The organism is Mucilaginibacter sp. UR6-11 (genome assembly GCF_020880695.1).
Lineage (GTDB): Bacteria > Bacteroidota > Bacteroidia > Sphingobacteriales > Sphingobacteriaceae > Mucilaginibacter.
Map to the genome: position 1 here is coordinate 230686 of NZ_JAJIWO010000005.1, position 57671 is coordinate 288356.

Below are 57671 nucleotides of genomic sequence, written 5' to 3' on the forward strand. Positions count from 1 at the left end.
CAATCGACCAGGCTAATGCTGCTGCAATTGAGTTAAATGGTAACAAATTCAGCGGAATGATAACCAAAAAGACGTTTAAAAATAAATAGACTGTAGTGTAAATGCACTACAAATTAATCTGCTAATTCCCTGATATCTACCGGGACAACGCGGGAGATTCCCTGCTCAACCATTGTTACACCGTAAATTACATCGGTGCTGGCAATGGTTCTTTTATTATGGGACACAATGATGAACTGAGACTCTTGCGAGAACTTGCGGATGATGTTATTAAATTTATCAATGTTCGTATCGTCCAGCGGCGCATCAACCTCATCAAAAATACAGAAGGGAGCGGGCTTTAACAGATAAAGCGAAAAGAGGATGGCTGTGGCGGTCAACGTTTTTTCACCGCCCGAAAGCTGATTGATCGACAAGGGGCGCTTACCCTTTGGCTTGGCGATAATATCAATATCTGATTCAAGCGGATGCTGCGGATCGGTCAGGATCAGATCACACGAATCTTCTTCATTAAATAGCGATCTGAATACTTTAATAAAGTTTTCGCGCACCAGGGTAAAGGCAAGCATGAATTTCTCTTTTGCAGTATCGTCAATCTCCTGAATGGTGGCCATCAGCGATGCTTTTGCCTCACCCAGATCTTTTTTCTGATTCTGAATAAACTCAAAGCGCTCGCTCATCTCATTGTACGCTTCAACAGCCATGGGGTTAATGGCACCAAAATCGTCCAGTTGCGTTTTTAATTTATCGGTACGCTCGCGTAGCTGTTGCTCGTTCTCATCGCCGGCTGTTTCATTTTCAGGCAGCTCGTTAATATCTACGTTAAACTCAACTGATAAGCGTTCTTTTAATGCGTTTAATTCTATCCGCAGGTTATTACGCTCATCTTTAAGTTCATTTTCTATTACTTCGGCCTGGTCTTTTTTGCGGCGCAGCGCCGTTATGGCATCTTCAGTTTCTGTGATTTTGCCGCGTAGCTTATAATATTCCTGTTCAGCCTCCTGGGTCGCTTTTTCAAGCTCTTCCTTTTGGCTGTACATTTCAAGCAGGCTGTCGTCAGAGGTGTCAGACTGGTGCAGATTTTCCTGTATGGCTGCTTTTACTTTTTCAAGTTCCTCATTGTTTTGTTTTATCCGGCTCTCCAGGCTTTCCTGCTGCGTAAACCGGTAGTCGAGGTCCTTATTCAGACCTGAAACTTTATTTTGCTGTTGATGAAACTTGATGTTCTCCTGGTTATAGGTATTTGACTGTACCGTTACCATTTCATTCAACTCATTAAAAGCACTTTGTTTGTCGGCAAGTAATTCATTTTGAGCCTGCTTGGCGGCTTTTAGTTCAACAAGCAGTGGTTGCAGTGTGGCAATCTCCTCTTTTATTCCGCTTATTTTTTTAGCGATATCGTCTTTTCGGTTAAGGCTGTTCTCAATAAAGGTTTCATACTGTTCCTGCCGGGTTTTAACCGTAATCAGTTCTGTATTTAAGTGGTTCAGTTCGGCCTGCTTTTGATTGAGTTCGGCAGCTTTACCGGCAGCTTTTAATGAAACCGATTTTGTTTGTAATTCGTTTGACCTGGTTTTAAGCTCAAAAAGATCCACTTCCAGCTTTTTGATCTCTTTAGCCAGGTTCTCTAAATTTTTGGCGCGGCCAATTCTTTTACCCTCAAACAAACCTACCGAGCCACCGGCCATGGTATATTTTGATTTGTTGAATTTTCCGCTTTGTGCTAACAGTACCAGCCCGTCGGTTAATCCTGAATTATTTAATTCGGCTTCATCATTAACCAGGTAGACATTTTTTAGTAAATGGCTCACCAGCGGCTGATATTTTTTCTCAACTTCAATAACGCTAAGCGCGGGGATACGACCGCCAACAGCATCCTCTTTAAATGGCAACGATACTTCATCAGTATAATTGCTCAGGATAAAAAACTGGGCCCTGCCCCGCGATGAGTTGCTTAACAGGTTGATGGCCTTTACCGCTTCATCATAACTCTCAACCACATAATGATTCATTAGCGGCTCCAAATAGTTCTCGATAGCTACCCGGTACTGCTCGCGGCAAAATAACACGTCGCTAAAGAGGGGAGCGTTCCTGGCCCATTCGTTATTGTTTTTGAGGAAACGGATGGACTCGGGGAAGCCTTCAAGGTTATCAACCAAACTTTTGGTAAGGTTATACTCGTTTTGCCTGGCGTCAAGCTTACGGCTTTCGGCTATTATCGTTTCTTTGACCTTATCTGCGTCGGCATCAATATTGGTAATTTGTTCCTGCAGCTCAGTTTCCCGTTGAAGCTCCTGCCGGTAATCTTTCTCCAGGGTTTCGGTACGCCCCTCTAACTCGGCGACAACTTCTTTAAAATGCGATAATTCTACCTTTTTATTGGTAGCATCTTCCATATTGCGCTGGCTTTCCTGCTCCAGCGCCTGTTCCTGGATCTGCAGGATATCAATATCTTTTTCGGCTTTATAAGCCTGATTTTGCAGATTAGTGTTAGCGGCGGTCAGCTCATTTAATTCATTACGCGCGCTTGATTGTTGCAGACGCAATTCATCAACCATTAATTTAAGGTCGGCAACTTTTTCTGTTATAGCCTGCAGGTTCTCGTCTTCCCGCGCTTTTTCTTCATTAAGGCGCTTAATGTTATAAAGTACGTGGTTAAGTTGGTTGCGGTCGCGCTCCAACTCTTCGCTTAATCTTGTTTCTTTATCCTGTTGAAACTTTAATTGTTCGTTCTTTATTTTCTTTTCGCTTTCATACGCGCGGATCTTGCCGACAAAATCATTGGTGGCTTTTTGCTGTACAGAAAGATTTTTTTCTTTCGTGATGCTTTCCAGCCTGGCTTGCTGCAGGCCGGCTTCAAGCGTATCCATCTGGGTTATTACGCCTGATTTTTCCTCACGTTGCTTAAGCTCCTGTTGCTCAATAGCGTTTAGCGACGTACCAAAGGCGGCAATTTTAAATGATGCCAGTTTAATACTCAGGGCCTTGTATTCATCTTTTATACGGTAATAGCGCTCGGTTTTTTTTGCCTGATTTTCAAGCATCTTCAGGTTTTTCTGTATCTCAAACAGTAAATCCTCTACACGTTCCAGGTCGGCTTCGGTTTCCTTAAGCTTATTAAAGGTTTGTTTTTTGCGGAGTTTATATTTGGATATGCCCGATGCTTCTTCAAACAAATTACGGCGCGAGCCTTCTTTGTTTGATATGATCTCTTCGATCATCCTAAGCTCGATTATGGCGTACGAGTCTGAACCGATGCCGGTATCCAGGAAAAGGTCTGTAATGTCTTTTAAACGGCACTGTACGTCATTTAAACGGTATTCGCTGTCGCCGCTGCGGTAAAGCTTACGCGTTAAGGTAACCTGCGAATAATCAGTAGGCAGGATATTTTTTGTGTTATCAAAGGTTAATGAAACTTCGGCCAGGTTAGCAGGCTTACGACTTTTGGAACCGTTGAAAATAACGTTGTCCATTTTTTCCGAACGAAGCATTCGTGTGCTTTGTTCTCCTAATACCCAGCGTATGGCATCAACAACGTTTGACTTCCCGCAGCCGTTAGGACCCACAATAGCGGTAACACCCTCATTAAAATTAATGGTGATCTTATCGCCAAAGCTTTTAAACCCTTTGATTTCTAACTGTGTAAGCTGCATTTAATAGTAATAGCCCCTGTCCAATTTCCAGGGTTCAAAATAATCATAAAAAAATGATTTTACCATATTTTTTTGAGTTAAAAGACTGTGCATTCAGGTTAAAGAAAAAGACGAAAGGTTAAGGTTTTGGAATGGCTGTTAAATTATCTTTTCCATCAAACAAAATATAACCTTTTGCCTTTTACCTTTAAAACTTTTACCTTTTATGAAAATAGCCGTATTTGGAGCAAGTGGCCGCATTGGCAGCCGCATAGTTCAGGAAGCATTAAATCGCGGGCATGATGTAACGGCGGTTGTCCGCCATCCCGAAGATTACACGTTGATACACGATCATTTAAAGGTAGCCAAAGGCGACCTGTTTAAAGCACAGGATGTGGAAACCGGTGCATTTGACCAGGACGCTGTTGTTTGCGCTTACAGCAACACCAAAGGCGCGCCGGCATCAACCATAGCCGAGTTACCAATACCGCTTATTAAAGGCTTAAAACAAGCGCATACTAAAAGATTGCTTATAGTAGGAGGGGCCGGAAGCCTGGAGGTGGCACACGGTTTGCAATTGGTTGATACACCAAATTTCCCGGTGGAGTATAAAACTACTGCGTTAGCACACCGGGATGCTTTAAAGCTTTATCAGAACGAAAAAGAATTAGACTGGACCTATGTAAGCCCTGCCGCCGAAATTGCGCCCGGCCAGCGCACCGGCAAATTCCGCGTAGGCGGCGGTCAGCTTCTGACAGATGTGCAAGGCAAAAGCTTTATTTCAATGGAAGATTTTGCTATCGCGATTGTAGACGAAATTGAAAATCCCATGCATATCAGGGCGCAGATGACGGTTGCTTATTAACAGGCTAATACCCGGTTAAACAAAAATTTCTCCTTTTAAATAAGTAACCGCTTTACCGGTCATTAACACCCTGTCACCCCGCAATTCGCACCATAACTCGCCTTTACGTGCCGAGATCTGGTAGGCGTGGAGTGTGTTTTTTTCAAATATCCTGGCCCAGTAAGGGATCAGGTTACAATGCGCTGAACCGGTTACCGGGTCTTCGGGAATGCCGGCCCCGGGAGCGAAAAACCGCGATACAAAATCAACGTCATTCCCGGGCGCAGTTACAATAACGCCCACGGTGTCCAGTTTTGATAAGGCAAAAAAGTCAGGAGTGATGTCGCGTATCTCTTTTTCAGAATCATAAACCACAAAGAAATCCCTTGATCGTAAGATGGCGGTTGGCGCTATGCCACCCAGTGCTTCTACTAATCCGTTGGGTTCTTCAATAGGTATTGGCGGTCGCGACGGGAAATCCATCGTGTATTTATCACCGTCTCTTTGTACTGTAAGAGTACCGGCTTTTTTTGTTTCGAAATGTATCGTATCGCCGGTATATCCCAGCTCGGTGAATAATATATGTGCAGACGCCAGCGTGGCGTGGCCGCACAGGTCAATTTCATATTCGGGCGTAAACCAGCGCAACGCGTAACCATTGTCGGTTTTAACAAAAAATGCAGTTTCGGCCAGGTTATTTTCAACGGCTATTTTTTGCATCAATTCATCGGGCAACCACTCAGTAAGCGGACAAATGGCTGCCGGGTTGCCACCAAAAAGCTGGTCGGTAAATGCATCGGCCTGATAAATAGGGATGGTCATATCGTATCTATTTTATACCACTAAGGTAGTTGTAAGTAACTAAATCGTCAACGTTTTTTAGGTGTTTTGTACAACCGTTGGTTAAAAGTATGATTCTGTCGCTTATATCCAGTACATCATAATATTGATGGTCGGTAATTATAATGCCCTTGGTTTTTGCAATGGTTTGTATAATGCTTTTAAAATAGTCAGCCTGTACGGGTGTTATATGTGTAAACGGCTCGTCCAGTAAAATAAAATCAGCTTTGCTAAAAAGTATCATTAACATCTCAAGCTGTCTTAATTCACCTCCGGACAACTGTTCGGCATATTTATGCTGATGATCCTGATAAATTCTGAGATTTGAAAACTGCTGCCAATATTGCCCGTCTATAAGCATTGATGCTAACCTGTTTATTCTTATTCCGCCCGGCAGATAATTTTGTTGTGGTAAGTAAGCTATCCGGTTATTAAGATATCCGTATTGAATAACGGTACCGTTAATATTTACGTGTTTATAAAATGGGGTAAGGGTACCAAAAACTATTTTTAATAACGACGATTTACCACTGCCATTGCGGCCTAGCAGGCCAATCACTTCGCCTTGTTTGCATTCCAGGTAAACGTCCTGCAATATCTTGCGTTCATCAAATGCCAGTTGTACGCTGTCAATTTTTAAAGTAAGCGGCTGCATGTGAAAATGGTAAGGCTATAATCAGTGAACAGATCAAGATATCAAAAGCAAAAGCACTGCTAAATAATGTTATAACATGGTAGCCGGCATTGCGAAAATAAAAATAGGTTTGTTTGGACGAATAGTAGTGTAAGCCAATAGCAGCTAAAAAGCCGCATACTTTAGCCGAAAAGAAAATTTCTGCATTAAGGGTACCTGCCTCCCAAATAAAAATAAACGTAGCTAAAAGCGTGAATGCTACATTGTATAGCAATAGCAATTGGTAAATTGCAGTGTGAGAATGCCTAAACGTTTCAAGTGGTAATTGCGATAGTTAATCAAACAGATTAAACGCCATATTATTGTTGAAACAATGCTAATTATTGTTTAAGCAGGAGAGAGGCAAAAAAAAAGCCTCCAGTGGTTTACCGGAGGCTTCTAAAAGGATTAACCTAAATATGATTTCAGAATCTTACTTCTGCTGGTATGGCGTAACCGTTGTAACGCTTTATCTTTGATTTGTCTTACACGTTCGCGGGTCAGATTAAATTTCTCGCCAATTTCCTCTAATGAAAGCGGGTGATTGGTGCCTAATCCAAAGAACAATACGATGATCTCGCGTTCGCGCTCGGTCAGCGTCGAAAGTGAACGTTTGATCTCTTCTGAAAGTGATTCATTGATCAGGATTGAATCTGTGTTTGGCTCAGAGTTTTCCAATACATCTAATAATGTATTTTCTTCGCCCTGTACAAATGGCGCATCCATTGATACGTGACGGCCCGAGTTGCTTAAGGTATCAGAGATCTTGTCAACTGTAGTTTCAAGCATGTCAGCTAACTCTTCCGGTGAAGGTTCGCGCTCATACTCTTGCTCCAATTTAGAAAACGCCTTGCTGATCTTGCTTAATGAACCTACCTGGTTTAAAGGCAAACGCACGATACGTGATTGCTCTGCAATGGCTTGTAATATTGATTGACGGATCCACCATACAGCGTATGATATGAACTTAAATCCTTTGGTTTCGTCAAAACGTTTAGCAGCCTTAATTAAACCTAAGTTTCCTTCATTTATCAGGTCGCCAAGTGTTAAACCCTGGTTTTGATATTGTTTGGCTACGGATACAACAAAACGAAGGTTAGTTTTGGTTAGACGCTCTAAAGCTGCCTGGTCACCTTCTCTGATTTTTTGGGCTAAAATTACTTCTTCTTCGGCTGTAATTAGGTCAACTTTACCAATTTCGTGAAGATATTTATCAAGTGATTGTGACTCACGATTGGTAATGGATTGTGTTATTTTGAGTTGTCTCATTTATTTTATAAACCTCGATTCTTAGTTTTAGAATTGAACGGGCAAAGGTACAAAATGTTTTGCCTATATTTTAGTATAAAAAAAAGATTATATATTATTCATTTTCAGTAATTAATTGCATGGTTTTTGTGGTGTGTACTTATAACGCACTAAGCTTAAAAGTTTCCTTTAAACGTACACCTTTTTCTGTTTGTTGCAAAGTGCAACATTCATTTACGGGATCATGCTCCAGGAATAATACGTAGTTTTTAGCAACAGCTTCATTTAAAAAAATCTTTTTTTCTGTTAAGGTTTGTAATGGAAACATATCATACGCCATTACATACGGTAGGGGTAAATGCCCAACCGACGGTAACAGATCGGCCATGTATAATATCTGTCGTCCTTTGTACCTGATTAACGGTAACATCATAGATTCAGTATGTCCGTATACAAACCTTATGCTTATCTGGTCGGTAAATTTTACATTATCATGAGCCTCAACAAACTTTAGCTGACCACTTTCCTGTATTGGCAATATATTTTCTTTTAAAAATGATGCTTTTTCGCGTTCATTTGGATTAACGGCCCAGTCCCAGTGCCTTTCATTGCTCCAATAAGTCGCATTTTTAAATGCCGGTATCAGTTTGTCTCCCCGGCGCACAATTGCACCGCCAACGTGATCAAAATGCAGATGGGTTAGAAATACGTCGGTAATATCGTCTCTATGAAATCCCAATGTGGCTAACGAACTATCCATCGTGGCCGCGCCATGTAAATAATAATGACTGAAGAATTTTTCATCCTGTTTATCGCCGATGCCGGTGTCGATTAATATCAGGCGGTCGCCATCCTCAATTAATAAACAACGCATGGCCCAGGTACACAGGTTGTTTTCATCGGCGGGGTTGGTTTTGTTCCAGATGAGTTTTGGCACTACGCCAAACATGGCACCGCCATCTAGCTTGAAAAAACCGGTATCTATCGTGTGAAGTTTCATTGGTTAGGTCAAAAGTAAAAATTCAAAATTAAAAATAGTGTGGGATGTCAATAAAAAAGGGCCGGTAGTTTGTAGCTACCGACCCTTTTTTATTGACTTTTAAATCTCGATTTACAAATGTATACACTCTCCGTACGCATCAGCAGCAGCTTCCATTAAAGCCTCGCTCATGGTTGGGTGCGGGTGTACAGATTTGATGATTTCATGGCCGGTAGCTTCCAGTTTACGCGCGGTAACTACCTCGGCAATCATCTCGGTAACGTTAAAGCCCAGCATATGCGCGCCTAAAAACTCGCCATATTTAGCATCAAATATTACTTTAACAAAACCATCTTTAGCGCCGGCAGCACTTGCTTTGCCCGATGCCGAGAACGGAAATTTACCGACTTTAATTTCATAACCTGCCTCTTTAGCCGCTTTTTCAGTATATCCAACTGACGCAATTTCCGGGCTGCAATAAGTACATCCGGGTATGTTGTTGTAATCCAAAGGTTCTGGTTTTAAACCCGCTATTTTTTCAACGCAGATAATACCTTCGGCCGAGGCAACATGCGCAAGCGCCTGGCCCTTAACGATATCGCCAATAGCGTAAACTCCTTCAACGTTTGTACGGTAAAAATCATCAACCAATACTTTACCTTTATCGGTTTTTACCCCATTTTCTTCCAGTCCGATACCTTCGATATTGGTTGATATACCTACGGCGGATAATACGATCTCGGCCTCCAGCACCTCGGTGCCCGCAGCGGTTTTTACAGTAACTTTACAACCTTCACCGCTGGTGTCAACTGATTCAACGTTTGAGCCGGTCATGATATTAATGCCTTGTTTTTTTAAGATGCGGCCCAGCTGCTTCGAGATCTCTTCGTCTTCTAATGGCACAATGTTGTCCAGATACTCAACTACGGTAACTTTGGTACCTATCGAATTATAAAAATAGGCAAATTCAATACCAATGGCTCCTGATCCGACCACGATCATTGAAGCCGGTTTTTTTGGTAATATCATTGCCTGGCGGTAACCAATAACCTTCTTGAAATCCTGTTTAAGGCTGGGTAACTCGCGTGAGCGACCGCCTGTAGCCAAAATAATATGTTTCGCAGTAAATTCTTTTGCACCCTCGTTGTTTTTCACTTCAACAACGCCTTTGCTTTTTAACTTACCAATTCCCATTAATACGTCAATTTTATTTTTTTTCATTAAAAATTGTACGCCCTTGCTCATTCCGTCGGCAACGCCGCGGCTTCTTTTAATAACACCTTCAAAATCAACCTCACCTGTACCATTTACTTTGATGCCATAATCAGCAGCATGATTGATATATTCAAATACCTGTGCGCTCTTTAATAAAGCTTTAGTAGGTATACAGCCCCAGTTGAGGCAAATACCGCCTAATGATTCTTTTTCAACTATAGCAGTTTTTAAACCAAGTTGGGAGGCACGAATTGCGGCTACATAGCCGCCCGGGCCAGACCCTATAACAATTACATCGTAATTCATATGCTTAGATCTGTTCTTTTAATTTTTAGAAAGCCAAAGCTAAGTAAAAGGGCTGAAAGCAGAAAACAGCAATACGGCATTTGCATCATTAAATATCATATAAAACCTATATACCCCAGTAAAACCATAGTTTAACTCAAAGGTAAAAAATTTAAAAATGATGTGAGTTTTATATTAAATGGGTAATATTATTTTGCATTTATTTACATATGCGATAAAATGTTGATAAAAACACAATAAATAGTCAAAATTGTTAACACTAACTTAACAATAAAGAGGATGTTATGATTTATATTTGCCCCTGCAATTTTTTAGTTAACATATATTCAAACACAAATCACGTATGAGGAAGCTTTTACTTATTTTATTTATCGGCCTTTTTACTACCGGTTTTGCGCTTGCGCAGGATGGTATGGTAGTGAGAGGCAAGTTGCTTGACGCACAGACCAAAGAGCCGCTTATTGGCGCTACTGTAGGGGTAAAAGGCACAACAAATGCTACATCGGCATCACTTAGTGGTACATTTAAACTTAACGCATCAAGTGGTACCACTTTAGTTATTAGTTATATTGGTTACGTAACTAAAGAGATTACTGTAACTACCAGCGATCTTGGCGATATTTTAATTGACCCGGTTTCGGGCGCATTGAACGAGGTGGTAGTTTCCGCAAATCAATCACTTGTAATTGACAGGCAAACACCTATCGCTTCGTCAACTGTAGGTGCAAAATACATTGAAGAAAAGGGCGCTTTAGCCGAGTTTCCTGAGTTGTTAAAAGCTACTCCTGGTGTTACTGTTAGCCGCGCAGGTGGTGGTTACGGTGATTCACGTATAGCTATACGTGGTTTTAACAGCAACAACTTAGCATTGTTAATTAACGGTTTACCTGTTCAGGATCCTGAAGCTGGTAAAATTTACTGGAATGACTGGGCGGGCTTAGCTGACGTTACTACTTCAATGCAGGTACAGCGCGGTTTAAGTGCTTCACGTGTAGCTGTACCTTCACTAGGTGGTACAATTAACATAACTACAAAAAGCCTGGAAAGCCAGCAAGGTGGTACTATATCACAATCTATCGGCAGCTACGGCGCTACAAAAACCAGCTTCTCTTATGCTACAGGTTTAACGCCAAGCGGTTGGGCTGCATCTTTTTTACTATCTAAAAGCCAGGGTGATGGTAACGCCGAAGGTTTATATTACACCGGATATAGCTACTTTGCTAACATTTCAAAAATCTTAAGCAAAAATCAAACGTTGTCTATTAACTTCATGGGTGCTTCTCAAAGCCACGGTCAGCGTTACACTTATCAAACAATTAACACTTATCGTGCTGCTCCGCAGGGCGAGCAAAGGTTCAACTCTGATTGGGGTAATTTGTATGGGAAAACTTATAGCGCTGAAATCAATCGCTATAATAAACCACTATTGTCTATTAACCATGACTGGAAAATCAGCGAGACTGCTTCATTATCAACTGTGTTATATGGTTCATACGGCACCGGTGCCGCTGTTTACTTAGCAGGTAGCCAGGCTGGTCTTACTCCGGGTGGTTCAGCTCCGCGTTTAGGTGATTTTTATTCGCCAATTGATTTTGATGCTATTGTCGCTACTAATAAAGCTAACGTTAATGGTGCTGCAACAACTTATATTAACCAAGCGCAAAATAACCATTACCAATACGGTTTGATCAGTACTTTCAAAAAAACTGTAAAAGACATCAACTTCCTTGCGGGTGTTGATTTAAGAGGTTATCACAGAGATAATTTTTATGTATTGAACAACTTGTTGGGCGGATCATACTGGGTTGATAACAACGATGTAAATAACCCTAACAGAAATACAGTAACTGGCGATAAGATCAATCAAAATTATAGTTATGACATCTTCTCAGAAGGTGTGTTTGCACAGGCTGAATATGTTAAAAATGATTGGTCTGGTTTCATAACTGTTGGCGGTAACAATACCAGTAACAGAAAGACTGATTATTTTGACTATTTAAACACAAACCCATTACGCAAATCAGCCTGGGTTAATTTCATAGGTTTCCAGGTGAAAGGCGGTGCTAATTACAACATCGACGCTCATAACAATGTTTTCGCTAACGTTGGCGTTGTTGAAAAATCACCACTTATTGCTACTATTTTCCCTAACGCAAAAACAACAGGTGTTAACGATACTAAAACACTTGAAAAATTATTCAGCTATGAATTAGGTTACGGTTACAAAAGCGCTATGTTCACCGCTAACGTTAACCTGTATCGCTCACAATACAATGACAGAGCAAAATCTATTGCAGGTGTTGCTAATCAAGATGGGTCAATTCCATACGGTAATGTAAACGGGATTAATGAAGTTCACCAAGGTGTTGAGGTAGATGCTAAACTTCGTCCGGTAAAAGAAGTGACTATAAGCGGTATGCTTTCAGTAGGTGATTATCATTATACATCTAACTCAGGTTCCGGCATAATCAGCAGCGATGCTCCGGGAGCAAAAGTAACCACTATTAATTCATTAATTTTAAAAGGAAAAACAATAGGTGATTTTGGTAGCTCGGCTGCGTCAAATGCGCAAACTACTGCTGCTCTTGGTTTAGATATCGATGTGTTACCTCAGGTTAAATTAGGTGCTAACGCTAACTACTACGGCCGTTTCTTTGCTTCTTATGATCCGTCAAAGATGGTTCCGGTTGCTGCAACCGCAGTTACTCCGGCTTTTGACCCGAATGCTTTTTCGGCTGTTACACTACCTAATTATTCAACTATTGATTTGAACGTGGTTTACAGATTTAAATTTGCAGGCCTTGACGCTTCATTTATAGGTAACGTATACAATTTATTGAATGCGACTTATCTAACAGAAGCTTATGAGCCAAATCCTACAAACGGCACTAGTGTATCAAGATTAAATGCACTTGGCGTAAACTATGGCAATGGTAGATTATATATGACCACGCTAAAAATTAAATTCTAATGTATATTAAAAAAAATATCATGAAAAAAATATATCTTTTTGTTGCATTAATTGCTGTTGTAGCATTTAGTGCATGTAATCCGTTGGATAAAACATATAAGCAGTTAGGAGATATACCTGCCCCTACAGTTGCGCCTCAGGCGTTAACCCTGTCAGCATCTGATTATGCTTTATTGCCAAAAGGACACGCCGCTAAAACAGCACTTTACTTCAAAACTACTGATACCGCTAAAGCTGATATCCCAGTAATTTTGAATTCTAAGTTCCCTGCTTATCCAAACAAAACATCGGTAACGGTAACTTATGCAAGCGCACCACTTACTATTAAACCAATAGACACTGTATTTGCTAATATTGCTTACACTTTACAACCTGCTGATTATACATTAAATGGTGGCACTACAACTTCTACTAACTTTAGCGCCACCCAAATAATTACATGGTTAGGTATTAAGTACCCTGCAGCTACAGAAGGTAAATTAGCGGTTATCACTTTTAACTTTTTTGATCAGGGAGCTACCACTACTGCGGTTCAGCAATCGTTCTTATTTACAGGTGGTGTATGGACAAAATTATACCACATTACTCCGGCTCAATACGCTTCAATAGGCAAGGGCGGTAATAACAATGATTTTGTGGCTGCTGACGCAGCAATACTTCCAACATACTTTAACGCTTTCTTAAAGGCTGATCCTGCTGTTTATATTACTGCTAAAACAGGTGACATAAAATATGTAAGTTATAAGTATTATGCTGGCGGAACCGCGCCTAATACATTTCAACGTGTTGCCGTACTTATTTATAATGGTACCAATTGGACAACTTCATCTTTACCGGCTACAATTGTTTTCGCTAAGGCAAATGGTGTTTGGGTTCCTGATAATACCGTAACCTATAAGCTTACTGCAACAGATTATGCTTCTATCAAAACTATGACGGTAGGCATTCAAACTGCAAGAGATAACGTTGCTCAATTTGGTGATTTTAATATCAGCGTTCCGCTTTCAGCTACAACTGGCTGGACAGAAGCTGATATCAATTCTGTATTGATAAATATCTTAACTAAAGATTTTCCAACTGCTGTTGCTGATCAAAAGTTTATTATTACTTATTTAGCTTATAACGGTGCTACAATTAATGTAACTAAAACTTTCCAATTTAAAGGTGGAACATTTGTATTGGTTCAATAATTAAACGCTAACAATAATAAAGAAAGCCACTCAATTTGAGTGGCTTTCTTTATTTAAGAAGATTAGTAATTATTATCCCTGGTAAAAATCTGCAAGCGCGCCAAAATAACTGTCATTCCATCCGTCAACCAAATCGTCATAATCAGCATCGGGGATATTGGTATGTCTTAATTCAACTGACGTACCTGCTTTATCAGGATGAAGTTTAATAGTAACAATCGACTCTTCCGGCTGCCCGTCAAAATACCATTGCTGAACTATCTTTTTGCCGGGTTCAAATTCAATATTTCTGCCTATAATACTACCGTCCCACATAGAAAATTCAGAATCGGGGATAGTTGACATTTCTGCCGATTCGCCGGTCCATAATTCAATCGTAAGCGGATTGGTTAGCGCTATAAAAACTTCATCGGGCGTAGCCGGTATTATATAATATTTCTTAAAATCTTTCACCTGCGCAATTTAGGCATTTACGGGGCCAATTGGTAATACAGTTTTACCATAAACTTCGTTAAGTACCTGGGCAATGCCGGTATAGATGGCAGACGCGCCGCATATTATACCCTCATAGCCGGCCAGATGCGTAATACTTTTATTTTCGGTAGCATCGCCAACCGCCAGTAGTGCAAACAATATAACAAGCGAGCCAAAAACAAATTGCAGCGCACGGTTCAATCTCAATGTGCCAAAAAACAGTAAGAGGGTAAATATTCCCCACATAACCAAATAAGCAACCATGGCATTACCTGCCGGGGCGGCTCCCCAACCTAATTTAGGCAATACAATCAGCCCGACCAGTGACAGCCAGAAAAAACCATATGATGTAAAAGCAGTTAAGCCAAAAGTGTTGTTCTTTTTAGCTTCGATTATACCGGCAACTACCTGAGCCAGACCACCATAAAAAATGCCCATGGCCAATATCATCGAATTCATTTCAAAGAAACCAGCATTATGGATGTTTAACAAAACGGTGGTCATACCAAAGGCGCATAGCCCAAGTGGCGCAGGATTGGCGATGCCATCCTTAACGGGTGCAATTGTTGTCATAAAGTATTAGTTTTTAATTGGTTTATAATGCAATTTAAATGATTTATAATCATTTACAAATATTAAAACTGATTTATAACTTTAAACGTTAACTCTTTAACATGCAGAAGCTAGTATTAATGCGCCACGGCGAAAGTGTCTGGAATAAAGAAAATAGATTTACAGGCTGGACAGATGTTGACCTTTCTCCGGCAGGTTATGAGCAGGCCAAAAAGGCGGGCGAACTATTAAAAAAGAATGGATATAATTTTGATGTCGGATTTACGTCTGTGCTAAAAAGATCTATTAAAACCCTGCATATTGTATTGGAAGAACTCGATCATTTATGGATCCCTGTACAAAAATCATGGCGGTTAAATGAACGTTTTTATGGCGCTTTGCAGGGGTTAAACAAGCAGGAAACTATTGCTAAATATGGCATAATGCAGGTGCAAAAATGGCGCCGGGACCCCAACGAAGATCCGCCGCCTATTACTAAGGATGATGAACGCTATCCCGGCTTTGATCCCAGATATAAGAATCTGACAGAACGCGAGCTCCCGTTGACAGAAAATTTAAGTGAAACCATGAACAGGGCGTTACCTTTTTGGAATGAATTTATCGTTCCGGCTATAAGGAAAAATGAGAAAGTAATTATCTGTGCACATGGTAATAGCCTTCGCGCACTCATTAAGTATATAGATAATCTTAATGATGAAGATGTAACAAAGCTTGAAATACCAACCGCAGCACCACTGGTATACGAACTGGATGACGATTTAAATCGGATAAGGCACTATTATCTCTAGCGATAGTAACCTATTTGTTACGGTGTAAAACACCTGCCGGGTTTGTAATATGGTTTGGGCAAACTACTTTAGCTTATTATTTTTGCGACTAAGCCAATGAAAAAGTTAACCTTCTTATTGATCTTCTCTTTATTGACTTTTGCTGCATTTGCTCAAAGTTCCGATGAAAAAGCGGTGGCCAGCCAGGTAGAAGCCCTGCGCAAAGCGATGATAGCGGGCGATAGGGCCAGCCTTAATGACGTGATGTCTGATCAGTTGAGCTATGGGCATTCATTTGATTTTGTACAAAACAAGGCACAATTTATCGATGCCCTGGTAACCGGCAGAGCTGCATTTACCAAAATTGACCTTAAAGATCAGCGAATTACGGTTGACGGGAATACGGCAATTGTGAGGCACCGCTTTATTGCTGATACTAATGATAAGGGTAAAATAAACAGTATAACCCTGGGGGTTTTACAGGTTTGGAAAAAAACAAACGGCAAATGGCAATTATATGCCAGGCAAGGTTATAAATTGCCTAACCAGCCCAGATAAATTTAGTTTTCTCCTTTGTATAAGTCGCCGGCCTTTTCGGCTGATAGTTTGATGCCTTTGATCATAGCCGAGCTAAAGCCATTATGTTCCATTTCATTTAACCCGGCAATAGTGCAGCCTTTGGGCGATGTCACTTTATCAATTTCCTGTTCGGGGTGTGATGACAATTGCAGGAGTAGGTTTGCTGCGCCTTTAGCGGTTTGTGCCGCCATTTTAAGCGCGTCCTGCGCATGGAACCCAATTTCTGTACCACCTTGAGACGCTGCCCTGATCGATCGGAGGAAAAACGCAATACCACAGGCGCAAAGGGCGGTGGCTGCCGTCATTAGTTCTTCATTAATCTGTATGGTAACACCGACAGTATCAAACAATGATTTTACCAGGTTAACATTTTTTGCGGTGCCGTTATCGGTGGCAATACAGGTCATAGAGTCGCCTATGGCAATGGCTGTATTAGGCATAGCGCGTATTACCTGTACATTAAGCTCTAATTGCTGGCGGATGTCATCGCAGCTTACGCCTGATATCACCGAAACTAAAAACTGTTTCTCTGATTTAATGGCAGGTTTTATTTCGTTAAGCAGTTTGTTAAGTTGTTGGGGCAATACAGCCAATATAACAATATCCGCTTTCTTGGCTGCTTTGGTGTTATTGTTGGTGGTTTGATACCCTTGTGCAGCATACCACTCTAAGGCTTCCAGGTTACGGCGCGTTAGTGTTATTTGTTGTGGTTTGCATATGCCTGATTTTACCAGGCCTTTTGCCAATGATAAACCAATGTTACCGCTGCCTAGAATGGCAATATGTTGTTGCGAATTCATGTCGTTTTACTAAGTGTTGTTCCAAATGGCCGGCCTTTTTTAAGCTCACCTAAATCATCAGAGCGGCCTATTACCACTGCTTTAACACCACAGCTTATTGCTGTAAAGGCATTTTCAAGCTTGGGCAGCATCCCGCTGTGAATTATCTGTTTCATTTTTAATTCTTCGTATCTAACCGGGTCGATATCTCTTATTATTGAGTCATCATCATTTACATCCATCAAGACCCCCCTCTTTTCAAAACAGTATATTAAGGTAGTTTCAAACAGATCAGATAATGAAACTGCCAATGCAGAAGCTATAGTATCTGCATTGGTATTTAATAACTGGCCGTCACCATCATGCGTCAACGCGCAGAAAACAGGGGTGAAGCCGGCTTCCATTAATCTGCTAATACCTTTACTGTCTATTGACTTTTCATCAATATCGCCCACAAAACCATAATCAATAGTTTTTACCGGACGTTTTTTTGTGCGGATAAAATTGCCGTCTGCGCCGGTTAAGCCTATGGCGTTAGTGCCAAACCGCTGCAACTGGGCAACAATGTTTTTATTGATCAGGCCGCCATAAACCATCGTGACTACACGCAAGGTTTCAATATCAGTAATCCGGCGCCCGTCAACCAGCTTAGCCTCAATACCTAACGTTTCTGAAAGCTGGGTTGCTACCTTACCGCCGCCATGTACCAGTATCTTATATCCGTCAAGCGCGGTGAAATCGTTTAAGAAATGATATAGATTTTCAGAATTATCAATAACATTTCCACCGATTTTAATAATATGTAAGGATTTCATGCCCACTATGTGATAATTAGCTACAAAATTAACATTTATTGGGCAAGTACCTGTGCTTTTGACAATTTTTCAATCTAAAAACGGTATAACTGTTAAAAAAGTTATATAACGTATAAAATAGTTGTATAACTGAAAAATAAGTTATATGTTTGAGTTATGGAAGAACTAACCAAAACAGAAGAAAGGGTGATGCAGATTTTATGGAAGCTTAAACAATGTTTTGTAAAAGACATCATTGATGCTTTGCCTGACGATCCTAAGCCACCTTATAACACCATATCATCAATTGTACGCTTACTGGAGAAAAAGGGATATGTAGGCTACAAGGCCTACGGTAAAACTTATGAATACTTTCCGGTAATATCAAAGCCAGAGTACCGCAAAACGTTTTTCAGGAAAATGATAGCCGGATATTTTGATAACTCGGTTGAGAGTTTGCTGTCTTTTATGGTAAAAGAAGAGCAACTAAGCGAGGAGGATATTAACAAGATCAAAGACATCATCAATAAAAATAAATAGTTATGGATTTTTTTGTTTATCTGCTTCAGGTGAGCGCCTGCACCGGCATTTTTTTTGGCTTTTATTATTTGATATTAAACAGGTTTACATTTTTCTCTATCAACAGATGGTATCTGCTGGCTACATTAATTTTAAGTTTTGCTATACCGTTATTAACGATAACCGTCAGGGAGGAGTATGTACCAATTATCCAGCAATCTGCCTATCTGACCAGCACCGATGTGGTATCGCAAGCTGTGGTAGCTAAACCGGTCGAAAATATGAATTGGCTTATTGTTTTGAAATGTGTATACGCATTAACGGTGGTATTATTATTGGCAAGAATGTTAATTATATTGGCGGCATTTTTTGCGGGTATTAAAGGCAAAACCACCAACCGGATAGGCAATATACATATTTTGTGTGGCGACAGGTTAAACAATGGCTCATTCCTTAATTATATCTTCCTGAATGATAAAGAACTGAACGATGAGCAGATAAAACAGATTGTCGAGCATGAAATGCTGCATATTAAACGGTTACATTCCGTTGATAGGATCATCGTTAAAATAGCTCAAATTGTATTATGGTTTAATCCATTCATATACTTATACGCCCGCTCTGTTGAAGACAACCATGAATTTGAGGTTGATAGCGAGATAGGCCGTTTTACCGACAAAAATAAATATGCCAGCCTCTTATTGCATTTGTCAATTGCAAAGCAAAATATGCTTTACAACGGCTTTAGCGTAATACCATTAAAAAAACGCATTACCATGTTATTTAACCAACCTACAAAAAATATGAAAAAAATCACTTATGTACTTATACTACCGTTAGTAGTAATAAGCTGCCTGGCATTTGCCAATTTAAAAACGATCAGAAAACCAGTCGGCAACCTTGAACCGAAAGATGTTTTTCAGGCTGTAAGCCGTCACCAGCAGCAGGTACGCCAGGCCCCGGGTATTGCGATTGTCAGTCAAAAGGCTTTAATTTCTGATATTCCGACAAAACAAACAAAGGCTGTTGCCGATACCGAACGAAAAAAACTACAGCTAAGTATTGATAACGTATCCAACGGGCATAACAATAGATCAACCGGCGAGCCTGAAATTACGCTGATAGATGATACTAATAAAAAAGTATTAAAAATTGTTAGTGCACAACAAACCCCTGATATAAGGATAGATGATGGAGCACAAGCCGGTATAAGGATTGTCAGTATTAAAGGGGATCGATTTTTTACCAGAACACATATTGTGGATGCTGACGGTAAAAAATTCGACCAAATCCATTTTCAACTACCGGGTGAATCCGGTTCTGCAAACCTTGGGGTCGACGATAAAGCAGCGGCTTTTATCGACGGTGAATTTTATGATGAAGAAGCGCTTAAAAATATATCTCCCGAAAAAGCTGCAACATTAAAATTTGCAGGATCGGGCGATGTAAAGCGGGGCAAGATGCCGGTTGGCAACTACGCTATGCCTTTTAGCTTTAAAACCAAATAATATTACTTAAAACTTAATACAATCATTATCGGCACCTGGTCGCCCCAAAGCGATCAGGTGTTGATTTATCTGGCTAAAAAATCATTAATAATCTTAAACTCCTTTTCAGGTTCTTCAACCTGTGGATTATGACCTGATTTTTCAAACATTACAAACTGTGCCTGCGGGCAATAGTCTTTAAATTTTACGGCCATCCACGGTACGGCGACGCGATCATATCTGCCGGTTACAATTAATACGGGCATCTTTAAATCTTTAAGCTGTTTACGATAATCAAAGGTGCCAATGTCGCTGCCTACAATAAAATCGCCATCCTTTCCAACCATTTGGTAATATAATTTGGTATTGTTAGGGTTGGGATAGGGTTTGCGGTTACTCCGCGCGGCAAACTTATCGGGGTTATAGGCATATAAAAATCCATAAGGTACCCGCCCATAAATTTCCTGGTGCCTGGCATCACTTGATATGGCTCCCTGGTCGCGTATTTTCGTTAACTCGTCCCAAATTTCGGGATAGTTGGTTTTAATTTCATGGTTTGAATTATCGTCGTTTTCCTGCCACATCACAAAGCTATGGAAGGTATCCGCCAGGATTAAATGGCTTAAATGTGCTGGATATTTTATAGCATAGCCCTGCGCCACAACACCGCCGTACGAATGGCCAAGCAATGATATTTTGTCCAGTTTTAACGCTTTGCGTAAACCTTCAATATCTTCAATGTCGCGTTCGAGCGTGTATTCAGCAACATTCCTGGCCGTATCAGACTTCCCTCGGCCGAAGGCATCGAAATATATTAACCGGTGGTGGTTATCAGCCAGCGGATCAAAACTGCGGAGGCCTAGATGAGTTCCGCCCGGCCCGCCGGGAATGAATATTATCGGATCGCCCTCGCCAACGGTTACCACCCATAGTTTGGCACCATTAATGTTGAGGTACTTGCCATCTGTCCAGCTGTCAACAGGTTTAACCTGGGCACCGGCAATGGCGGCGCAAAAGAATATAGTTGCAAAAAGAAAAAGCTTTTTCATTTAAGTTTTGTTGTAGCTAAAATTAATAAACAGACTTTACATATTTTAGCATTTAAAATTTAACGCTAAACACTAAAATTTATCACAGCAAACATACATGGATCAGCAAAATAATAAAAGGCCGCGAGTGGTAATTGTAGGTGGCGGGTTTGCCGGGTTACAGTTGGCTAAAAAATTAAAAAAAGCGCCGGTTGATGTGTTGATGTTGGATAAGCACAATTATCACACTTTCCAGCCATTACTTTACCAGGTTGCGATGGGGGCGATCCCCGCTGATTCAATCGCGTTTCCCATCCGCAGGATATTTACTTACCAGGATAACTTTAGATTTAATCTGGCGCATGTTGAAACTATCTGCCCTGAAATCAATACGGTTAAAACTGATATAGGAGATATCAGTTACGACTACCTGGCTATTGCAACCGGTTCAAATACAAATTTCTTTGGCAATAAAGACCTCGAAAGCTGTGTCATGCCCATGAAAAACGTGCCCGAAGCTTTGAATTTGCGCGGCCTTACATTGCAGCATTTAGAGAAAGCTATCGTAACAAAAGATAGAGGTGAGAAAGATGCCTTAATGACCTTTGTAGTGGTTGGCGGCGGACCTACCGGTGTTGAACTGGCAGGCGCACTGGCCGAAATGCGGCATTTGATATTGGAAAAAGATTACCACGGACTCAGCAAGCATGACATGAAGGTTTACCTGGTAGAAGGGAAGGACCGGCTACTGGCAGCGATGTCAGATGGTGCATCAAAAAAGGCAAAACAGTTTCTTGCTGCCAACGACGTAAATATTTATAATAGCGTACACGTCGAAAGCTACGACGGCTTAACACTGAAGATAGATGATGGCATGATGATAAAAACCCGTAACGTGTTTTGGGCGGCGGGGGTAATGGGTGAGGTGCCCGATGGCATGGCTAAAGCTTCGGTAACCCGTGGGTCACGTTTGCAAACTGATGAGATCAACAGGGTTAAGGGTTACGATAATATTTTTGCAATTGGCGATGTCTCTGTAATCATCAGCGAGGAATTCCCAAATGGCCATCCTGGCGTAGCGCCGACAGCTATACAGCAGGGCGCGTGGCTGGCAAAAAACCTGGTGCATATTATTAAATCAGAACCAACTGAACCATTTAAGTATAAAGATAAAGGTACCCTGGCTACAATCGGCCGCAACAAAGCAGTCGCAGATCTGGGAAAAGTTCATTTCCAGGGATTTTTCGCCTGGTTACTGTGGGGATTCGTACACTTAATCTCGCTGGCCGGTTTTTCAAATAAAACTTCGGTTATCTTAACCTGGATGATAAACTATTTCACCAAAAACAGCGATAACCGCCTTATCATACGCAGCTTTAACCGTAGCACCCGAACGGTAGAACCCGAAAAGTAAAATAATAAAGTTATATTAACCCCAATGGATCTGTTTGTTATCATTGCTTTGCTGGTTGTTTTAAGCGCATTTTACTCGTATATAAACGCGCGTTTTATAAAATTGCCGGGTACTATCGGCATTGTAACCATTGCTATTGCAATATCAATCATAACGATTGTGGTTGATTCTTTAAACCCAAGCATAGCCCGTTATCTAACTGTTTTAGCAAAGAATATCAACTTTTCGCGCACGGTATTAAATATCATGCTGGGTTTCCTGTTATTTTCAGGCTCCTTCTCTTTAAATACCAAGCGGTTAAAAAAAGAGATGCGCCCGGTATTTGTATTAAGTACGATAGGTGTGATCCTGTCTACTGCTATATTTGGCGGCTTGTTTTACGGGATAACTATTTTGTTTCATATACATATCCCGCTGGTGTACTGTTTCCTGTTTGGCGCACTAATATCTCCTACAGACCCGGTTGCGGTTGGCGCCATCATTAAAAATTCAAGATTGCCGGTGAACCTGGAGACTATAATTTCGGGCGAATCTTTATTAAATGATGGTATAGGGCTGGTATTGTTTGTAACGATACTGGAGTTTACCGAGTCGGGAGGTGATAAACTGGACTTTGCAAAGACCGCACTTTTATTTGTACGCGAAGTTTTTGGCGGGATTGTTTTAGGAATAGTTTTTGGCTTTATCGCTTTCCGCTTAATGAAAACCATAACCGACTTCCAGACCATTGTACTGGTGTCTGTGGCCCTGGTGATGAGCATATCGGTAGCGGCAACCTTTATGCACTTCTCTATTCCGCTGGCAGTTGTAACAGCCGGATTATTTGCCGGCAACCGAAGTATAAATATAGACAGCACCGAGCATTCGCACCAAGCGCTCGAAAAATTCTGGCAACTAATAGATGAGATGCTCAACACTATTTTATTTGTGATGATAGGCCTGCAAATGATCAACCTGCCATACCTGAATAATTATTGGCTGATAGGGGGGCTGGGTATAATTGTGATTTTGCTGTCGCGATGGTTTAGTATTATGATACCGCTGGTGTTTTTCAAAAAGATAGTAACCAGCAATTTAAAGAACATCAACATTTTAACCTGGGCGGGTTTACGCGGAGGGATTTCAATAGCCCTGGCGCTGTCATTGCCCTACAGCCCTTACCGGCATATTATATTGGCCGGCAGTTATTTTATCGTAATTTTTTCTGTGGTTGTGCAGGGGCTAACCTTAAACAAGGTCATTAATGCTTTCATCCCGACTGAAGGGAAATAAACTACTTTAACTTCGCCATATAGACGGCAATCGCTCTTTCGGCCGAATCTGGTTTATTGTTCAGTGCGGCGATGATATTTTCTCTTTCTTTTTCGGTTTTAAACCGGGATCACCTACAAAGCTTCCAGCATCTGTTTTAATACCACCTGCGCCGCCCATACACGATTACCCGCTTCATGTACCACGATAGCGTTTGGTCCGTCCAATACCTCAGCAGAGAGCTCTAAATTGCGGCGTACCGGCAGGCAGTGCATTATTTTAGCATTGTTGGTGATCTTTAGTTTCTGGTTGGTTAACATCCACTCTTCATTGCCCGGGAAAACCTGTCCGTAAGGTTCATAAGCCGACCAGTTTTTAACGTAGATAAAATCGGCACCAGCCAAAGCGTCAGCCTGATTGGTGGTAATAGTTGCGCCCCTGGTAAAATCTGTACTTAGTTCATACCCGGCCGGGTGGGTAATAGTAAAATCAACATCAGCTTTGCACATCCATTCGGCAAACGAGTTTGGAACCGCCTGTGGCAACGGCTTGATATGCGGCGCCCAGGTTAAAACCACCTTAGGGCGCACCTTTGTTTTTAATTCTTCTATAGAGATTAAATCCGCCAGGCTTTGTAAAGGGTGGCGGGTGGCCGATTCTAAGCTTACCAATGGTACGCCGCAAAATTCAACAAACTTGTTAAACACCACCTCCGTATAATCTTCTTCACGGTTTTTTAATCCCGGGAAAGAACGAACGCCTATAATATCGACATACTGCCCCATAACAGCCGCAGCTTCGCGGATATGTTCGACAGTGGTGCCGTTCATTACAACGTTATCGCGAAGCTCTAATGCCCAGCCCTCCTTATCCACATTAAGCACCATTACGTTCATGCCCAGGTTAAACGCAGCCTTTTGGGTACTCATGCGGGTACGTAAGCTCGGGTTTAGGAAAACAAGACCTAAGGTTTTGTTTTTTCCCAGTTGCTGATGTGCATATGGGTCTTTTTTCAAAGCCAAAGCTTCAGCAACAAGTGCTTTTATATCGGTTACGTCGTTAACGGAAGAGAATAGTTTCATTTTATCAAATTTGCTTGTCATTTCGAAACGTAGTGAGAAATCTTATAGGTTATGTATTAACGGCAGGTCGCTTGTATAAGATTTCTCCTCGTTCGAAATGACATTTATTTATTAAGTACAGTTGTAAATGCCTCCAAAAATCTATCAGCATGTGCTTTAGTTAAGTTAAGCGCCGGCAACAACCTGATCACGTTTGGTTTGGCTTCGCCGGTAAAGATATGATGTTTAAATAATAAGTCTTTTTTAGCATTGGCATATTCGGCAGGCAGATCAATACCGATCATCAAGCCCCGGCCACGCACTTCGCTAACCTGTTTGAATTTTTTAAGCTCATCGATTAAATAACCGCCAATGTCGGCTGCGTTTTGCATCAGGTTGTCCTGCTCCATGACTTCTAAAACCGCCAATGCAGCAGCGCAAGCCAAATGGTTACCGCCAAATGTTGTACCCAACATTCCATACGCAGGCTGTATTTTTGGCGCTATACTGATAGCGCCAACAGGGAAGCCATTACCCATACCTTTAGCCATGGTATAAATATCGGCATCAACGCCGGCAAAGTCATGCGAGTAAAATTTGCCAGTGCGTCCGTAGCCGCATTGTACCGAGTCGGCAATAAATACAGCGTTATACTGGTCGCAAAGTGACCTTATTTTTTGCAGGAAGCTCTCCGGCGCAACCTGTATACCACCGACGCCCTGAATACCTTCAATAATTACCGATGATATTTCGTTACCCTGTTCTGCAAAGACTTTTTCTAAAGCGGCTTCGTCTGCCCAGGGTAATCTGATGACACCCTCCGTTTCGTTAACAGGAGCGACGATCTTGGGATTATCGGTTACGGCAACTGCCAATGATGTACGGCCATGAAAAGCGCCGGTAAAAGCGACAACCTTTTTTCGCCCGTTATAAAAAGACGCCAGTTTAAGCGCGTTTTCGTCAGCTTCAGCGCCTGAATTGATTAAAAATAACTGGTAATTTTCTTTACCTGATACATGGCCCAATTTTTCAGCTAATTGCTGTTGGATAGGAATTTCGATAGAGTTAGAATAAAAGCCGATTTTATGCAGCTGGTCTTCCAACCTTTTTACATAATGGGGGTGGGTATGCCCGATAGATATAACGGCATGGCCGCCATACAGATCAAGGTATTCCTGGCCTTTGTCGTCATAAACATAGCTACCAACGCCTTTTACGATATTGATATGATTGATAGGGTATACGTCAAATAATTTCATTGTGTTAGTTTTAAATTGATACTTAATTGTTACAGGATGTGCGAGGTGGCTGTCGGTTAAAAACCGGTCGCCTTAAGTCGTAAGCCTGCGCGCTCATCAAAGCCAAACAACAGGTTCATGTTTTGAACCGCCTGACCTGAGGCACCTTTAAGCAAATTATCTAACATGCTGATAATAAATATCTTATTGCCATATTTTTTAACTTGCAAAAATACTTTATTGGTGTTTATTACCTGTTTAAGATCTATGTTCCGGCTTGTTACGTGGGTAAAAGGATGGCCGGCATAGTAATCTTCATAAATTTTTAAAGCCTCTTCTTCGGATAGTTCACTACCCAAATAAATCGAAGCAAATATCCCTCTGGTAAAATCACCTCTGTGTGGAATGAAATTTACAGCCTGATTAAAAGCAGGTTGTAACTGTTTTAATGATTCGCCAATCTCATTTAAATGCTGATGATCAAATACTTTATAAACAGAAAGATTGTCATTACGCCAGGTAAAGTGTGTTGTTGCAGATGGTTTTTGTCCAGCACCGGTTGAACCGGTTGTGGCAGAAATATGAACCTCGCTGTTTAGCAAACCTTTGGCCGCCAATGGCAGCAGACCTAATTGTAAGCAAGTGGCAAAACAACCGGGATTAGCAATATTTTGTGCCGATTTAATAGCATCCCTATTTAATTCAGGCAGGCCATATATAAATTTTTTATTTTCAAGTTGTGAATTTTGACCTAACCTGAAATCCTGGCTTAGATCAATGATCTTTATGTGATCAGGAATAGGGTTGGATTCCAGGAACTTCCTGGCATCACCATGTCCAACACATAAAAACAGCACATCAATATCTGTTGAGAGCTCGCCTGTGAACTTCAGATCAGTGTCGCCAAATAAATCGGTATGCACTTCATAAATAAAATTACCGGCATTGCTGTTGCTATGTACAAACGCAATGTCAACATCGGGGTGATTTACCAATATCCGCAGCATTTCGCCGCCAGTATAGCCCGCACCGCCTATTATTCCGGCTTTTATCTTATTTGATTTCAACTCTGTCATTTTTTGTAGATGGATAAGAATATAAAATAAACTCCAGGTCGGTGTTTTGCAGGTTGGCTATAAAATGCTTTTGATTGGGATTGATCTGGATAGCCTGCTGTTCCCTTAGCTCTGTAACTTCGTTATCAATGGTAAACTTCGCCCGTCCTTTTAAGATAAAAAAGAACTGGGTAGCAAATTCATGATAATGAAGTTTTTCGGCTGTATCAGGCGGCATTAATTCTTGTTTAACAGATAAGGCGTCGGTATCAACAAAAGTCCACCCGTGGCAATCATCACCCCAGGTATAATGTTCTAAACATTCGCCTTTTGAAAATACCGTGTTCATTATCCTTCGCTGTTAACTTTATGATAGATCATTACCTGGTTACCAAAAATTTTGGAGAACCCTTTAACATCCTCGCCGCTCCATGAATTATTCATTTCGCCATAGCTGCCAAATTTGTTCGACATCAGGTCATGGTCAGACTCAATACCAACCACCTGGAAACGATAGGGATTTAACTGTACAAATACTTTACCGCTTACATTTTTCTGCGTATCAGTTAAAAAAGCTTCCATGTTGCGCATAATCGGATCATGGAACTGACCTTCGTGCAGCCAGTTACCGTAAAACATAGAAAGCTGATCTTTCCAGGTTAACTGCCATTTGGTTAAGGTATGTTTCTCTAAAGTATGGTGCGCCTTGATAATGATCATCGGCGCCGCCGCTTCAAAGCCTACACGGCCTTTAATACCTATAATGGTATCACCAACGTGGATATCACGGCCAATACCATAAGGCTGTGCAATGGCTTGCAATGCTTGTATCGCTTCGGTTGGATGATCATATTTCTTTCCGTCAATACCAACCAGTTCACCTTTTTCAAAGGTCAGTTCAATGTCCCTTACACCAGTTTCCGTTACCTGCGTAGGCCATGCCTCTTCAGGTAAACCTAAATTAGAAGTCAAAGTTTCTTTACCACCAACTGATGTTCCCCAGATACCTTTGTTGATAGAATACTTTGCTTTTTCAAAGTTCATATCAACACCATGTTTCTTTAGATATTCAATTTCCGCCTCGCGGCTCAACTTCAAATCGCGGATAGGGGTAATGATACCAACCTCCGGAATCAGGATATTAAAGATCATATCAAACCTAACCTGGTCATTACCGGCACCTGTGCTACCATGGGCAACATATTCGGCACCAATTTCTTTGGCGTAGTTGGCAATAGCAGTAGCCTGGCTAACCCGTTCGGCACTTACAGATAATGGATAGGTGTTATTTTTCAATACGTTACCGTATATTAAATAGCGTACGCAGGTATTGTAAAAGTTTTCGGTTTCGTCAACAACATGGTGTGAGGTCACGCCCATTTCGTAAGCGCGTTTCTCAACGTTATTTAGTTCCTCTGCACTAAAGCCACCGGTATTTACAATAACCGAATGTACTTCATAACCCAAATCGCGGGTTAAATAAATGCAGCAAAATGAGGTGTCTAAACCTCCGCTATATGCTAAAACTACTTTTTTCTTTTCCATTGTTGTTTTGATGTAAAGACCCGGAATACCGGGCCTGAATTATATTGCTAAAAGACGCAATATACTGCGTCTCTATACGGTGTTAAATAATCTTAAGGTCCTGTCCAAAGCTTTTTATGGCGCTTTCAATACGCTCAAATAAGGTGGCCTTTTTGGTCATCTTTTCCAGTTTGGTATCGTCAGCTTTTAACTTCTCTGCGTCTTTGGCTTTCTCGGCCGGGTCAAAAAGCATCGCGGTACACATGCAGTTTTTACGCTCCTTCATGGTAAGGATGTCATAATTAACACAGCTGCGGCAGCCTTTCCAGAATTCTTCGTCCTGAGTAAGCTCAGAATAGGTAACCGGCTCATAGCCCAGTTCTGAGTTGATCTTCATTACTGCCAGCCCGGTGGTCAGGCCAAATAATTTTGCCTCAGGATACTTTGTTCTTGAAAGCTCAAATATCTTGTGCTTAATAGCCTTGGCCAAACCGGCTTTACGGTATTGTGGTGCTACTATCAGGCCCGAATTAGCCACAAAATCACCGTGGCTCCAGGTCTCAATATAGCAAAAGCCGGCCCAGGTACCATCTTTGTGTAACGCAATTACTGCCTTGCCTTCAAGCATTTTAGCAGCGACATACTCAGGCGAGCGCTGGGCTATACCTGTGCCCCGTGCCTTTGCCGACTCGGCCATCTCATCGCAAATGATGGGCGCATAGTCTGCATGCTGGGCGGTGGCAACCTGAATATCAAAATCTTGTATGGTCATTGTAAATAGAAAAAATTACTGTTAAATTTTGGCCTTAGCCTTAAGTAATTAGATGGTTTTTTGTTGAGAAGTTTAAAAACTTCGGTTGACGGGCAATGAGGTATGGTGGTGATTAAACCCGTGGCATATACAGCCTTCGTCGTGATGGAGTAAATAAAACAGTTGAAACCAAAGCAGCAGCAACCGGAGCAAAAATTGCTCTAACAGTGGGCTTATTTAAGGTTTGCAGTATCATTTTTTATTATAATGTGTTTTATTTAAAATTTGATGCAAAAGTTTGCATTAATTTTTACTTATGCAAGAGAAAAATGATTTAATGACAAGCAGGTGTTAGTCAGCGGTATAAAAGTTTTAAGTCGGCAGCCTATTTCAAACCATAAATAAAGACTTAAGCTTTCTGCTTAAGACCGCCTGTCGACAATATCATCCACAATCATATCTGCATGTATGCGGCTGTTTTCAATAAACCACAGGTGCGTATCCAGCCCTCCGCATACCACGCCGGCAAGATATAAGCCGGGCAAGTTGGTTTCCATCGTATCCGGGTTGTATTGCGGGATAAATTTGACGTCAGACAGGATCAGTCCCCATTTTTTAAGCTGGTCGAAATTTGGTTTATAGCCCGTCATCGCCATAACAAAATCGTTGGGGATAGTTATGGTTCCTTTGGGCGTATCAATATCAACTTCGGTTTGGCGTATGGCTTTCAGGTTTGAGTTAAAGTAAGCTTTAATACTGCCTTCTTTTATCCGGTTAATAATATCCGGCCTCACCCAATATTTAACGCGCTCACTGATTTCGCTTCCGCGGATCACCAAAGTAACCTCGGCGCCTTTGCGATAAGTTTCTAAAGCCACGTCAATGGCCGAGTTGCTTGATCCTACCACCACCACTTTTTGCATGGCGAAGAAATGCGGGTCTTTATAATAGTGCTGTACCTTGGGCAGATCCTCGCCGGGGATATCCAAATTAACTGCAACATCATAAAACCCGGTAGATATAATAATATGCTTTGCGTAGTAGATAGCCTTGCCGGTGGTTACCGTATAGCTATTATCCGGTTGATGAGAGATAGCTGTAACCTCTTCGAAAAGATTAATAGGCAGGTTATTTGAAGTTGCTACGCGGCGGTAATACTCTAAAGCTTCTGCACGGGTAGGTTTGTTGTTGATGGTTACGAAGGGAATGCCGCCAATCTCCAGCTTCTCGGAGGTGGAGAAGAAAGTCATGGTAGCAGGGTAGTTGTAAAGCGAATTTACCAGGCACCCTTTTTCAATAATAACAAAGCTTAAACCTGCTTTTTGCGCTTTAAGGCCGCAGGCTATTCCGATTGGGCCACCGCCGATAATAAGGATGTCGAGCATATTTTGAACTTTATGCAATAATAATCAGTTTGATTGATTAATGCCGGCTTATTGTATATTAAGCTATTCTTAATACACAATAATGAATTTGGAATGACCAAAATCAAGGTTCATGCTCATTCTATTGTCAGGTTTGATTGGCGCTAACTCAAAACAAATACAGCTGCACTTTTCAGTACATTAATTTTTAACACCCAAACCCGGTAAGTTTGCATTTACACCATGCATACAGTTAACGGTTTAGTAAGTTTTAAAAACACGCTGGCCCATGGCTGCTGCCAAACGGAAACTTGTTAGCTCTGCCGTGTAAATGATAATCGCCGGATTTATGATCGCGATACATTTTTGCGGTAGGGATTCGGTCAGTATGCAATTCTGGATTATCGGCACTGGTCTTATCAGACTTAGAAACCGGTATAGATCTTTTCTTCATGATTACTCCTCCTGAGAATTAAGGATTATAGAAATTGCTAAATAAAATTAAGCATTTGGAGGCTTATCTGCAAGTGTTTTGCGAAAAAAAAGGCACAAAAAAGGGTAAGCTACTCTTATCGCGCCGCTCAACTCTCTACCCTTGCTGTGTTCCCACCCTGGGGGAGTTCAAGAGGAGCTGGCCGTAAAAGACTTACCCCGCTGCAAATATAGCAAATGGTTTGTTTTTGGGTTAATAAATTGTTAAAAAAGGATGCAAATGTGCAGGCCGACAGGTATGCATACAGGCAAATGTTTGGGAGTGTGGGTGTTGTGAAGATATTATTAATTCGTTTTTGCCAACAAAGCCGGTAATTTTTATCTAATTGTTTTTTTTTTCAACGCATAGGGTAGACCCGGCATTTGTTATTTAGTGCTTTTATTTCCTAAAAATTTTATCCATTGCCCTTCCTTTTGCTAATTCATCAACAAGTTTATCTAAATAACGCACCTTTTGCATTAGTTTGTCCTCAATTTCTTCCACACGATAGCCGCAAATTACTCCTGTAATTTTTGAAACATTTGGATTTATTTGTGGGGCCTGTGCAAAAAACGTTTCAAAATCAGTTTTATCGGCGATGTGTTTTTGCAATGTTTGCTCATTATAGCCTGTCAGCCAAAATATGATCTCATCTAATTCGGCTTTTGTGCGGCCTTTCTTCTCTACCTTATGTATGTAATGAGGATAAACACTTGCAAACGACATCCTGTATATTCTTGAATTGTCCATCTTATTGGTGTTAATTGATACTATTGTTTTTTATAGCCTCGGCGCTATTTTTTCAAACATAATAATAATCATATAAAACAAAAAAAGCCTTCAGCTTTCGCTTAGGCTTTCATTGTTAAAAGTGACCTGGGAGAGGATCGAACTCTCGACCCACTGATTAAGAGTCAGTTGCTCTACCGGCTGAGCTACCAAGTCATTTATTTGTTGGGGTGCAAATATACTGCAATATATTATATCTGGCAATTCTTATATCTTATTTAAACCATTTAAATAATTCGTTTGCTATTAACGCATTGCCGCTTTGGTTAGGATGGTTGACTTGTGCCATGTAATGTTGTAACGAGTCGCCTTTGGCAAACAAGTCGTTAAATACGCCAAAGCTATTGACCACGCCGATATGATGATACCGCGCCAGTTCCATGACCTGATCTGTATGGTGTTTTAGCGGATTGTTTGGGTCGGCCAGATTTACGCGCAGGTCGGGCGAGGGGGTAAGCAGGATAACCTTAATATGGTGTTTTAAAGCGCTATTTATCATAGCATTCCAGGCTTTATGAACCTTTGCGGAGTCGGTATTTAATTCGTTAAGCGCGTAGTCAATAAACAAAACATCAGGTTTATGGATCAATACGTCACGCTTAAACCGTTCGGCGCCTTGTATAGAGTTTTCGCCACCTTTAGATGTAAGTATGATATTGATTATAGCATAGGGGTAACGTTGTTTCAATAAAGCCAACAGTTGATAGGGATAAGAGTCTAAGGTGCGCACCTCCGGCGTTTTAGCGTAGCCGGATGGTACCGAATGACCGTGGAATACAAGATTGATGATCCGGTTATTGGGCCATGGTATTTCCAGTTGGGTTTTGATATCAGCCAGGTAACTGTTTTGACTGGCAATAACGTGCCCGGGTTTTACCGCAGTGCATTGCATCATTATTAAAACTAATGCACAGAGGCAAACTAATTTAATTTTCATGGCGGGAGGGTTTGACTGTGTTAAATATATAACTTGATATTTGATTTGTAATTTCTGATTTAGATATATTTACAGAGTCCTAACTCATCAATCTGCTATGAAGATCAAACATCAAATAAAAATATGGCTAACGCTGGCCTGCCTGCTGCCGTTACTGCTGAACGCGCAAACTATCCACAACTTTAACAGGAAGGGCGAGCAGGTGACCAAATTTAGCAAGCTGGGCGATGCGGTTGACGCGCATGACGGCGAGATAGCTTATTTTGATGGTACTTATTACCTGTACGGCACCAGTTATGGCTGTGGTTTTGAGTGGGGCCATAAGGATGCCCCGTTTTGCGGCTTTACCGTCTATTCATCAAAAGACATGGTAACCTGGACAGATAAGGGAATGTTGTTTGATGCCTCAACCACCGTTTGGCAAACCCGTTGTAACGGTAATACGTATGGCTGCTTTCGCCCGCACGTTATTTATAATAAAAACACCGGGCTATACGTGCTTTGGATCAATGTTTATGATAACCAGGTAGGTTACCGGGTATTCACCAGTAAAACTCCTGTTGGGCCGTTTGTAGAGCAGGAGCAGCCAAAACTGGCCGTGAACAGCGACGCAGCAGTAGCCGGCTTAAACAACGGCGACCATGACACCTTCGTTGATGACGATGGCACCGCCTACCTGGCTTACACCGACTGGCGTGCAAAAGGAGCCATAGCGATAGAGCAGTTAAGCGCCGATTATTTAACCGGCACCGGCAAAGTTGTAAAAGCGATAACCGCCGCTCAAACTGAGGCGCCGGCATTGTTTAAACGGAAAGGAATTTACTACCTCGTATATTCTGATCCTAACTGCGGCTATTGCGCCGGCACGGGTGCGTCATACCGCACCGCTAAATCGCCTTTAGGTCCATGGTCTGACGGGATAAAGATCAGCGACAATTCATGCGGTGGACAGCCGTCGTTTGTGTCATCAATTAAACTAAAATCAGGGGATGTATTTCTCTTCGGCAGCGATCTCTGGAATAAGGGCGCCAAGAACGAATCGTTGGCAAATTATTACTGGGCGCCGCTAACTTTTGCGGCTGATGGTTCTATTAACCCGATAGTTTGCCAAAATACAATTGCTATTCCGTCGGCGGCAAAAACAAATACCAGGGATTTGAATTATGCACCCGGCTGCGATATCAATAACAGCCTAAAGCGTACACAGAATTTTAAACCGGCTAAGACAGGGCTATTGAGTAGCCTGAGCATATCCACCTTTAAAACAGCCTATCCCGATGCGCCATTAGTAGTTGAAATTGTTGATGCCGGCACCGGTAAAGTGTTAAGCTCGGTAACTATTGCAGCCGGTGCACTAAGCTGGTCGCCAAAAAATATAGTGATTCATCCTAAATTACAGGTAACAGCGGGTAAAAGCTACGTGATCACGGTGAGCTCGACTGCCACTACGGGTTGCTATGGACTGGAATATGATCGCGCGACGAATGACGACGCACAACCAAAGTTTTTATATCAGGCGGTAATAGCTAAAAAATGAGCTTACGCCATGGCGTAAAGCTCGTCTCTTTGTTTTTGTACGGCATCGCTGTTGATGTATTCGTCGTAGGTCATCAGCTTGTCGATGATACCGCCCGGTGTTAACTCGATGATCCGGTTAGCAACAGTCTCAACCAGCTCATGATCCCGCGAGGTGAACAGCATAGTACCCCTAAAGTCCTTCATGCCGTTATTTAACGCGGTGATAGATTCCAGGTCGAGGTGATTGGTAGGCTCGTCAAACATCAGCAAATTGGCCGATTGCAGCATCATGCGGCTAAACATACAACGCATTTTCTCACCACCGGATAACACACTGCATTTCTTTAAAACTTCCTCGCCCGAAAATAACATACGGCCCAGGAAACCACGGATAAATTGATCATCCTTTTCGCCGGGTGAATACTCGCGCAACCAGTCGATCAAATTTTCATTTTTACCCTGGAAGTATTCCGTATTATCTATCGGGATATCAGCATAGTTAATGGTAACGCCCCATTTAAACTCGCCTTTGTAATCTTTATCACGTCCGGTTAATATATTGTAGAAAGCCGTGGTGGCCAAACTGTTGTTTGATAATACTGCTATCTTATCGCCTTTATTAACCATCAGGCGGATGTCCTTAAACAGGATCTCGCCGTTTAGTTTTTTTGTTAAGCCTTCAATCTGTAAGATCTGATCACCGGCTTCACGGCCCAAGTTATTAAAGATGATTCCGGGGTATTTACGGTTTGACGGCTGGATCTCATCCAGGTTGATCTTATCCAGCGCTTTTTTACGGCTGGTTGCCTGTTTTGATTTTGATGCATTGGCACTAAAACGGCGGATAAACTCCTGTAGCTCTTTAACCCGGTCCTCTGTCTTTTTATTCTGATCAGAGCGTTGTTTCAAAGCCAGCTGGCTTGATTCATACCAGAACGAGTAGTTACCGGTATAGATGGTCATTTTAGCAAAGTCAATATCTACCACGTGCGTACACACGGTATCCAGGAAGTGCCTGTCGTGGGATACTACTAATACAATGGCTTCATAACTTGCCAGGAAATCCTCTAACCAGCTAACGGTATGGATATCCAGGTCATTCGTAGGCTCATCCAGTAATAATATATCGGGTTTACCAAAAAGGGCCTGCGCCAATAACACGCGTACTTTTTGCGTATTGTCCAGGTCTTTTACCAATTGGTAATGAAACTCTTCTTTAATACCCAGGTTGCTTAGCATTGTGGCCGCATTACTTTCGGCGTTCCAGCCGTCCATTTCAGCAAAAAGGTTTTCCAGTTCACCGGCGCGTTCGCCGTCAGCATCTGTAAAATCGTCTTTAAGGTAAATGGCGTCTTTTTCTTTCATGATGGCATACATCTCTTTGTGGCCCATCATCACTGTTTCAATAACGGTAAACTCGTCAAAAGCATAGTGATTTTGACTTAATACCGCCATACGCTCACCGGGGGTAAAGCTTACCTGCCCGCTGGTAGGGTCAATTTCGCCGGAAAGGATTTTTAGGAATGTTGATTTGCCCGCACCATTGGCACCAATAATGCCATAGCAGTTACCCTGGGTAAATTTTAAGTTAACGTCTTCAAATAATGTACGCTTACCGTAGCGTAGAGATAGATTGGATACCGAGATCATGCTGCACCTGTAATTTGGCGCAAAAGTACGGATTTTTAGCGAGTAGAAGGTTAAAGATTGGAGATTAGTTACTAAAGATTGGGATTAGCTTATTGTTCAAGCGCATTCTTTAGCGCTTCAACTTCATGATCTGCCAGTTTTTGCAGCGGGCCTGATGTCATCATTTTCATCATCATGTTTAACTCAGCATTGATGGTAAATGTTACTGCGGTACCATCGCCCTCTGTTGCCAGATCCCAGTTAAGGTTGATGCCAAATGGCGGCGTGCCAACAGCGACGATATTTACAGATTTATTCTCAACGCGGCTTTCAATCTGCAAAGAAAGCTGCACCATATTTTGAATACCAAAACTGGCCTCGTCATTGGTCGAGGTCCAGTTTTGTATATTATCGGGCATTAATTGCTGGTGATTATTAAAATCGGCCAGGAACCGGTAAACCCTGCTTAACGGGCTTTTTATAAAAGTTTTACTTTCGAAGGTTGACATAGTTATTCGGCGGCTTCTGTTCCCCAGGTTGACGGGCTTTCGCGCCATTCTCTTAATACCTCAACATCTTTACGGGTGATGTATTGATGCTCTTCGGCATAAGCCAATAAGGCGGTGTAGTTTGATAGTGTTATAAACGGACAGTTGGCCGCTTTAAAATTCTCTGTCGCTATATCAAACCCATAGCTGAATATAGCGGCCAGGCCGGCTACATCATAACCAGCATCGCGCAAAGCGGCTACAGCCTGCAGGCTGCTTTTTCCGGTAGATATCAGATCTTCAATCACCACGACACGTTTGCCGGTAAGGATATCGCCCTCAATCATATTGCCGGTACCATGCTCTTTTGGTTTTGCACGTACATAAATAAATGGAAGGCCGAGCTCCTGTGCAACCAGCGCACCTTGTGGTATGCCGGCGGTAGCAACGCCTGCAATACAACCAACAGATCCAAATTTTTCCTGGATAATCTTGGTTAACTGTTGTCTGATATAGGTACGTATAGTTGGATGTGAAAGTGTAATGCGGTTATCACAATAAATAGGTGACTTCCATCCTGATGCCCATGTAAAAGGATTATTAGGTTGTAATTTAATTGCTTTAATTTGCAACAGAAATTCCGCTACCTGTTGTTCGGTTTCACTAGTATTAAACATGGCTCAAAAATACAGAATTTATATTAACCAAAAGGTTATCTTATTAACAGAATCTGAACCAAAGAAATCTGCCCATTATCAAAAGATTGATAGCCAGACATTTGATTTAAAAATAATTTATACCTGGATCCTGGCGCATAAAAGCGACCTGTTTTATATCCGCTGTAATGACGCCAGGTTATTTTTAAAACAGGTAAAAGAGAGTGTTAAAGTTATTGAGGCGGCGGGTGGCCTGGTCAAAAATGAAAACAAGGACCTCCTGTTTATTTACCGGAATGATAAATGGGATTTACCCAAAGGTAAAATTGAAAAGGGCGAGACCGTAAAAGATGCTGCGGTGCGCGAGGTTGAAGAGGAGTGCAGTATTGTAGTAAGCAAACGCGGTGAGAAGATCTGCAAAACCTATCATGTTTATATTTATAAAGACGAAGTTGTTTTGAAGAAAACGCACTGGTATAAAATGAAGGCCAGAGGGCAAAATAAGCTGAAGCCCCAACGGGAGGAAGGTATAACAGATGTACGCTGGTTTAAACCCAATGACATTGACGCCATATTAGTCAACACTTTTCCATCTATTTTGGATGTTCTGGTGGCAATGAAGCTGGTTACAGATAAGCCAGCGCTTCTTTCGGAATAAACTGGGTAACGTCGCCATTGTAGCGCAGTATTTCGCGCACAATGGTTGAGCTTATGGATGAGTAACCCGGTTTGCTTACAATAAAAATACTTTCAATATCCGGCGCCAGCGAGTGGTTCATCTGGGCGATCGCTTTTTCGTACTCAAAATCAGATACGGTACGTATGCCGCGTATCATATAAGCAGCGCCGATACTTTTACAGAAATCAACAGTCAACCCTTCGTAAGCTACAATATGTATTTTAGGCTCGGTATCGAAAACGGCCCGCAACATCTGCTCGCGTTTTTCAATGCTTAAAAAGCCGGGCTTGGTACTGTTGGCGCCAATACCAATATAAACCTTATCAAATAAGCCTACTGACCTTTTCACAATATCAACATGAGCTTTGGTAACCGGGTCAAATGATCCCGGGAAAAGGGCTGTTTTCATGATCTGCTGCATTTTACGTAAAGATAAGCGGTAGTGTTGTTTAAAGGTAACTTCTATTTTAAATTCTGGATAAAACCGTAATGCTTATCTGCAATTTTTCCATCGGGCATTTGATTAAAAGCCTGGTACAGGATATATTTTTTATCCCGGTCGACCCCTTTAAATAAATCACCGATATGTTGTTGAATTGCATTATTCTCGGCCCTTAAAGCTACAGTATCGGTAAGTTTAATTGACGATTTATATTTTATGATCGGGAAGATACCCCGGTGTGCCGCTTCTTCAACAAACTGCGGGCTGACCGAAAAAATCTGCGGTTTTGTTTTAACCCAGCTAACAATCACCGGGAACTGAAAGCGATTATTGGCCTCATTAATAACGGTCGAGAAAAATATCCTCATTGTATCTTCGTTGCGGTATTTAAAAAAGTCGCCGGCCGGGTTAGCCAGCTGCGAGGTAATGATCATCGTATTGGATGCATCAACCAAACTGCCTTTTTTATATTGATCCGTTGCCAATTTATAATAATCCGGGGCCGTTTTGTCTTCAATGCTGTATTCGCCTATCTGCAGTACGTTTATCTTCCAGTCGTTGCCGTATTTGCCATATACAGCCAAAATCAGGCAGTTTACCGGCAGGCCTTTGGTAACCAGCAGGGATGTGTACATCTCTTCATTCATCGCCTTATAGCTCACCAGGTAATCGTTGGCGTTCTTATTTGGCGACAGCGTGTCCGGGGTACCTTTAACATGGTGTTTAGTATAATATTCGTCAAGCACCTCAAAATCTTTGGCGGCGAAGCTTTGTGCCGATGTGTTTACGAGGGTGTCCAGCTTATTACCCGACTTCTGAATGAGCTTATCGGACAATAGCGCTTTAACCGCATCAATATCCTTTGCCATAATACTATTAAAAAGCTTCCTGTTCAGTTGGGCTAGCTGTGCTTTAATATCGCTGTTGATCTCATCATTTTTCCATATTCCGTTATTGCCCCGGTGGCAGCTTGCCAACGGAATAATTAAACAAAAGGCTAACAACAGGTGTAATACGTTTTTTTTCATCGGTTATAAATTCTGATTTTTAAAAAAAGAGAAAGCGGAATGCCCATACTTACGCTGCTCAACAAACGCGGGATGGTTTGTTAAATTTTGCATAGACTGGTGTTCTACTATCAGCAGGCCATCCGGTGTTAACAGGTTCTTTTCAAATATAATTTTAGGGATCTCCGGGATTTGGTTCATATCATACGGAGGATCGGCAAATATCAGGTCATATCGGGCAGTTTCCAGTTGCAGATATTTAAAGATATCCGCCTTGAATGTTTTAATTTGATTTAAACCATGCTGGCGCGCCGTATCCTTAATATAATTGATGCATTGAAGGCTCCGGTCAACGGCCGTTACCTGTTTGGCGCCGCGCGACGCAAATTCATAGCTGATATTGCCGGTGCCGCAAAAAAGGTCAAGCACGGCAATGTCATCAAATTCAATTTGGTTTTGCAGGATATTAAACAGCGCCTCTTTAGCCAGGTCAGTAGTAGGACGTACCGGTAGGTTTTTTGGCGGATTTAACCTTAGTCCTTTTAAAGTACCTCCGATGATTCGCATAATGATAATGCAGCTAAAGTCAGCACCTGTTGTGAGTTTATTTGCTCCGGCAACTCTAATAACTGCGGATTAAAGAAAGTAACATTCGGGAAAAACTCTGTTAAACGAATACTGAATTTATCTTCGGGTTTAACGCTGCCGCTTAATTTAAGGTGAACGTTATAAGGATATAACCCCAGTTCCTGAACCACCAAAGCTGCGTAATAGGCAAGGTCATCTTCGTTTTGAAACTCAAAACTATTATAGAAACGGATAGTTCCGTTTTTTAAACAGAGGAACTCTGCCCTGCCATTTTCTGTGTGCAGGTAAATATCTTCGCCGGTAGGATTATTTTCCGCAGCGGCCGTTATCCAGCCTTTGCCGATGTAAACTGCGTTGTCCAGGTCAAATTTTTCCACTGCCGACACTATTTTTTCATCAACCTTATAAATAATAAAGTTTTGCGTATCCAGTGGTTGTGCAAAAACTTTTTCGTCGGGCTTTACGTCCAGCAAACGGGCATAATTGGCTGCCTGGTTTTTACTGAAAAGCGGGGCGGGTACCAAAGTAAAACCGTTAGCCGGTAAACCAATAATTACCTTTTTATAGGTTGCGGTAAGTTCATTTGCCAGTTCCTGCGGATCAGAAAGCTCGGCCAGGTTACAATTGGCATCCCAGGCCAGCAGTTGTTTTTTATACGTTATGGCGTACGAGAATGACATCGCGTCGACCTGTATCAATAACGTATAGTAGTACGCCTCGTTCAGATTAAATGATGGATCGCGGAAGGTGTAAATTTGTTCGCTCATGCTATTAACAAAAGTAATATTTTTTGAATTACTTAGGTTAGTTATCCGCATTTTTGCAAAGTGTCCGCAACAGATCAAATCCGCAAAGCTTTTCCGCACGAACCTACTGCCCAGCAGCAACAGCTGTTTGGCCTGTTAAATGATTTTTTGTTTAAGGACGAAGGCGACGAATGTTTTATACTTAAAGGCTATGCCGGCACCGGTAAAACAACTATTGTTGGCGCGCTGGTAAAAGCGCTGCGCACCTACAATTATAAATCAGTGTTGCTTGCGCCTACAGGGCGCGCAGCTAAGGTTATTACTGCTTATTCAGGCCGTAAGGCATTCACCATTCATAAACGCATCTACCGCAAAAAAACAGCCCTGAATGTTGATGAAACATTTATGATAGCCGATAACCTGGCCAGCAACACGCTGTTTATTATTGACGAGGCCTCGATGATCTCTGATCAGCTAACCGGCAATAATCGCAACACGTTGTTGTATGATCTGGTTAAATATGTCTACAATAAAAAAAACTGCAAACTGATGCTGGTGGGCGATACCGCGCAGTTACCACCCGTAGGGTCGGACGACAGCCCGGCGCTTAATGAGCAGCTAATAAAAATTGATTATGGTTTAAATGTTTTCAGCTATGAGCTGACTGACGTATTGCGCCAGCAAAAGGATTCGGGCATTTTATTTAATGCCACCAATATCCGGGATATAATTCGCCGCCGACTGGAGATCATTCCGCAGATCACCACAAAAGGCTATACGGATGTATTTAGAATGACCGGCGAGCGGCTGGAAGAGGGCCTGGAATATGCCTATAATAAATATGGTGTTGAAAGCAGCCTGGTGATTTGCCGGTCGAACAAAAACGCCAATCTGTACAATAAACAGATACGTGCCCGCCTGCTTTGGCGCGAGGAAGAGCTGACCGGCGGCGACCAGTTAATGATTGTGAAGAACAATTATTTCTGGCTGCAGGATCAGGAGGAGGGTAGCACCGGTTTTATTGCCAACGGCGACATCGCCAGGATCAGAAAAGTACGCAGGATAGAGGATATGTACGGTTTCAGGTTCGCCGATGTGCAGCTGGAATTTATTGATTATGCCGAGGACCCGGTTTTGGATTGCAAAGTATTGTTGGATACCCTGTATGCTGAATCACCGGCTTTACCACACGAAGACCAGAAACGGCTGTATACGGAAGCCATGAAAGATTACGATCATATCCCCAACAAACGCGCAAAGCATCAGGAACTAAAGCTAAATCCCTATTACAACGCCCTGCAAATAAAATTTGCTTATGCCATTACCTGTCATAAAGCGCAGGGCGGGCAATGGGACGCGGTTTTTGTTGATCAGGGATATTTGACGGACGAGATGGTGAATACGGATTTTCTGCGCTGGTTTTACACCGCCTGCACCCGCGCCACCAAAGAATTGTTCCTGGTGAATTTTAACGATAAATTTTATGGCGGCCCGGTTGAGCAACCATTTTAATAGCCTGCCTGTAATTGGATCAGGAAGGTGGTGCCTTCACCCTCAACACTGTTTACACTGATCTTACCTTTATGGCTTTCAATAATCTGTTTCACTATGCTTAAACCCAGGCCCGTAGATTTTTCGCCTTTTAACCCGGCGCGGCCGGCTTTACTAAAGCGATCGAAAATATGCGGTACCAGATCCTGGGGGATACCCAAACCCTGATCTTTAACTTCAATCGTAATTAATTTATCTTTCTGATTAAGTCGTAGTTCTACCTGGTCAGTTTCTTTTGAAAATTTAAGGGCATTGCTTATCAAATTATCAAGTGCCCTGGTAAATTTTTCAACGTTTAACTGCGCATATAAAGGGTTAATGGCGCTGGTCAATATAATTTTAATGGGGTTTTGTATTTTCCAGGCTTCTATTATCCCTTTCAGATATTGATTAAGCTCTGTCTTTTCGGTTTCCACGATATTGATATTTTCGTTTCTGGCGGCTTCCAGCAAGTCATCCAGAATGCCGCGCGCTTTGGCGCACGACTCTTTGATCATGTTTACATTTTCCTGCATGTCCTCATCAATTTCGTCCAGCTCTATCATCATGGCAATGGATTCAACCGCGCCGATCGGGTTACGCAGGTCATGCGCTACCATACCCAGTACCTGGTTTTTAAATTCGCCCGCTTTTTCAATCTCGATATTTTTGCTGCGGATCTCAATGATCTGTTGATAATAGCTGGCCTTGTAGGAGAAGAAGTAGCGTGATATTAAATAAAACCCGGCCAGCAAGACAACAGATATCAACTGGTCATATAACATGCTGGTAGCATCCGCATGGGCATACAAAAGCATAGCGGTAAATGCAACTTCGGTAAGGATCAAAAGCACGATCACTTCATCATATTCAAAAACACACATTACGCTGATCACACATAGCGCTATCAGATAAATGGTTAATGCATTGCGCGGATCGGATGTAACTATAAAGCTGGAGTACATTCCGCATAAAATAATATAAAACGAAAACAAAAATACAAACATGATCATACCGGCGGTAGCCTTTTTCGTCTTCCTGATCCGGCCGATAAGTAAATGGCTTATCAGGAAAAAAACCGGCGTTAAAATGATATATATCCAGTTAGTGAAGTCAAATTCGGGAAAATTCTGGGCCTTGGTAACACTTATGGGTAATGACCAGGTTAATATCCTTAATGATATATTAATCATGAAAAATATAAGCGCGCAGTTACGTATCGATAATAAATTTTGCAGCGTATAATAATTGCGAAATGCCGAACGGTATTTTCCGGGTAAACTTCTAAAAAAATGGAGATTCAATGTAATAATTTTGGGTAACCAAAAATATTAAAAATAGTGAATTGATTTATGTCTGAGATCATTTTTTTACCGTTCATTAATCAAACTTTAACCCGATTAATTAGTTGTAAATTAGACACATCAAATTAAACCCAGGCGACAAAAAGACATATATATTTATCTTAAAATGACATTATTTCACAAATTAAGCAATGGCAGGTATTTTGACTAACTTTAAACATGAACTTTAACAATTTTACCATAAAGGCCCAGGAAGCTGTACAAAAAGCTTCAGAGATTACAACCGGTAATCAGCAGCAGGCTATTGAGCCTGCGCACCTGCTAAAAGGTTTATTATTGGTTGATGAGAATGTTATTACCTATTTATTGAAAAAGCTGAATGTAAACATCAACCGGCTTAACGAAACACTGGACGAGCAGATCGCTTCATTCCCGAAAGTTAGCGGCAGCAATGTTTACTTGTCATCAACGTCAAACTCGGTATTGCAAAAGGCAACCGGCTATTTAAAAGAGTTTAAAGACGAGTTTGTCTCGGTCGAACATATATTATTAGGTATTTTAGGTGTAAGCGACAAAACCAGTTCGACGCTCAAAGATTTGGGGGTAAATGAAAAGGACCTTAAAAAAGCCATCGTCAGTTTACGGGGCGACAATAAGGTTACCGATCAAAATGCCGAAGCGACCTATAATGCACTAAACAAATATGCCCGTAATTTAAATGAGTATGCCGAATCAGGCAAGCTCGACCCGGTTATCGGCCGTGATGACGAGATCCGTCGTACCATACAAATCTTATCGCGCCGCACCAAAAACAACCCGATATTGGTTGGCGAACCCGGTGTGGGTAAAACCGCTATCGCCGAAGGCATTGCCTTCCGGATTATAAAAGGGGATGTGCCCGAGAGTCTGAAATCAAAAACCGTTTACTCGCTGGATATGGGCGCACTTATTGCGGGTGCCAAATACAAAGGCGAGTTTGAAGAACGCCTTAAAGCAGTAATCAAAGAAGTTACCCAGGCTGATGGCGAGATCGTGTTATTTATTGACGAGATCCACACCCTGGTAGGTGCCGGCGGCGGCGAGGGCGCTATGGACGCCGCTAATATTTTAAAACCGGCCCTGGCACGTGGCGAGCTAAGAGCCATTGGCGCGACAACGCTTAATGAGTATCAGAAATATGTTGAGAAGGATAAAGCCTTAGAACGCCGTTTCCAGATGGTTTTAGTTGATGAACCTGATACTGCCGATGCGATTTCTATCCTGCGTGGATTGAAAGAGCGCTATGAGGCACATCATAAAGTCCGTATTAAAGACGAAGCGATAATTGCCGCTGTCGAGATGTCGCAGCGTTATATATCTGATCGTTTTTTACCGGATAAAGCTATTGATTTAATGGACGAGGCTGCATCCAAACTGCGAATAGAGATGGATTCGGTACCCGAAGTGGTTGATGAGCTGAACCGCCGGATCATGCAGTTGGAGATTGAACGTGAAGCCATCAAACGCGAAAAGGACGACAAGAAGGTTAAAGACCTGAGCGAGGAAATAGCTAACCTGTCTGCCGAGCGTGATTCATTACGCGCCAAATGGCAGGGCGAAAAAGATGTGGTTGACGGTATCAACTTAAAAGTTGAGCAGATAGAAAACTATAAACTGGAAGCGGACCAGGCCGAACGTGCCGGAGATTATGGCAAAGTAGCCGAGTTGCGCTACGGCCGTATCCGCGAAGCACAGGAAGAAGTTGAAAAACTAAAAGAAGCGCTACTGACTAATCAGTCGAATAGCCGAATGCTGAAAGAGGAGGTAACTTCCGAAGATATTGCCGGTGTTGTTTCCCGCTGGACGGGGATCCCGGTTTCAAAAATGATCCAGAGCGAGCGCGAGAAGCTGTTGAGCCTGGAGGATGAGCTGCATAAACGCGTTGCCGGTCAGCATGAAGCCATTGAGGCCATAAGCGATGCTATTCGTCGCAGCCGTGCCGGTTTACAGGATAAGCGTAAACCAATTGGTTCGTTCATCTTCTTAGGAACTACCGGCGTTGGTAAAACAGAATTAGCCAAAGCACTGGCCGAATACCTGTTTAACGACGAACACGCTATGGTACGGATAGATATGAGCGAGTACCAGGAGCGCCATGCTGTCTCCAGGCTGATAGGAGCGCCTCCGGGTTATGTTGGTTATGATGAGGGCGGCCAGTTAACTGAAGCCGTACGCAGAAGGCCTTACAGCGTTATCCTGCTGGATGAGATCGAAAAAGCGCACCCTGATGTATTTAACATCTTATTACAGGTATTGGATGATGGCCGTTTGACGGATAATAAAGGCCGCGTGGTAAACTTTAAGAATACCATTATCATCATGACGTCCAACATTGGCTCACACATTATCCAGGAGAACTTTCAGGATTTTGATGAAAACGATAAAGACGAGGTTATCGCCAAAACCAAGGGCCAGTTGTTTGAGGTGTTAAGGCAAACCATTCGCCCAGAGTTTTTAAACCGGATCGACGAGATCATCATGTTTACACCACTTAGCCGCGACGAAATAGGGGAGATCGTAAAACTGCAGTTTAGAGGCGTACAACAAACATTGGCTGAAATGGGAATCGTTATCGAGGCATCAGATGAAGCATTAGACTGGTTGGCCCAATTAGGTTACGATCCGCAATATGGTGCGCGTCCGTTAAAACGGGTAATCCAGAAACGGATCCTGAATGAACTATCCAAGCAGATCCTAGCGGGTAAGGTCGACAAAGACAGCAAGATCAAACTGGATATGTTTGATAACCAGTTTGTGTTTTTAAACACAGGTGAAGTAGAAACTGCGGAGAAGTAATAAAATAATTAACTCAATATATATTAAGGAGCTGCCCGTTTGGGTGGCTCTTTTTGTTTACAGCTTTCTGTCATTTCGAAGCGTAGCGAGAAATCTTAAACGCTTTATCAGCAGATCACTCGTTGAAGGTTTCTCACTCGTTCCTCGTATCGAAATGACACTATCGGTTATCTTTTATTATCCCCTTCGCAAACTCATCCGTCCTCATAAATTCATAACCTTTTGATTGCGCCCAATGGATAAACGCTTTTATCTTTTTCACATAATCATCGCCCGAATTTTTAGAAACATAGTTTGGAAAGCCAAACCGTTCGGGTTGTTTCAAATCAGTAAATTCCCAGGGGTGAAAGTATAGATTCAAATAACCATCCTTACGATGCGCTGCCGCACTCATAAATTTGATAATGCTTAACGAGACATTATGAAACGTCAGCCAAAACAACGGGAAGCGAACTAATGGCGATACCGAAGCCGGAATCTGTAAAACGCCGTAATCAAAATACCAGGCGCGTGGTTTCTTTAAATTATTGTATCGGCCGGGAATGAAAGTTGGGTTCATGGATGTGTTGTAAGCATAACCCGCTTTGGCTATCTCCGCCTCATCAACCGGCATCATCCGCGCCATACGGAAACCGGTTACTTTGGTGCCCGAAATTTCTTCCAGCTTAACTTTTGATTGCGCGAGGTGCTCCACCTTAAAATCAGAATGGTAATAACCGTGCGATGCTATTTCATGCCCGCCGGCGACCATTTTGGCTATAATATCAGGTTTGTTAACGGCGTAGTTTGCGGTACAAAAAAAAGTAGCCTTTATGCCGGCGGTTTTCAGCAGCTCCAGTATTAAGAGCGTACCGGTGGTTGATATGGCCAGCTGCTCATCAAAAGGCAGGGTCTTACCATACTCAAGCGGCATATCAAATTCTTCAACATCAAACCCCAGTAGAATCATTTCTCGGTTTTAACAAGTTTGTTGAACGGATAATATAATTAGGGCGGTGTTTGGTCTGCAAAAATATCTTACCTAAATACGAGCCGATAATACCCAATACCAATAGCTGCAGGCCGCCAAAAAAGGCCACAGTCGCAATTAACGATGCCCAGCCCGAAACAGCATCAAAGCCGTAAAAATAGCTGATAAAGATATACGGGATGTATAGCAGTGCAGACAGCGAAAAGAACAGGCCCAGCCCGGTGGCTATATATAGCGGCCTTACGCTAAACGCCATTATACTGCCAACTGCCAGTTTAACCAGTTTAAAGAAAGAATAGCTGGCTTCGCCGGTATGGCGTGCGGCGGGTGTGTAGGGGATACCTATTTGCATAAACCCAACCCACTTTACCATCCCCCTGAAAAATATTTCGTACTCGGTAATCTGCCTTAATTCGCTGACAACCTTTTTGTCAAGCAGCCTGAAATCCGATATACCGTTTTCTAAGGTAATATCAGATAAAGCATTTATACCCTTGTAAAATAGTTTGGACCCGAACTTTTGAAAATTACCAACATGGGGATTTGAATCTTCACGATACGTATAAACAATATCGTAACCATCCTCCCAGTATTTTAACATTTGCGGCAGCAAGTGGGGGGGATGCTGCAAATCGGCATCCATTGTAATAACCGCGTCGCCCTTGGCCAGGTCAATTCCGGCTTTCAGGGCATAGTCCTTCCCGAAATTTTTTGACAGCTCGATATAAAAAACATTGGGATGGGTTGCCGCCAGTGCTTTTAATTCGCCCAGTGTATTGTCCTTGCTGCCGTCATTAACAAAAAGGTATTCGTAATCGTAACCTGTTGCTGTTAATGATTTGTCCAGCTCGGTAACCAAATGAGCGATATTATCTTCTTCGTTATAAGCCGGTATTATAATTGAAAGCTTCTTTTTCATGCCGATACTGCAATTATATCCTTATTTGTGAACTTTCTGAACAATGCTTCGTAAATAATTTTCAGCCATATTACAAAACAAGGCAGGGCCTTTAAAGCATAGGGCATCACATAGTTATCTTTTAAATACCTGGGGAAAAGATCAGACGGCGAAAGACTGGTTAATATAAAAGCAAATACCAATAAACCGATGTCAAACTTTGAGACCGGCCTTTCGCAATTGATGAACCAGATGGCTACGCCGACAAAAGCAATAATATAGGTTGGCGACTCTGACCCGGTACTAAAGATCACCGGAAATATTAAGGTAGAGGCTAAAATTAACAACTGGTAATTTAAATTACTGAAAAGCTTAAACCTTAAGTAGGACAACGCAAAAAGCACTACCCCGGGCAACAGCACAACCAGGTTGGACAGATCATGAAAAGCAATCTTACGAACCATGCCCATTACCGATACGTCCTCGCGGGTTGACGCTATATTGGTTAGATTTTTACCCTGCAGGTCAACATACCAGTCATGATAGGTTTGAATGATAAATTTAGGTGACGAGATCAGCATTGGCAATACAAATAAAACCGCCGACCAGAATAAGAATGAGCCAACCAGTTTCAGCTTATTGTTGGAAAAGAAAAAGAACGCCAGCCCGACAATACCGTAAAGCTTAATAAAAGTGCCCAGGGCAATCATCAACGCCGCCCAAAAATCCTGTTCTTTTTTGATAAAGATGAAGCTGAATAAGATCAGGGCCGCTATCAGCGGGTTAATCTGTACGTTGGCTGCCGATGTCATCAGCTCATGCGCGCATAACAGCACGATGAGCAGGTAATGACTGTTTTTTACAGGTAGTTTTTGGATAGCAAATAGCAATAACCAGGCGGTAAACATTACCCAAAGCACCACACCCAGGGCATCGGGCATTAAGGCAAACGGCCCTATAATGTAGGCAAATACCGGCCCGTAATGATTAAGGTCGAAATAATGTTCGGGATAATAGGCGTATAAGTTTTGCTGATGTATAACGTGGTAAAAGTTATACTTATAAACAAAGTAATTATTGTGGATATGGCTATGGCCTAAAACCACACTTTTACCAACGGCAAACAGGCTTAAACCAAACCATAAGGCAATAACAAAAGGTTTGCTTATTAAAAATTTAGCAAGTTTATTTATAAACACAGGGGTATTATTTAGTGCCGCAAAAATAGATAAAAATTGCAAACATTGGTTTGTACTTAATTGGTTAACAGGTTTAGGTTTCAAACATAATAAAAAAAGGGGCTCTTTTAAAAGAACCCCTTTGCCACCTAACTAAAAAAAATCAGGTATTATTTTTGTGCCGGTGCTAAACTGACCCCTGTTAGCTGGTCGGCGAAAGCGACAAACGCCTTGTCCCCGGATATACGCGATTGGTTTTCAATCAGTTTTTGCAGGTTAACCTTACCGGTAACATATTTATAGTTGCCCGAGTAGTAACGCTCATTTATGGTCTTAAAATCCAGCAGTTTAACCAATTCTTCGTCTTCATAACGCAGATAAATATTTAGCTCAATATCATTGGTAAAGTTTAAGCCTTTGCTGCTTTTTGTCTTTTTGTACTCATACTGATAATCGTAACGCAGGGCGGCAATGTCAGACAGTACGGCCGAACCGGTAGGGTGGCCACCGGCGCCTTTACCAAAAAAGAATTGCTGATCGGCAAACGCGGCCTGCACCGTTACGCCGTTATATTCGTACTCAACATTATATAAAAACTCGGTTTCGTTTACAAACTTTGGTAACACAAACAGGGTTACATGCTCGTCATCCAGTTCTTTGGCAATAGGTACCAGTTTTATTTTCAGGTTCTTTTCGCGGGCGTACTGGATATCCTGCGCCGCCAAATTCTGGATCCCCAGATTAAACACCTCCTCCGGGTCTATTACCACGCCATAAGCATGCGCAGCGGCAATAATCAGCTTGTATTTGGCATCATAGCCGCCAACGTCGCTAATCGGGTCAGTCTCGGCAAAGCCAAGGTCCTGTGCCTGTTTAAGCGCGGTGCCGTAATCCATGTTCTCTAAAAAACCTTTGGAAAGGATATAATTGGATGAGCCGTTAAAAATCCCGCTTATAGAGTGCAGCAACTCGTTATCATAATACTCTTCCAGATTACGGATAATTGGGATACTGCCGCAAACAGCGCCTTCATATAATAACGAAGTACCGTATTCATGCTGCAGGGCGATCAATTCGTCCAGGTGCAGGGCAATCATCTTTTTACTAGCCGACACCACATTTTTGCCGGTTTTTAAAGCGGTAGATACAATATCAAACGCGGCCTCGGTATCATTGATCAGTTCAATAATGGTATTGATCTCCGGGTTGCCCAGCAGTTCGTTTTTATCGGTAGTGAAATAATGGGCCGGCAATGAACGCTCTTTGGTGGCATCCTTAATGGCTATCTTTTTTATTTCGAGGTTTAGATTTTTTGTTCTGATGATATCGTATAATCCCTGGCCGACAACGCCGAAGCCAAACAGGCCGATATTTAGTTTTTTGCTCATTATGCTATTTGCTGTAATTGGATGATCTTTCCTTTTACGTCTGTTTTAAAAAATGATGTGATAATATTGGTTAATGCTTCTGTTTCAATTAAAAAACCGTCGTGACCGTAGTACGAGTCGAACTCGGCAAAGGCCGATTTAGGGATATGCTGAAATAAATATTGTTGCTCTTCGACGGGGAACAGCAGGTCTGATTTGATGCCGATAACCAGTGTCCTTGATTTGATCAGGCTCAATGCCTTCTCAACGCTGCCCCGGTTGCGGCCCACGTTATGCGAGTCCATTGCTTTGGTTAAATACCAGTAACTATAAGCGTTAAAACGGGCAACCAGTTTATCGCCCTGGTAATTTTGATAGCCTGCGGCTTTATAGCCGTCGGTAAGCTTGTCATTATCTTCCTGCTGGCTGATACCGTAAGTTTTATAGCCACGGTAAGAAAGTAAGGCAATACTGCGTGCAGCTTTTAAGCCTTTTGCACCGCCGGCAGGGCTGTTTGCCAGGAAGGTTCTGTCGGCAGCGATGGCTAAACGCTGTGATTCATTAAATGCGATGCCCCATGGTGAATGTTTGGCATTTGCAGCAATTAAAATCAGGTTCCTGATAAAATCCGGTTCTATGATGGCCCATTCCATAGCCTGCTGGCCGCCCAGTGAGCCGCCAATTAACGTATGAATGCTTTCAACGCCTAAATGTGCAGCCAGTAACTGCTGCGATTTGATCATATCGCGCACAGTTACCTGCGGAAATGCCAGGTAATAGGGCTGACCGGTTGTCGGGTTAATGGTTAAAGGCCCGCTTGAGCCATAAGCCGAACCCAGCATATTAGCGCAAACAATAAAATGCTCTGCGGGATTAAAGTAATCGTTATCGCCAAAAAGACCCTTCCACCAATCCAGCACGTCCGAATTTGCAGTGAAGGCGTGGCATACCCACACCACGTTGTCCTTGTTTTTGTTTAGCTTACCGTAAGTATGGAAACCCAGTTCCAGCCGGGGCAGTTGATAGCCCGATTCCAGCTCAAAAGGTTGCTCGTACTTAAATATTTGTGTATTCATTATAAAATCTATTAGGCTCTCCCAAAAAAAAGAGAGCCATTTATTGATTATGCCAACTGGCCCGCCAGTTGTTTTATTTTACTAAATGCCTGTTCAAAGTCTGCTTTAATATCGTCAATATGCTCAATACCAACCGCTACACGTAACGACGTCGGCGTAACCCCCGCTGCTAATTGCTCTTCGTCAGACAATTGCTGATGCGTAGTGGCAGATGGCTGGATAATCAGTGTTTTGGCGTCGCCTACGTTAGCCAGGTGACTTACCAGTTGTAAGCTATCTATAAATGCGCCAGCGTTTTCTTTATCGCCTTTAATCTCAAAAGACAATACGGCGCCAAAGCCGTTCTTTAAATATTTTTTTGCAAGTTCATGATAAGGAGACGAAGCCAGGCCCGGGTAATTAACTTTACTAACCTGCGGATGCTGCGCTAGCCATTCGGCCAGCTCAAGCGTATTGTCAACATGGCGCTGAACGCGTAATGACAGGGTTTCTAAACCCTGCAGCAATAGCCACGAATTGAATGGCGATTGCGACGCGCCAAAATCACGCAATCCCTCAACACGGGCGCGAATGATGAACTGGATATTGCCAAACGGGCCGCCAATGCCAAATACATCGGCAAAAACTAATCCGTGGTAACCTTCGGATGGTTCGGTAAACTGCGGGTATTTGCCGTTGCCCCAGTTATAATTACCGCCGTCGACAATAACACCGCCGATAGAGGTGCCATGACCGCCGATCCATTTGGTAGCCGACTCGACCACTACATTTGCGCCATGCTCAAACGGGCGGAACAGGTAGCCGGCAGCGCCGAAAGTATTATCCACAATTAAAGGCAGGTCGTGCTTTTTGGCCAGTGCGGCCACTTTATCAAAATCAGCAATGGTAAAGCCCGGGTTGCCTATAGTTTCAAGGTATATGGCTTTTGTTTTATCGTCTATTAAAGCCCCGATATTTTCGGCGGTATCGTCTTTCGCGAAACGGGCCTCGATGCCCAGGCGCTTAAAAGCAACTTTAAACTGGTTGTATGAGCCGCCGTACAGGAAAGGAGAGGTGACAAAGTTGTCGCCAACCTGCAATATATTGTTTAATGCTAAAAACTGGGCCGACTGGCCTGATGCTGTAGCCAATGCCGCTACGCCGCCTTCAAGCGCTGCTATCCGTTTCTCAAATACATCCGTAGTTGGATTCATGATCCGGGTGTAGATGTTGCCAAACTCTTTAAGCGCAAATAAATTGGCGCCGTGCTCGGCATTTTTAAATGCGTATGATGTTGTCTGGTAGATAGGCACCGCGCGCGAACCTGTAGTTGGGTCAACTTCCTGACCGGCGTGTAGTTGTAAGGTTTCAAATTTTTGAGTAGCCATGATTTTTTTGTTTTAAAGGTTTAATGAATTTTAACAATTGATTATGTTTTGGCAACCGGATAAATTTATCCATTGACAGAACACGTGTTTTTTTTCCGGGAATAGAAAAAGGGAAACGTATTAACTGCGCAATCAGCAACAGCAACACATACAGCAATTAAAATTGGCGTATATGCGTGATAAGCCTTTTTGGGCGTTAATAATGTTTACAGGGATGGTGTTTGTTAAATTTTCCATGTTGTTAATTTATATTTCCCGGGATATTTACCGGGCCAGGAATTGGCACCTTCTCTAACCTTAGAGGGTTGCCAGCGGGTCACGGAGCCTGATCTCTCGCCGCTTCTTTATAAATCAAAACCTTGTGAGGGAATTGATCATGGGTATTGCTACCGATTATGGGTGCAAATTAAGTGGTTTATTATTATTAAAGCAAATTAATTTGTTATTTAGGGCCAAAGGTCCCTTTATATATAAAAAAAGTAATGGCCTTTTACCCTTTACCCTTTACCTTTAGCCTTTAACCTCAGGCCAACGCCTGCTCCAAATCCGCAATCAAATCATCAATATGTTCCAAACCTACCGATACCCTTAACAGGTTAAACGGGGTTTGGGTATCCGGCCCTTCAACAGTGGCACGGTGTTCAATCAGGCTTTCTACGCCGCCAAGGCTGGTGGCCCTGGTAAATAGTTGTACTTTATTAACCACCCGGTTAGCTTCATCCCGTCCGCCTTTTAATAAAAAGGACAGTACAGCGCCAAAGCTGATCATCTGATCTTTGGCTACTGCGTGATTTGGGTGCGATGGCAGGCCGGGATATAAAACCTGCTCAACCTTGGGATGCTTATTTAAGAAACCGGCCAATAACTGTGCGTTGTGTACATGGCCGCGCATACGGTAAGGTAATGTTTTAATACTGCGCACCAGGTAATAACAATCCATAGGCGACGGGATAGCGCCGCCATAGGTTTGTACATCACGGATCTTTTGCCACCAGTCACTGTTTTCGGCAGTTATTAAGGCGCCTCCCATCAGGTCGCTGTGCCCACCAAAATATTTGGTGGTTGAGTGCATCACCAAATCAGCGCCTAAAGCAATCGGTTGCTGGCAAATAGGCGTGGCAAAGGTGTTATCGCAGGCTACTTTAATGTTGTGCTGCCTGGCTATCGCAACAATCTTTTTAATATCAGTTACTTTAAGTAAGGGGTTTGACGGGGTTTCGATCCATATTAAACCGGTGTTTGGCTTAATGTGTGCCTTTAAAATATCACTATCATCAACATTAATAAAATCAAACTCCAATATCCCGGTAAATAAGTTTTTCAACTGGTTACGTAAACCATGGTACATATCATCAGGCGCAATAATATGTGTACCGGGTTTTAAGGATTGAAAAACGGCCATCCCGGCAGCGTTGCCCGACGAAAAAGCCGCGGCATCCGCGCCGCCTTCTAACTTTGCCAGTACATTTTCTAATGAGGTGCGGTTTGGGTTGGCCGCGCGGCTGTAAATATAACCCTCACGGAAACTGCCATCCTCCATTCGCTCAAACGTGGTTGACATGGTGATGGGTTGAATAACTGCACCCGTTGTATTATCGGTATGGTTACCGGCATGTATGGCTATCGTTTCCGTTTTCATGGCGCAAATTTAAAATTTTTGCCGTGCTTTTTGTAATGATGCTTTAATAACGACAGGTATGGAATATTGGGAACGATAGATTTAAAACTCTGCGCCGGGATATGTAAATGGTTTCAGCCGTATGACTTGTCTTCTGAAACAGGGTGATCCACTTTTACTGATCCGCTCATTAAAAAAAGACAAAAAATAGCCTGTTTTTAATTATTTGATTATAAACTAGTTGTTAAAGTTTTGAACTTAAAATACCTGACGAATAAGACTGATCCAAAGTGATCCGCTTTTTTAGTTAAAATATTCATTACCAGTTTATTACTTAAATAGGGTGATCCGGGTGATCCACTATTTAACGGATCAGCAAACTCATATTAAATGTTACACCACCATTACATTAACATTTGTTATTTTTGGCAAAAGTTTTTTTAATGAGAACTGAAGACAGGTTACAAGTATTATTGCAGGATCCGGATTTATCTGCTGATTTAAAACACATCGCCAACAAGGTGCTCAACCATGAGCGCATCACTTTTGACGAAGGTGTTTTACTTTATGAAAAAGGCGAATTAGGCTACCTGGGCGTTTTGGCCAATTATATCCGCGAGGAGCGTCATGGCGACAAGACGTATTTCAACCGCAACTTCCATATCGAACCCACCAACCTTTGTGTATACGATTGTAAGTTTTGTTCGTACTCGCGCCTGCTGAAACAGAAAGAGCAGGGCTGGGAGTATACAATGGACGAAATGTTTGACATGGTGACGAAATATGATAACGAGCCGGTTACCGAGGTGCATATTGTAGGCGGCGTATTGCCCCAGTACGATGTTCCGTTTTATGTGGAACTGTTTAAACGTATAAAGGCCCACCGCCCCGGTTTGCATGTTAAAGCATTAACCCCGGTTGAGTACCATTACATCTTCAAGAAAGCTAAGATCGATTATGCAACAGGCATGAAAATGATGCTGGATGCCGGCCTGGAGTCGATCCCCGGCGGTGGGGCCGAGATCTTCCACCCCGAGATCAGAGAGCAGATAGCCAAAGACAAGTGTACCGCCGACCAGTGGCTGGCCATACACGAAGAATGGCACAAGCTGGGCGCACGCTCAAACGCTACCATGCTGTATGGCCATATTGAAAAATACTGGCACCGGATAGATCATATGGACAGGTTGCGCCAGCTACAGGATAAAACAGGCGGTTTTCAAACATTCATCCCGCTGAAGTTTCGTAACCAGGATAACCAGATGTCGCATGTGCCGGAGTCGACCGTGGTTGAGGATCTTCGTAATTATGCCATATCGCGCATCTACCTCGATAACTTTGATCATATCAAAGCCTATTGGGCAATGATAAGCCGTACTACCGCCCAGTTATCCCTGAATTTTGGGGTTGATGACATAGACGGAACGTTGGACGATACGACTAAGATCTACTCGATGGCCGGAGCCGAAGAGCAAAACCCCGGCATGAGCACCAAACAGCTGGTTGAGCTCATTAAACAGGTTGGCCGTTACCCCATAGAACGTGATACACTCTACAACGTGGTTACCGACTATAACGACTATCAGTTTGCCGAAGAGCCCAAGCCGCAGTATTATAAGCTGCCGGTTATTAATTAGTTGATCGGTCATTAGTCGCTGGTCATTGGTTAAATTACTGATGACTAATCACCAATGACCAATGACAAATAACATGATAATAAAGACACTATACATTGTCCGCCATGGGCAAACCGATTTAAATAAGCAGGGCATAGTACAGGGCAGGGGCAGGGACACCGATCTTAATGACGAGGGCCGCAAACAGGCCGGCCAGTTTTATAATGCCTACAAGTCTGTCCCGTTTGATAAGATCTATATATCAGAACTTAAGCGCACCCAGCAAAGCGTACAGCAGTTTATTGACCTGGGTATCCCTTACGAAAAGCTGTCCGGCCTGGATGAGCTGGCCTGGGGCGTATATGAAGGCATGCCCAGCACACCCGAGACCAAGGCCGCCTTTTTAATTATGATGCGGAAGTGGGTTGCGGGCGAACTGGACAGTAAGTTTGAAAACGGCGAAAGCCCTAACGAAGTCAGGCTCAGACAACTGGAAGCCCTGCAGATTATCATGAGCCATACCGAAGAGACTAATGTACTGATCTGTATGCATGGCCGTGCGATGCGTTTGTTTTTATGCCTGCTAACCGGCAAGCCGCTTACCCAGATGGACTGCTTCCCTCACCAAAACCTGGTATTATATAAAGTTACTTTCGATGGCGATAAGTTTGAGATCGTCAGCTTTAATAATGCCGAACATTTAAAACACGACTAACTACTTCTGTGAAAAACATCAAAATATCAGCTGTAAGCTACACTAATACCAAACCATTTTTATACGGACTGCAACATACCGACATCATTGATAAAATTGATCTTAGCCTGGACATCCCTGCGGATTGTGCACAGAAGCTGATCGATAACGAGGTCGATATCGGCCTGATTCCGGTTGCTGCAACACTCAATTTACCTTATTGGGAAATTGTATCAGATTATTGCATTGGTGCCGTAGGCGCGGTTAATTCGGTATTTATCTTCAGTAATTCCCCTATACAGGAGATTACCACCCTGCAGCTCGACCCGGAATCCCGGTCATCAAATAACCTGGCCCGTGTGCTGCTTAAAAACTTCTGGAAAATAACCCCCGGGTTGGTTGTTAACGCGCCGGACTATTCAGTCAACCCAAATACAGCGTTTGTACAAATAGGGGACAGGACCTTTGGTAAAAAGGATCAATTTAAATATGTATATGATCTGTCAGAAGAATGGCAAAAGTTTACAGGGCTGCCATTTGTATTTGCAGCGTGGATTGCCAACAAGTCAATCCCACAGGATTTTATAACTGAATTTAACCAGGCTTTAAAGACCGGCCTTGATCAGCGTGCCACGCTGTTGAAAGAACTGCCGGCCCGGCCGGATTTTGACCTCGAAGATTACTTAATGCATAAGCTTGATTTTGACCTTA

Annotated in this window: 53 protein-coding genes, 1 tRNA gene, 1 other RNA gene and 1 riboswitch (2 of these 56 only partly in view); of the genes, 17 read left to right on the forward strand and 38 right to left on the reverse strand. The window is 42.3% G+C overall.

Translation table 11 applies throughout. The features are described 5' to 3' along the window. Positions 1-89 carry the 3' portion of a S41 family peptidase gene (locus LJ658_RS13555; RefSeq protein ID WP_230547061.1) on the forward strand. Its footprint begins 1459 nt before the window's first position, so only the last 89 of its 1548 coding nucleotides appear in the window; its start codon lies beyond the left edge, outside the window; the stop codon is at positions 87-89. 24 nt (positions 90-113) lie between these two features. On the opposite strand, the gene smc is transcribed toward LJ658_RS13555, so the two are convergent. Next, positions 114-3653 carry a chromosome segregation protein SMC gene (smc, locus tag LJ658_RS13560; RefSeq protein ID WP_230547062.1) on the reverse strand — a complete coding sequence of 1180 codons (3540 nt, stop codon included), beginning with the start codon at positions 3651-3653 and terminating at the stop codon, positions 114-116. Between the two features lie 205 nt (positions 3654-3858). Between smc and LJ658_RS13565 the strand changes: the two genes are divergently transcribed. After that, positions 3859-4497, forward strand: coding sequence for an NAD(P)-dependent oxidoreductase (locus tag LJ658_RS13565; protein ID WP_230547063.1), 639 nt, complete (start codon positions 3859-3861; stop codon positions 4495-4497). A 15-nt stretch (positions 4498-4512) separates the two neighbouring features. On the opposite strand, the gene LJ658_RS13570 is transcribed toward LJ658_RS13565, so the two are convergent. The 5 genes from LJ658_RS13570 to lpdA form a co-directional block, all read right to left on the reverse strand. After that, on the reverse strand, positions 4513-5298 hold the full coding sequence (locus LJ658_RS13570) for a PhzF family phenazine biosynthesis protein (protein ID WP_230547064.1): 786 nt from the start codon (positions 5296-5298) through the stop codon (positions 4513-4515). 7 nt (positions 5299-5305) lie between these two features. Continuing rightward, complete coding sequence (locus LJ658_RS13575; RefSeq protein WP_230547065.1) at positions 5306-5971, reverse strand: ATP-binding cassette domain-containing protein; 666 nt, start codon at positions 5969-5971, stop codon at positions 5306-5308. 426 nt (positions 5972-6397) lie between these two features. Then, a complete protein-coding gene (locus tag LJ658_RS13580) occupies positions 6398-7258 on the reverse strand; it encodes an RNA polymerase sigma factor RpoD/SigA (RefSeq protein ID WP_144250350.1) in 861 nt (286 codons plus the stop codon). Positions 7259-7397: 139 nt separating this feature from the next. After that, complete coding sequence (locus LJ658_RS13585; RefSeq protein ID WP_230547066.1) at positions 7398-8237, reverse strand: MBL fold metallo-hydrolase; 840 nt, start codon at positions 8235-8237, stop codon at positions 7398-7400. Between the two features lie 111 nt (positions 8238-8348). Next, on the reverse strand, positions 8349-9737 hold the full coding sequence (gene lpdA / locus LJ658_RS13590; RefSeq protein ID WP_230547067.1) for a dihydrolipoyl dehydrogenase: 1389 nt from the start codon (positions 9735-9737) through the stop codon (positions 8349-8351). A 343-nt stretch (positions 9738-10080) separates the two neighbouring features. Here lpdA and LJ658_RS13595 point away from each other — a divergent pair, with 343 nt between their 5' ends. Beyond that, positions 10081-12708, forward strand: a complete 2628-nt coding sequence (locus LJ658_RS13595) for a TonB-dependent receptor (RefSeq protein ID WP_230547068.1) — start codon at positions 10081-10083, stop codon at positions 12706-12708. 20 nt (positions 12709-12728) lie between these two features. Beyond that, positions 12729-13898, forward strand: coding sequence for a hypothetical protein (locus tag LJ658_RS13600; RefSeq protein ID WP_230547069.1), 1170 nt, complete (start codon positions 12729-12731; stop codon positions 13896-13898). A 72-nt stretch (positions 13899-13970) separates the two neighbouring features. On the opposite strand, the gene LJ658_RS13605 is transcribed toward LJ658_RS13600, so the two are convergent. Together LJ658_RS13605 and LJ658_RS13610 are read right to left on the reverse strand one after the other, a co-directional pair. Continuing rightward, positions 13971-14351, reverse strand: coding sequence for an SRPBCC domain-containing protein (locus LJ658_RS13605; protein WP_230547070.1), 381 nt, complete (start codon positions 14349-14351; stop codon positions 13971-13973). A gap of 9 nt (positions 14352-14360) precedes the next feature. Beyond that, the gene (locus tag LJ658_RS13610) at positions 14361-14945 is read right to left on the reverse strand and encodes an acetate uptake transporter (RefSeq protein ID WP_230547071.1); all 585 of its coding nucleotides are present in this window, start codon (positions 14943-14945) and stop codon (positions 14361-14363) included. A 101-nt stretch (positions 14946-15046) separates the two neighbouring features. Here LJ658_RS13610 and gpmA point away from each other — a divergent pair, with 101 nt between their 5' ends. Together gpmA and LJ658_RS13620 are read left to right on the forward strand one after the other, a co-directional pair. Then, entirely contained in the window at positions 15047-15733 is a 687-nt protein-coding gene (gene gpmA / locus LJ658_RS13615) for a 2,3-diphosphoglycerate-dependent phosphoglycerate mutase (RefSeq protein WP_230547072.1), read from the forward strand. A gap of 96 nt (positions 15734-15829) precedes the next feature. Continuing rightward, positions 15830-16270 carry a nuclear transport factor 2 family protein gene (locus LJ658_RS13620; RefSeq protein WP_230547073.1) on the forward strand — a complete coding sequence of 147 codons (441 nt, stop codon included), beginning with the start codon at positions 15830-15832 and terminating at the stop codon, positions 16268-16270. Between the two features lie 2 nt (positions 16271-16272). Here LJ658_RS13620 and proC read toward each other — a convergent pair whose 3' ends face one another. Together proC and argB are read right to left on the reverse strand one after the other, a co-directional pair. After that, positions 16273-17091, reverse strand: a complete 819-nt coding sequence (proC, locus tag LJ658_RS13625; protein ID WP_230547074.1) for a pyrroline-5-carboxylate reductase — start codon at positions 17089-17091, stop codon at positions 16273-16275. Then, positions 17088-17885 carry an acetylglutamate kinase gene (gene argB, locus LJ658_RS13630; protein WP_230547075.1) on the reverse strand — a complete coding sequence of 266 codons (798 nt, stop codon included), beginning with the start codon at positions 17883-17885 and terminating at the stop codon, positions 17088-17090. Before argB ends, proC begins: the two co-directional genes overlap by 4 nt. A 156-nt stretch (positions 17886-18041) precedes the next feature. Between argB and LJ658_RS13635 the strand changes: the two genes are divergently transcribed. Beyond that, entirely contained in the window at positions 18042-18404 is a 363-nt protein-coding gene (locus LJ658_RS13635) for a BlaI/MecI/CopY family transcriptional regulator (protein WP_230547076.1), read from the forward strand. A gap of 2 nt (positions 18405-18406) precedes the next feature. Continuing rightward, positions 18407-19891, forward strand: coding sequence for a M56 family metallopeptidase (locus tag LJ658_RS13640; protein ID WP_230547077.1), 1485 nt, complete (start codon positions 18407-18409; stop codon positions 19889-19891). A 65-nt stretch (positions 19892-19956) separates the two neighbouring features. Here the strand turns inward: LJ658_RS13640 and LJ658_RS13645 are convergent, their stop codons facing one another. Then, complete coding sequence (locus LJ658_RS13645; RefSeq protein WP_230547078.1) at positions 19957-20919, reverse strand: alpha/beta fold hydrolase; 963 nt, start codon at positions 20917-20919, stop codon at positions 19957-19959. Positions 20920-21016: 97 nt separating this feature from the next. On the opposite strand from LJ658_RS13645, the gene LJ658_RS13650 reads away from it, so the two are divergent. Together LJ658_RS13650 and LJ658_RS13655 are read left to right on the forward strand one after the other, a co-directional pair. Further along, positions 21017-22312, forward strand: a complete 1296-nt coding sequence (locus LJ658_RS13650; protein WP_230547079.1) for an NAD(P)/FAD-dependent oxidoreductase — start codon at positions 21017-21019, stop codon at positions 22310-22312. 24 nt (positions 22313-22336) lie between these two features. Next, a complete protein-coding gene (locus LJ658_RS13655; protein ID WP_230547080.1) occupies positions 22337-23584 on the forward strand; it encodes a sodium:proton antiporter in 1248 nt (415 codons plus the stop codon). A 113-nt stretch (positions 23585-23697) separates the two neighbouring features. Here the strand turns inward: LJ658_RS13655 and LJ658_RS13660 are convergent, their stop codons facing one another. From LJ658_RS13660 to LJ658_RS13715, 12 genes are all read right to left on the reverse strand, one after another. Next, the gene (locus LJ658_RS13660) at positions 23698-24645 is read right to left on the reverse strand and encodes an acetylornithine carbamoyltransferase (protein WP_230547081.1); all 948 of its coding nucleotides are present in this window, start codon (positions 24643-24645) and stop codon (positions 23698-23700) included. 104 nt (positions 24646-24749) lie between these two features. Continuing rightward, on the reverse strand, positions 24750-25883 hold the full coding sequence (locus LJ658_RS13665; protein ID WP_230547082.1) for an aspartate aminotransferase family protein: 1134 nt from the start codon (positions 25881-25883) through the stop codon (positions 24750-24752). A 56-nt stretch (positions 25884-25939) separates the two neighbouring features. Further along, on the reverse strand, positions 25940-26938 hold the full coding sequence (gene argC / locus LJ658_RS13670) for an N-acetyl-gamma-glutamyl-phosphate reductase (RefSeq protein ID WP_230547083.1): 999 nt from the start codon (positions 26936-26938) through the stop codon (positions 25940-25942). Beyond that, on the reverse strand, positions 26916-27266 hold the full coding sequence (locus LJ658_RS13675) for a cupin domain-containing protein (RefSeq protein ID WP_230547084.1): 351 nt from the start codon (positions 27264-27266) through the stop codon (positions 26916-26918). Before LJ658_RS13675 ends, argC begins: the two co-directional genes overlap by 23 nt. Next, on the reverse strand, positions 27266-28462 hold the full coding sequence (argG, locus tag LJ658_RS13680) for an argininosuccinate synthase (protein WP_230547085.1): 1197 nt from the start codon (positions 28460-28462) through the stop codon (positions 27266-27268). Before argG ends, LJ658_RS13675 begins: the two co-directional genes overlap by 1 nt. An 82-nt stretch (positions 28463-28544) precedes the next feature. Further along, positions 28545-29213, reverse strand: coding sequence for a GNAT family N-acetyltransferase (locus LJ658_RS13685; protein ID WP_230547086.1), 669 nt, complete (start codon positions 29211-29213; stop codon positions 28545-28547). Positions 29214-29614: 401 nt separating this feature from the next. After that, on the reverse strand, positions 29615-30577 hold the full coding sequence (locus LJ658_RS13690; RefSeq protein WP_230547087.1) for a YpdA family putative bacillithiol disulfide reductase: 963 nt from the start codon (positions 30575-30577) through the stop codon (positions 29615-29617). A 250-nt stretch (positions 30578-30827) separates the two neighbouring features. Further along, positions 30828-31010, reverse strand: coding sequence for a hypothetical protein (locus LJ658_RS13695; RefSeq protein ID WP_230547088.1), 183 nt, complete (start codon positions 31008-31010; stop codon positions 30828-30830). Positions 31011-31109: 99 nt separating this feature from the next. Further along, an RNA gene (gene ffs / locus LJ658_RS13700) (signal recognition particle sRNA small type) lies at positions 31110-31208 on the reverse strand. 219 nt (positions 31209-31427) lie between these two features. Next, complete coding sequence (locus LJ658_RS13705) at positions 31428-31778, reverse strand: DUF2200 domain-containing protein (RefSeq protein ID WP_230547089.1); 351 nt, start codon at positions 31776-31778, stop codon at positions 31428-31430. A gap of 122 nt (positions 31779-31900) precedes the next feature. Next, positions 31901-31973: transfer RNA gene (locus tag LJ658_RS13710), tRNA-Lys, on the reverse strand. A 58-nt stretch (positions 31974-32031) separates the two neighbouring features. Next, on the reverse strand, positions 32032-32754 hold the full coding sequence (locus LJ658_RS13715) for a GDSL-type esterase/lipase family protein (protein ID WP_230547090.1): 723 nt from the start codon (positions 32752-32754) through the stop codon (positions 32032-32034). A gap of 97 nt (positions 32755-32851) precedes the next feature. Here LJ658_RS13715 and LJ658_RS13720 point away from each other — a divergent pair, with 97 nt between their 5' ends. Beyond that, a complete protein-coding gene (locus LJ658_RS13720; RefSeq protein WP_230547091.1) occupies positions 32852-34291 on the forward strand; it encodes a family 43 glycosylhydrolase in 1440 nt (479 codons plus the stop codon). A 2-nt stretch (positions 34292-34293) separates the two neighbouring features. Here the strand turns inward: LJ658_RS13720 and LJ658_RS13725 are convergent, their stop codons facing one another. The 3 genes from LJ658_RS13725 to pyrE all read right to left on the reverse strand — a co-directional run bounded on the left by LJ658_RS13725 (position 34294) and on the right by pyrE (position 37066). Then, positions 34294-35922, reverse strand: coding sequence for an ABC-F family ATP-binding cassette domain-containing protein (locus LJ658_RS13725; protein WP_230547092.1), 1629 nt, complete (start codon positions 35920-35922; stop codon positions 34294-34296). Between the two features lie 89 nt (positions 35923-36011). Beyond that, positions 36012-36410, reverse strand: a complete 399-nt coding sequence (locus LJ658_RS13730; RefSeq protein WP_230547093.1) for an SRPBCC family protein — start codon at positions 36408-36410, stop codon at positions 36012-36014. A gap of 2 nt (positions 36411-36412) precedes the next feature. Further along, complete coding sequence (gene pyrE, locus LJ658_RS13735) at positions 36413-37066, reverse strand: orotate phosphoribosyltransferase (protein ID WP_230547094.1); 654 nt, start codon at positions 37064-37066, stop codon at positions 36413-36415. Here pyrE and LJ658_RS13740 point away from each other — a divergent pair. After that, complete coding sequence (locus LJ658_RS13740; protein ID WP_230547095.1) at positions 37065-37703, forward strand: NUDIX hydrolase; 639 nt, start codon at positions 37065-37067, stop codon at positions 37701-37703. The two genes, pyrE and LJ658_RS13740, sit on opposite strands and share 2 nt — an antisense overlap. Here the strand turns inward: LJ658_RS13740 and coaD are convergent. From coaD to LJ658_RS13760, 4 genes are read right to left on the reverse strand one after another with little or no spacing between them, the layout of a single operon-like run. After that, on the reverse strand, positions 37672-38133 hold the full coding sequence (gene coaD / locus LJ658_RS13745) for a pantetheine-phosphate adenylyltransferase (protein ID WP_230547096.1): 462 nt from the start codon (positions 38131-38133) through the stop codon (positions 37672-37674). The genes LJ658_RS13740 and coaD overlap by 32 nt on opposite strands. Before the next feature lie 53 nt (positions 38134-38186). Continuing rightward, complete coding sequence (locus LJ658_RS13750) at positions 38187-39194, reverse strand: hypothetical protein (protein ID WP_230547097.1); 1008 nt, start codon at positions 39192-39194, stop codon at positions 38187-38189. A gap of 3 nt (positions 39195-39197) precedes the next feature. Further along, on the reverse strand, positions 39198-39740 hold the full coding sequence (rsmD, locus tag LJ658_RS13755; RefSeq protein ID WP_230547098.1) for a 16S rRNA (guanine(966)-N(2))-methyltransferase RsmD: 543 nt from the start codon (positions 39738-39740) through the stop codon (positions 39198-39200). Next, a complete protein-coding gene (locus LJ658_RS13760; protein ID WP_230547099.1) occupies positions 39716-40528 on the reverse strand; it encodes a DUF3822 family protein in 813 nt (270 codons plus the stop codon). Before LJ658_RS13760 ends, rsmD begins: the two co-directional genes overlap by 25 nt. Positions 40529-40588: 60 nt before the next feature. Here LJ658_RS13760 and LJ658_RS13765 point away from each other — a divergent pair, with 60 nt between their 5' ends. Beyond that, complete coding sequence (locus tag LJ658_RS13765; RefSeq protein ID WP_230547100.1) at positions 40589-42019, forward strand: AAA family ATPase; 1431 nt, start codon at positions 40589-40591, stop codon at positions 42017-42019. Here LJ658_RS13765 and LJ658_RS13770 read toward each other — a convergent pair. Next, positions 42016-43230: a sensor histidine kinase KdpD gene (locus LJ658_RS13770; protein WP_230547101.1), complete on the reverse strand. Its 1215-nt coding sequence runs from the start codon at positions 43228-43230 to the stop codon at positions 42016-42018. The two genes, LJ658_RS13765 and LJ658_RS13770, sit on opposite strands and share 4 nt — an antisense overlap. Before the next feature lie 330 nt (positions 43231-43560). On the opposite strand from LJ658_RS13770, the gene clpB reads away from it, so the two are divergent. Beyond that, the gene (gene clpB, locus LJ658_RS13775) at positions 43561-46176 is read left to right on the forward strand and encodes an ATP-dependent chaperone ClpB (RefSeq protein ID WP_230547102.1); all 2616 of its coding nucleotides are present in this window, start codon (positions 43561-43563) and stop codon (positions 46174-46176) included. Positions 46177-46336: 160 nt separating this feature from the next. Here clpB and LJ658_RS13780 read toward each other — a convergent pair whose 3' ends face one another. The 7 genes from LJ658_RS13780 to LJ658_RS13810 form a co-directional block, all read right to left on the reverse strand. Further along, complete coding sequence (locus tag LJ658_RS13780; RefSeq protein ID WP_230547103.1) at positions 46337-47125, reverse strand: polysaccharide deacetylase family protein; 789 nt, start codon at positions 47123-47125, stop codon at positions 46337-46339. Next, complete coding sequence (locus LJ658_RS13785; protein ID WP_230547104.1) at positions 47106-48065, reverse strand: glycosyltransferase family 2 protein; 960 nt, start codon at positions 48063-48065, stop codon at positions 47106-47108. Before LJ658_RS13785 ends, LJ658_RS13780 begins: the two co-directional genes overlap by 20 nt. Then, on the reverse strand, positions 48062-49243 hold the full coding sequence (locus tag LJ658_RS13790) for a glycosyltransferase family 87 protein (RefSeq protein WP_230547105.1): 1182 nt from the start codon (positions 49241-49243) through the stop codon (positions 48062-48064). Before LJ658_RS13790 ends, LJ658_RS13785 begins: the two co-directional genes overlap by 4 nt. A 149-nt stretch (positions 49244-49392) precedes the next feature. Next, complete coding sequence (locus tag LJ658_RS13795) at positions 49393-50610, reverse strand: homoserine dehydrogenase (RefSeq protein WP_230547106.1); 1218 nt, start codon at positions 50608-50610, stop codon at positions 49393-49395. Further along, a complete protein-coding gene (gene metX, locus LJ658_RS13800; RefSeq protein ID WP_230547107.1) occupies positions 50610-51665 on the reverse strand; it encodes a homoserine O-acetyltransferase in 1056 nt (351 codons plus the stop codon). Before metX ends, LJ658_RS13795 begins: the two co-directional genes overlap by 1 nt. A 47-nt stretch (positions 51666-51712) precedes the next feature. Beyond that, a complete protein-coding gene (locus LJ658_RS13805; protein ID WP_230547108.1) occupies positions 51713-53032 on the reverse strand; it encodes an O-acetylhomoserine aminocarboxypropyltransferase/cysteine synthase family protein in 1320 nt (439 codons plus the stop codon). Between the two features lie 243 nt (positions 53033-53275). After that, a riboswitch (SAM riboswitch) is annotated at positions 53276-53385 on the reverse strand. A 170-nt stretch (positions 53386-53555) separates the two neighbouring features. Beyond that, complete coding sequence (locus LJ658_RS13810; RefSeq protein WP_230547109.1) at positions 53556-54671, reverse strand: PLP-dependent aspartate aminotransferase family protein; 1116 nt, start codon at positions 54669-54671, stop codon at positions 53556-53558. A 422-nt stretch (positions 54672-55093) separates the two neighbouring features. Here LJ658_RS13810 and mqnE point away from each other — a divergent pair, with 422 nt between their 5' ends. From mqnE to LJ658_RS13825, 3 genes are all read left to right on the forward strand, one after another. Beyond that, a complete protein-coding gene (gene mqnE, locus LJ658_RS13815) occupies positions 55094-56287 on the forward strand; it encodes an aminofutalosine synthase MqnE (RefSeq protein WP_230547110.1) in 1194 nt (397 codons plus the stop codon). 73 nt (positions 56288-56360) lie between these two features. Beyond that, positions 56361-56981, forward strand: coding sequence for a histidine phosphatase family protein (locus tag LJ658_RS13820; protein WP_230547111.1), 621 nt, complete (start codon positions 56361-56363; stop codon positions 56979-56981). 8 nt (positions 56982-56989) lie between these two features. Next, on the forward strand, positions 56990-57671 hold the 5' portion of the coding sequence (locus tag LJ658_RS13825) for a menaquinone biosynthesis protein (RefSeq protein WP_230547112.1). Its footprint extends 56 nt past the window's final position; only the first 682 of its 738 coding nucleotides appear in the window; the start codon lies at positions 56990-56992; its stop codon lies off the right edge, out of view.

What these genes read in the sequence shown, in the direction of transcription:
- LJ658_RS13580 (WP_144250350.1), bottom strand. Translation starts at nt 7,258, where the DNA reads ATGAGACAACTCAAAATAACACAATCCATTACCAATCGTGAGTCACAA.
- proC (WP_230547074.1), bottom strand. Translation starts at nt 17,091, where the DNA reads ATGAATTCGCAACAACATATTGCCATTCTAGGCAGCGGTAACATTGGT.
- LJ658_RS13715 (WP_230547090.1), bottom strand. Translation starts at nt 32,754, where the DNA reads ATGAAAATTAAATTAGTTTGCCTCTGTGCATTAGTTTTAATAATGATG.
- pyrE (WP_230547094.1), bottom strand. Translation starts at nt 37,066, where the DNA reads ATGTTTAATACTAGTGAAACCGAACAACAGGTAGCGGAATTTCTGTTG.
- LJ658_RS13740 (WP_230547095.1), top strand. Translation starts at nt 37,065, where the DNA reads ATGGCTCAAAAATACAGAATTTATATTAACCAAAAGGTTATCTTATTA.
- LJ658_RS13730 (WP_230547093.1), bottom strand. Translation starts at nt 36,410, where the DNA reads ATGTCAACCTTCGAAAGTAAAACTTTTATAAAAAGCCCGTTAAGCAGG.
- argC (WP_230547083.1), bottom strand. Translation starts at nt 26,938, where the DNA reads ATGACAGAGTTGAAATCAAATAAGATAAAAGCCGGAATAATAGGCGGT.
- LJ658_RS13760 (WP_230547099.1), bottom strand. Translation starts at nt 40,528, where the DNA reads ATGAGCGAACAAATTTACACCTTCCGCGATCCATCATTTAATCTGAAC.
- LJ658_RS13620 (WP_230547073.1), top strand. Translation starts at nt 15,830, where the DNA reads ATGAAAAAGTTAACCTTCTTATTGATCTTCTCTTTATTGACTTTTGCT.
- LJ658_RS13780 (WP_230547103.1), bottom strand. Translation starts at nt 47,125, where the DNA reads ATGATTCTACTGGGGTTTGATGTTGAAGAATTTGATATGCCGCTTGAG.
- LJ658_RS13750 (WP_230547097.1), bottom strand. Translation starts at nt 39,194, where the DNA reads ATGAAAAAAAACGTATTACACCTGTTGTTAGCCTTTTGTTTAATTATT.
- LJ658_RS13660 (WP_230547081.1), bottom strand. Translation starts at nt 24,645, where the DNA reads ATGAAACTATTCTCTTCCGTTAACGACGTAACCGATATAAAAGCACTT.
- LJ658_RS13565 (WP_230547063.1), top strand. Translation starts at nt 3,859, where the DNA reads ATGAAAATAGCCGTATTTGGAGCAAGTGGCCGCATTGGCAGCCGCATA.
- LJ658_RS13610 (WP_230547071.1), bottom strand. Translation starts at nt 14,945, where the DNA reads ATGACAACAATTGCACCCGTTAAGGATGGCATCGCCAATCCTGCGCCA.
- argB (WP_230547075.1), bottom strand. Translation starts at nt 17,885, where the DNA reads ATGAAATCCTTACATATTATTAAAATCGGTGGAAATGTTATTGATAAT.
- LJ658_RS13705 (WP_230547089.1), bottom strand. Translation starts at nt 31,778, where the DNA reads ATGGACAATTCAAGAATATACAGGATGTCGTTTGCAAGTGTTTATCCT.
- metX (WP_230547107.1), bottom strand. Translation starts at nt 51,665, where the DNA reads ATGAATACACAAATATTTAAGTACGAGCAACCTTTTGAGCTGGAATCG.
- LJ658_RS13635 (WP_230547076.1), top strand. Translation starts at nt 18,042, where the DNA reads ATGGAAGAACTAACCAAAACAGAAGAAAGGGTGATGCAGATTTTATGG.
- clpB (WP_230547102.1), top strand. Translation starts at nt 43,561, where the DNA reads ATGAACTTTAACAATTTTACCATAAAGGCCCAGGAAGCTGTACAAAAA.
- LJ658_RS13810 (WP_230547109.1), bottom strand. Translation starts at nt 54,671, where the DNA reads ATGAAAACGGAAACGATAGCCATACATGCCGGTAACCATACCGATAAT.
- LJ658_RS13695 (WP_230547088.1), bottom strand. Translation starts at nt 31,010, where the DNA reads ATGAAGAAAAGATCTATACCGGTTTCTAAGTCTGATAAGACCAGTGCC.
- lpdA (WP_230547067.1), bottom strand. Translation starts at nt 9,737, where the DNA reads ATGAATTACGATGTAATTGTTATAGGGTCTGGCCCGGGCGGCTATGTA.
- LJ658_RS13650 (WP_230547079.1), top strand. Translation starts at nt 21,017, where the DNA reads ATGGATCAGCAAAATAATAAAAGGCCGCGAGTGGTAATTGTAGGTGGC.
- LJ658_RS13805 (WP_230547108.1), bottom strand. Translation starts at nt 53,032, where the DNA reads ATGGCTACTCAAAAATTTGAAACCTTACAACTACACGCCGGTCAGGAA.
- LJ658_RS13570 (WP_230547064.1), bottom strand. Translation starts at nt 5,298, where the DNA reads ATGACCATCCCTATTTATCAGGCCGATGCATTTACCGACCAGCTTTTT.
- LJ658_RS13690 (WP_230547087.1), bottom strand. Translation starts at nt 30,577, where the DNA reads ATGCTCGACATCCTTATTATCGGCGGTGGCCCAATCGGAATAGCCTGC.
- LJ658_RS13575 (WP_230547065.1), bottom strand. Translation starts at nt 5,971, where the DNA reads ATGCAGCCGCTTACTTTAAAAATTGACAGCGTACAACTGGCATTTGAT.
- LJ658_RS13720 (WP_230547091.1), top strand. Translation starts at nt 32,852, where the DNA reads ATGAAGATCAAACATCAAATAAAAATATGGCTAACGCTGGCCTGCCTG.
- LJ658_RS13820 (WP_230547111.1), top strand. Translation starts at nt 56,361, where the DNA reads ATGATAATAAAGACACTATACATTGTCCGCCATGGGCAAACCGATTTA.
- LJ658_RS13785 (WP_230547104.1), bottom strand. Translation starts at nt 48,065, where the DNA reads ATGAAAAAGAAGCTTTCAATTATAATACCGGCTTATAACGAAGAAGAT.
- LJ658_RS13770 (WP_230547101.1), bottom strand. Translation starts at nt 43,230, where the DNA reads ATGATTAATATATCATTAAGGATATTAACCTGGTCATTACCCATAAGT.
- LJ658_RS13725 (WP_230547092.1), bottom strand. Translation starts at nt 35,922, where the DNA reads ATGATCTCGGTATCCAATCTATCTCTACGCTACGGTAAGCGTACATTA.
- LJ658_RS13600 (WP_230547069.1), top strand. Translation starts at nt 12,729, where the DNA reads ATGAAAAAAATATATCTTTTTGTTGCATTAATTGCTGTTGTAGCATTT.
- LJ658_RS13665 (WP_230547082.1), bottom strand. Translation starts at nt 25,883, where the DNA reads ATGAAATTATTTGACGTATACCCTATCAATCATATCAATATCGTAAAA.
- rsmD (WP_230547098.1), bottom strand. Translation starts at nt 39,740, where the DNA reads ATGCGAATCATCGGAGGTACTTTAAAAGGACTAAGGTTAAATCCGCCA.
- LJ658_RS13585 (WP_230547066.1), bottom strand. Translation starts at nt 8,237, where the DNA reads ATGAAACTTCACACGATAGATACCGGTTTTTTCAAGCTAGATGGCGGT.
- argG (WP_230547085.1), bottom strand. Translation starts at nt 28,462, where the DNA reads ATGGAAAAGAAAAAAGTAGTTTTAGCATATAGCGGAGGTTTAGACACC.
- LJ658_RS13595 (WP_230547068.1), top strand. Translation starts at nt 10,081, where the DNA reads ATGAGGAAGCTTTTACTTATTTTATTTATCGGCCTTTTTACTACCGGT.
- LJ658_RS13795 (WP_230547106.1), bottom strand. Translation starts at nt 50,610, where the DNA reads ATGAGCAAAAAACTAAATATCGGCCTGTTTGGCTTCGGCGTTGTCGGC.
- smc (WP_230547062.1), bottom strand. Translation starts at nt 3,653, where the DNA reads ATGCAGCTTACACAGTTAGAAATCAAAGGGTTTAAAAGCTTTGGCGAT.
- LJ658_RS13685 (WP_230547086.1), bottom strand. Translation starts at nt 29,213, where the DNA reads ATGACCATACAAGATTTTGATATTCAGGTTGCCACCGCCCAGCATGCA.
- LJ658_RS13640 (WP_230547077.1), top strand. Translation starts at nt 18,407, where the DNA reads ATGGATTTTTTTGTTTATCTGCTTCAGGTGAGCGCCTGCACCGGCATT.
- LJ658_RS13655 (WP_230547080.1), top strand. Translation starts at nt 22,337, where the DNA reads ATGGATCTGTTTGTTATCATTGCTTTGCTGGTTGTTTTAAGCGCATTT.
- mqnE (WP_230547110.1), top strand. Translation starts at nt 55,094, where the DNA reads ATGAGAACTGAAGACAGGTTACAAGTATTATTGCAGGATCCGGATTTA.
- gpmA (WP_230547072.1), top strand. Translation starts at nt 15,047, where the DNA reads ATGCAGAAGCTAGTATTAATGCGCCACGGCGAAAGTGTCTGGAATAAA.
- coaD (WP_230547096.1), bottom strand. Translation starts at nt 38,133, where the DNA reads ATGAAAACAGCCCTTTTCCCGGGATCATTTGACCCGGTTACCAAAGCT.
- LJ658_RS13675 (WP_230547084.1), bottom strand. Translation starts at nt 27,266, where the DNA reads ATGAACACGGTATTTTCAAAAGGCGAATGTTTAGAACATTATACCTGG.
- LJ658_RS13645 (WP_230547078.1), bottom strand. Translation starts at nt 20,919, where the DNA reads ATGAAAAAGCTTTTTCTTTTTGCAACTATATTCTTTTGCGCCGCCATT.